47 protein-coding genes and 1 pseudogene (1 of these 48 running past the window's edge) are annotated in these 57,671 nt (G+C 51.5%); 35 read left to right on the top strand and 13 right to left on the bottom strand.

The features are described from left to right. The 5 genes and pseudogenes from TY10_RS30860 to TY10_RS31115 all read left to right on the top strand — a co-directional run. A pseudogene (locus TY10_RS30860) lies at window positions 1-1,429 on the top strand (hypothetical protein) (its annotated part extends 90 nt beyond the left edge of the window); the annotation flags it as partial. Between the two features lie 370 nt (window positions 1,430-1,799). Continuing rightward, complete coding sequence (locus TY10_RS23505) at window positions 1,800-3,047, top strand: hypothetical protein (protein WP_052350733.1); 1,248 nt, start codon at window positions 1,800-1,802, stop codon at window positions 3,045-3,047. 154 nt (window positions 3,048-3,201) lie between these two features. Continuing rightward, entirely contained in the window at window positions 3,202-3,828 is a 627-nt protein-coding gene (locus TY10_RS23500) for a type 1 glutamine amidotransferase family protein (RefSeq protein ID WP_042169040.1), read from the top strand. Window positions 3,829-4,016: 188 nt separating this feature from the next. Next, the gene (locus tag TY10_RS31120; protein ID WP_202903230.1) at window positions 4,017-4,631 is read left to right on the top strand and encodes a flagellin; all 615 of its coding nucleotides are present in this window, start codon (window positions 4,017-4,019) and stop codon (window positions 4,629-4,631) included. Between the two features lie 241 nt (window positions 4,632-4,872). After that, on the top strand, window positions 4,873-5,832 hold the full coding sequence (locus TY10_RS31115) for a flagellin (RefSeq protein ID WP_238327948.1): 960 nt from the start codon (window positions 4,873-4,875) through the stop codon (window positions 5,830-5,832). A 63-nt stretch (window positions 5,833-5,895) separates the two neighbouring features. Here TY10_RS31115 and TY10_RS23485 read toward each other — a convergent pair whose 3' ends face one another. Beyond that, window positions 5,896-6,459 carry a histidine phosphatase family protein gene (locus TY10_RS23485; RefSeq protein WP_337588384.1) on the bottom strand — a complete coding sequence of 188 codons (564 nt, stop codon included), beginning with the start codon at window positions 6,457-6,459 and terminating at the stop codon, window positions 5,896-5,898. Window positions 6,460-6,684: 225 nt separating this feature from the next. Between TY10_RS23485 and TY10_RS23480 the strand changes: the two genes are divergently transcribed. The 9 genes from TY10_RS23480 (at window position 6,685) to TY10_RS23440 (ending at window position 17,766) form a co-directional block, all read left to right on the top strand. Beyond that, on the top strand, window positions 6,685-7,377 hold the full coding sequence (locus tag TY10_RS23480) for a response regulator transcription factor (protein WP_042169035.1): 693 nt from the start codon (window positions 6,685-6,687) through the stop codon (window positions 7,375-7,377). A gap of 21 nt (window positions 7,378-7,398) precedes the next feature. After that, complete coding sequence (locus tag TY10_RS23475) at window positions 7,399-8,766, top strand: HAMP domain-containing sensor histidine kinase (protein WP_337588383.1); 1,368 nt, start codon at window positions 7,399-7,401, stop codon at window positions 8,764-8,766. 107 nt (window positions 8,767-8,873) lie between these two features. After that, window positions 8,874-10,049, top strand: a complete 1,176-nt coding sequence (locus TY10_RS23470) for a polysaccharide deacetylase family protein (protein WP_155986032.1) — start codon at window positions 8,874-8,876, stop codon at window positions 10,047-10,049. 102 nt (window positions 10,050-10,151) lie between these two features. Continuing rightward, window positions 10,152-10,718 (top strand): CatB-related O-acetyltransferase, encoded by a 567-nt coding sequence (locus TY10_RS23465; protein WP_238327946.1) that lies wholly within the window; start codon window positions 10,152-10,154, stop codon window positions 10,716-10,718. A gap of 395 nt (window positions 10,719-11,113) precedes the next feature. Next, window positions 11,114-12,163, top strand: coding sequence for a LacI family DNA-binding transcriptional regulator (locus tag TY10_RS23460; RefSeq protein WP_042169032.1), 1,050 nt, complete (start codon window positions 11,114-11,116; stop codon window positions 12,161-12,163). 76 nt (window positions 12,164-12,239) lie between these two features. Next, complete coding sequence (locus TY10_RS23455) at window positions 12,240-12,968, top strand: ABC transporter ATP-binding protein (protein WP_042169028.1); 729 nt, start codon at window positions 12,240-12,242, stop codon at window positions 12,966-12,968. After that, window positions 12,946-13,971: an efflux RND transporter periplasmic adaptor subunit gene (locus TY10_RS23450; protein WP_042169025.1), complete on the top strand. Its 1,026-nt coding sequence runs from the start codon at window positions 12,946-12,948 to the stop codon at window positions 13,969-13,971. Before TY10_RS23455 ends, TY10_RS23450 begins: the two co-directional genes overlap by 23 nt. A 75-nt stretch (window positions 13,972-14,046) precedes the next feature. Next, window positions 14,047-16,881, top strand: coding sequence for an ABC transporter permease (locus tag TY10_RS23445; RefSeq protein ID WP_081735455.1), 2,835 nt, complete (start codon window positions 14,047-14,049; stop codon window positions 16,879-16,881). Window positions 16,882-16,884: 3 nt separating this feature from the next. Beyond that, entirely contained in the window at window positions 16,885-17,766 is an 882-nt protein-coding gene (locus TY10_RS23440) for an ABC transporter ATP-binding protein (protein WP_042169019.1), read from the top strand. 17 nt (window positions 17,767-17,783) lie between these two features. On the opposite strand, the gene TY10_RS23435 is transcribed toward TY10_RS23440, so the two are convergent. The 3 genes from TY10_RS23435 to TY10_RS23430 form a co-directional block, all read right to left on the bottom strand. After that, the gene (locus tag TY10_RS23435) at window positions 17,784-19,337 is read right to left on the bottom strand and encodes an ATP-binding protein (protein ID WP_238327944.1); all 1,554 of its coding nucleotides are present in this window, start codon (window positions 19,335-19,337) and stop codon (window positions 17,784-17,786) included. Between the two features lie 7 nt (window positions 19,338-19,344). Further along, on the bottom strand, window positions 19,345-20,073 hold the full coding sequence (locus tag TY10_RS31860; RefSeq protein ID WP_238327938.1) for a hypothetical protein: 729 nt from the start codon (window positions 20,071-20,073) through the stop codon (window positions 19,345-19,347). 226 nt (window positions 20,074-20,299) lie between these two features. Further along, complete coding sequence (locus TY10_RS23430) at window positions 20,300-20,806, bottom strand: hypothetical protein (protein WP_042169015.1); 507 nt, start codon at window positions 20,804-20,806, stop codon at window positions 20,300-20,302. Between the two features lie 312 nt (window positions 20,807-21,118). On the opposite strand from TY10_RS23430, the gene TY10_RS23425 reads away from it, so the two are divergent. From TY10_RS23425 to TY10_RS23410, 4 genes are all read left to right on the top strand, one after another. Next, window positions 21,119-21,334, top strand: a complete 216-nt coding sequence (locus TY10_RS23425) for a hypothetical protein (RefSeq protein WP_042169012.1) — start codon at window positions 21,119-21,121, stop codon at window positions 21,332-21,334. 150 nt (window positions 21,335-21,484) lie between these two features. Beyond that, window positions 21,485-21,907, top strand: coding sequence for a zinc ribbon domain-containing protein (locus TY10_RS23420; RefSeq protein WP_042169009.1), 423 nt, complete (start codon window positions 21,485-21,487; stop codon window positions 21,905-21,907). A 182-nt stretch (window positions 21,908-22,089) separates the two neighbouring features. Beyond that, window positions 22,090-22,836, top strand: coding sequence for a type I methionyl aminopeptidase (gene map / locus TY10_RS23415; RefSeq protein WP_042169006.1), 747 nt, complete (start codon window positions 22,090-22,092; stop codon window positions 22,834-22,836). A gap of 225 nt (window positions 22,837-23,061) precedes the next feature. Next, window positions 23,062-25,035, top strand: a complete 1,974-nt coding sequence (locus TY10_RS23410) for a GTP-binding protein (protein ID WP_042169003.1) — start codon at window positions 23,062-23,064, stop codon at window positions 25,033-25,035. A 15-nt stretch (window positions 25,036-25,050) separates the two neighbouring features. On the opposite strand, the gene TY10_RS23405 is transcribed toward TY10_RS23410, so the two are convergent. Further along, window positions 25,051-26,052: a YeiH family protein gene (locus tag TY10_RS23405; protein ID WP_042169060.1), complete on the bottom strand. Its 1,002-nt coding sequence runs from the start codon at window positions 26,050-26,052 to the stop codon at window positions 25,051-25,053. 227 nt (window positions 26,053-26,279) lie between these two features. On the opposite strand from TY10_RS23405, the gene TY10_RS23400 reads away from it, so the two are divergent. Next, window positions 26,280-27,185 carry a LysR family transcriptional regulator gene (locus TY10_RS23400; RefSeq protein ID WP_042169000.1) on the top strand — a complete coding sequence of 302 codons (906 nt, stop codon included), beginning with the start codon at window positions 26,280-26,282 and terminating at the stop codon, window positions 27,183-27,185. A gap of 64 nt (window positions 27,186-27,249) precedes the next feature. Here TY10_RS23400 and TY10_RS23395 read toward each other — a convergent pair whose 3' ends face one another. Together TY10_RS23395 and dapA are read right to left on the bottom strand one after the other, a co-directional pair. After that, entirely contained in the window at window positions 27,250-28,230 is a 981-nt protein-coding gene (locus tag TY10_RS23395; protein WP_042168997.1) for an aldo/keto reductase, read from the bottom strand. A gap of 249 nt (window positions 28,231-28,479) precedes the next feature. Further along, window positions 28,480-29,349, bottom strand: a complete 870-nt coding sequence (gene dapA, locus TY10_RS23390) for a 4-hydroxy-tetrahydrodipicolinate synthase (protein ID WP_337588382.1) — start codon at window positions 29,347-29,349, stop codon at window positions 28,480-28,482. Window positions 29,350-29,499: 150 nt separating this feature from the next. Here dapA and TY10_RS23385 point away from each other — a divergent pair, with 150 nt between their 5' ends. Then, window positions 29,500-30,387 (top strand): LysR family transcriptional regulator, encoded by an 888-nt coding sequence (locus TY10_RS23385; protein WP_042169055.1) that lies wholly within the window; start codon window positions 29,500-29,502, stop codon window positions 30,385-30,387. Between the two features lie 1,294 nt (window positions 30,388-31,681). Here TY10_RS23385 and TY10_RS23375 read toward each other — a convergent pair. Next, window positions 31,682-33,793 carry a multicopper oxidase family protein gene (locus TY10_RS23375; RefSeq protein ID WP_052350730.1) on the bottom strand — a complete coding sequence of 704 codons (2,112 nt, stop codon included), beginning with the start codon at window positions 33,791-33,793 and terminating at the stop codon, window positions 31,682-31,684. 170 nt (window positions 33,794-33,963) lie between these two features. On the opposite strand from TY10_RS23375, the gene TY10_RS30855 reads away from it, so the two are divergent. Then, the gene (locus TY10_RS30855; RefSeq protein WP_042168991.1) at window positions 33,964-34,311 is read left to right on the top strand and encodes a hypothetical protein; all 348 of its coding nucleotides are present in this window, start codon (window positions 33,964-33,966) and stop codon (window positions 34,309-34,311) included. Then, window positions 34,257-35,078, top strand: coding sequence for a membrane protein insertase YidC (gene yidC, locus TY10_RS23365; RefSeq protein WP_042168989.1), 822 nt, complete (start codon window positions 34,257-34,259; stop codon window positions 35,076-35,078). The genes TY10_RS30855 and yidC overlap by 55 nt, the downstream gene beginning before the upstream one ends. A gap of 387 nt (window positions 35,079-35,465) precedes the next feature. Here yidC and TY10_RS30615 read toward each other — a convergent pair whose 3' ends face one another. Continuing rightward, the gene (locus TY10_RS30615) at window positions 35,466-35,639 is read right to left on the bottom strand and encodes a hypothetical protein (protein WP_155986031.1); all 174 of its coding nucleotides are present in this window, start codon (window positions 35,637-35,639) and stop codon (window positions 35,466-35,468) included. 61 nt (window positions 35,640-35,700) lie between these two features. Here TY10_RS30615 and TY10_RS23360 point away from each other — a divergent pair, with 61 nt between their 5' ends. The 5 genes from TY10_RS23360 (at window position 35,701) to TY10_RS23340 (ending at window position 41,074) form a co-directional block, all read left to right on the top strand. Continuing rightward, window positions 35,701-36,402 carry a pirin family protein gene (locus TY10_RS23360; protein WP_042168985.1) on the top strand — a complete coding sequence of 234 codons (702 nt, stop codon included), beginning with the start codon at window positions 35,701-35,703 and terminating at the stop codon, window positions 36,400-36,402. A gap of 33 nt (window positions 36,403-36,435) precedes the next feature. After that, the gene (locus TY10_RS23355; protein WP_042168982.1) at window positions 36,436-36,774 is read left to right on the top strand and encodes a hypothetical protein; all 339 of its coding nucleotides are present in this window, start codon (window positions 36,436-36,438) and stop codon (window positions 36,772-36,774) included. A gap of 194 nt (window positions 36,775-36,968) precedes the next feature. Next, on the top strand, window positions 36,969-37,232 hold the full coding sequence (locus TY10_RS23350) for a cold-shock protein (RefSeq protein ID WP_337588381.1): 264 nt from the start codon (window positions 36,969-36,971) through the stop codon (window positions 37,230-37,232). Between the two features lie 223 nt (window positions 37,233-37,455). Continuing rightward, entirely contained in the window at window positions 37,456-39,801 is a 2,346-nt protein-coding gene (locus TY10_RS23345) for an ATP-dependent DNA helicase (RefSeq protein ID WP_042168979.1), read from the top strand. Window positions 39,802-39,853: 52 nt separating this feature from the next. Then, window positions 39,854-41,074, top strand: a complete 1,221-nt coding sequence (locus tag TY10_RS23340; protein ID WP_042168975.1) for a Bcr/CflA family multidrug efflux MFS transporter — start codon at window positions 39,854-39,856, stop codon at window positions 41,072-41,074. A 98-nt stretch (window positions 41,075-41,172) separates the two neighbouring features. Here TY10_RS23340 and TY10_RS23335 read toward each other — a convergent pair whose 3' ends face one another. Both TY10_RS23335 and TY10_RS23330 read right to left on the bottom strand, forming a co-directional pair. Continuing rightward, window positions 41,173-42,225 carry an anthranilate phosphoribosyltransferase gene (locus tag TY10_RS23335; protein WP_042168973.1) on the bottom strand — a complete coding sequence of 351 codons (1,053 nt, stop codon included), beginning with the start codon at window positions 42,223-42,225 and terminating at the stop codon, window positions 41,173-41,175. A gap of 11 nt (window positions 42,226-42,236) precedes the next feature. Beyond that, window positions 42,237-42,839: an ANTAR domain-containing response regulator gene (locus tag TY10_RS23330; RefSeq protein WP_042168970.1), complete on the bottom strand. Its 603-nt coding sequence runs from the start codon at window positions 42,837-42,839 to the stop codon at window positions 42,237-42,239. 334 nt (window positions 42,840-43,173) lie between these two features. Between TY10_RS23330 and nirB the strand changes: the two genes are divergently transcribed. The 5 genes from nirB to TY10_RS23305 all read left to right on the top strand — a co-directional run bounded on the left by nirB (window position 43,174) and on the right by TY10_RS23305 (window position 51,027). Further along, window positions 43,174-45,624: a nitrite reductase large subunit NirB gene (gene nirB / locus TY10_RS23325; RefSeq protein ID WP_042168969.1), complete on the top strand. Its 2,451-nt coding sequence runs from the start codon at window positions 43,174-43,176 to the stop codon at window positions 45,622-45,624. 11 nt (window positions 45,625-45,635) lie between these two features. Beyond that, the gene (gene nirD, locus TY10_RS23320; RefSeq protein ID WP_042168967.1) at window positions 45,636-45,950 is read left to right on the top strand and encodes a nitrite reductase small subunit NirD; all 315 of its coding nucleotides are present in this window, start codon (window positions 45,636-45,638) and stop codon (window positions 45,948-45,950) included. 24 nt (window positions 45,951-45,974) lie between these two features. Beyond that, window positions 45,975-46,784, top strand: coding sequence for a uroporphyrinogen-III C-methyltransferase (gene cobA, locus TY10_RS23315; RefSeq protein ID WP_042168965.1), 810 nt, complete (start codon window positions 45,975-45,977; stop codon window positions 46,782-46,784). A gap of 445 nt (window positions 46,785-47,229) precedes the next feature. Further along, the gene (locus tag TY10_RS23310) at window positions 47,230-48,981 is read left to right on the top strand and encodes an ABC transporter ATP-binding protein (RefSeq protein WP_042168962.1); all 1,752 of its coding nucleotides are present in this window, start codon (window positions 47,230-47,232) and stop codon (window positions 48,979-48,981) included. Between the two features lie 21 nt (window positions 48,982-49,002). Beyond that, entirely contained in the window at window positions 49,003-51,027 is a 2,025-nt protein-coding gene (locus TY10_RS23305; protein ID WP_042168959.1) for an ABC transporter ATP-binding protein, read from the top strand. A gap of 90 nt (window positions 51,028-51,117) precedes the next feature. Here TY10_RS23305 and TY10_RS23300 read toward each other — a convergent pair whose 3' ends face one another. After that, window positions 51,118-52,878, bottom strand: coding sequence for a methyl-accepting chemotaxis protein (locus TY10_RS23300; RefSeq protein WP_052350729.1), 1,761 nt, complete (start codon window positions 52,876-52,878; stop codon window positions 51,118-51,120). A gap of 249 nt (window positions 52,879-53,127) precedes the next feature. Here TY10_RS23300 and TY10_RS23295 point away from each other — a divergent pair, with 249 nt between their 5' ends. From TY10_RS23295 to TY10_RS23285, 3 genes are all read left to right on the top strand, one after another. Then, the gene (locus tag TY10_RS23295) at window positions 53,128-53,334 is read left to right on the top strand and encodes a hypothetical protein (RefSeq protein WP_042168956.1); all 207 of its coding nucleotides are present in this window, start codon (window positions 53,128-53,130) and stop codon (window positions 53,332-53,334) included. 481 nt (window positions 53,335-53,815) lie between these two features. Beyond that, a complete protein-coding gene (locus TY10_RS23290; RefSeq protein ID WP_042168954.1) occupies window positions 53,816-54,277 on the top strand; it encodes a MarR family winged helix-turn-helix transcriptional regulator in 462 nt (153 codons plus the stop codon). Between the two features lie 7 nt (window positions 54,278-54,284). Further along, complete coding sequence (locus TY10_RS23285; RefSeq protein ID WP_042168951.1) at window positions 54,285-57,482, top strand: MMPL family transporter; 3,198 nt, start codon at window positions 54,285-54,287, stop codon at window positions 57,480-57,482. Between the two features lie 4 nt (window positions 57,483-57,486). Here the strand turns inward: TY10_RS23285 and TY10_RS31855 are convergent. After that, the coding region (locus TY10_RS31855; protein WP_042168949.1) for a hypothetical protein at window positions 57,487-57,671 on the bottom strand (185 nt) is incomplete at its 5' end.

The following is a 57,671-nucleotide window of genomic DNA, read 5'->3' as shown; positions in this document are numbered from 1 at the left end:
CGCAGGGCAGTCGAAGCTGAACGAAGTCATCGCCGCAACGGCATCGGTCGTGGCCGCCGAGACGCCGGCTAACGGACTCGCCGGCGATGGAACGGATACACAAGGCGCGATTGATGCAGCGCAGACGAAGCAGAGTGCGGCATCGGCCCTGGTGGAAGCCTTGCCGAGCAGCACGGTGAAGACAGCGTTGGCTGACAGAATCACTACCGTGCAAGCGAAGATCACTGCCGCGCAGACGAATCTGAATGCGGTCATTGCAGCAACGGCATCGGTCGTCACGGCAGAGACGGCAGCGAATGGCCTGCTGGGCGACGGCAGTGATACGCAGGATGCAGTCGATGCAGTCCAAGCGAAGCAGAGTGCGGCATCGGTCTTGGCGACGGACCTCCCGGGCAGCACGGCGAAGACGGCATTGCAAGTCAGGCTGGCGACCGTTCAAACGACGATCGATAATGCCCAAGATGCGGTGGATCTCGTAGCCGCAGCGACAGCATCGGTCGTGACCGCAGAGACGACAGCGAACGGACTCGCGGGCGATGGAACAGATACGCAAGGGGCTATCGATACGGCGCAAGCGAAGAAGAGTACGGCATCGGGCTTGGTGACGCCATTGCCGAGCAGTACAGTGAAGACGGCATTGGCCGCAAGATTAACGGTTGTACAAGCAGCGATCGACGGTGCACAGACCAACCTGAACGACGTCATTGCGGCGACAGCATCAGTCGTCACGGCCGAGTCGGAAGCAGCGGCAATGATTGGGGACGGCACTGATGTGCAAGGAACCATCGACTCAGTGAAATCGGATCAGGAGACGGCATTGAGCTTGGTGACGGCGCTGCCGGGCAGTACGGCAAAAACGGCATTAGTCAATAGACTGGCAGCATCGCAAGTGCTAATCGACAATGCGCAAGGCGCGCTGGATATCGTCGTTGCGCTGCAAGAAGCGCTTGATGCAGCGAGCCCGTTGGTGGAAGTCAAATACACGGCTTCCAGTTGGAGTACGCTGCAAACGGCGCTGGCTCTGCCGCAAACGACACTGGGAGAGAAAGCGACCAAAGTCGTTGCCCTTAACGACGCGCTGAATCATTTGGTAGTCAGAATCGTAACGAGCATTGACGTCAACATTGTCTCAGGAAGCAGCCTGTACGTGCTTCCGGGATACACAGGACCGGGATCGCATATCACGATGCAGGCAGTCGTAAAAGACCAATTCGGTGTAGAAATGAAGACAGAAGGAATTACTTGGAGCCATGACAGTATCGGCGCCAATGATAGGCTGACGGATGCCAACTTCGGCAATAGATATAACTTTTATGACTTTAATGTCTATAATGACCTAACCCCTCGGGTTGTTACGATTACGGTGAGTTCTGTATCTACACCAAACGTGAAAGGAACTTGTGTCATTACTATGATCCGCGGCAGATAGAGCATAGCAGATTTTCCATTCACGCAACGAACCCCCTCATTGATTGAGGGGGTTCGTTGCGCTTTAGGCATCGGCTGCTACGTTTGGCAACTGAGCGAAGCCCCGCAGCAAGATTCGTTTTCAATTAGCATGTAAACTTTTAAAATGCCACATTCCGTCTAATTGCAATATCCATATATACTTAAATTATTGCCTTTTCGATCAGAAGCGGCAAGGCCATGCTTCACCCCTTGCACGTTTCCAAGTTAATAGTGAAGGTAATAAAGCATGAATACTTTTATTATTGCTATTGTCCAATATAATTGCAGTGTTCCTGGCACGGCACAACAGAATTTGTTTATAAATCTATGAAGAAATGGAGAGGTATCCTATGGATTTCTTTTTTGACGGATTTATATCGAGAGAGGTTTTGAATAACTATCTGTCACGTGCAGTGACGCATTGCGGCATTGGCGAGGATAACAGCTTGGCTTCTTCAACCTTTGAGGACGATATTCGAATGTTAAAGAATGAAGGCGCTAAGTTTATCGGACGGGCTTCCTATGTATGGGATAGCACGGATGATGAGCGGCATTTCCAGATTGCGAAGGAACGTGCAGATCGCGCACATGAGGTGGATCCGGACTTTATTTTACAGGCCTGCGTATTTGAATGCATTCAAAAAAGCTTCGTAAACTCAGTAAAAGTACCCGCATGGGTGTTTGCAGCTTTTGGACTGGATGCTGAGGATCGTTATTTTTCCTATGACAATATGCTCTTTGAAAATGGCCGATATATTCATCAATGGGGGAAGGACTCCTCGGTAGAGGATATTAATCGCTTGGAATCCCGTTTATGGATTTATTACAGAGCATGTTCCTATATCCGTGCAGGATTTGAAGGCATTCATTTCGGACAGGTGCATTTGATCGGTGCGGAGGATGAAGGTTTCCGCTATTTCAAAGAAGTAATAGGAATGATCCGGGATTATGCCAAAAAGCATGCCCGCCGCCATTATGTCTTATGCGATGCGCATACACATGGAATCAGCGTGGACGGTATCAGCCTGTTTGATTATAATTGCTTCCCAATTCGCTTAAAGGAAGTCACCGGCAGTCCGATAGAAAGTATTTGTGAAGCGGGATATTTGGACAGTCTGTTCTCACGCAGTGCACCAGGAGTATCTCCAAGCGGGTGGACGGCTGATTCGATGCCCTTTATTGTAGAGTTTGATAATTTCGGTCGGGATCGTGCTCGCGGGGTGCCGAATCATGAAAGCCATTTTGCATGGGGTTATGACGAAATCACATGGTTTGCCCTTCTAAGGGATGATGCCCGTGCCGAATTTCTGCGCTATATCGATCAATGGGTGAATGAGCGCTATCCAGAGGGATGGGTTCAGATGCCATCACGCCGTATCATGACGGAAAGCATTAAGAGGACGTATGCATCGACAACGCTGACTGCAGAAAGAGTGGCAGAGCTTGCTCCTGTTGAGTATATAACTGCGTATGCAAAATACGAGGATTCCTATGATATTTACCGCTGGTATTATAGTGCTAATCGCCCTTCAGATGCCTGTCCCTATGGATTTGGCGATGAGGATGTCATTAAGGAACTGTTTTCCTCAAGGGGGTAGTGCCCTTTTTTTATCAGCATAAGCAATTAAATAGTATCAGGTAAAAACAACTTCACTGACAGCAGCTGTCAGTGAAGTTGTTTTATTATGAACCTGACCGCTCATTACGATGAATGGTTGCTGTAATTAATCAATCTTATGAGGAGCGTTCGAGATGAATAATACGGTATATCTTTACGTGTTTGATACGATGTCTGATTGGGAAGCAGGTTACTTAACTGCTGAATTGAATTCGGGAAGATACTTCAGGCAGGGGCTGGCTCCAGCAAAGATAGTCACTGTGGGAATAGAAAAGACTCCAGTTACGACAATGGGCGGATTAAAAATAATGCCAGACGTTAAAGTAGAGGATTGCAGCATTAAAGATATCGACGCATTGATTTTGCCCGGTGGAAATACATGGACAGAAGCTATTCACGGGCCTATATTAAAAATTGCCGCGATGTGCATAGAGCAAGGAATAGTAGTTGGAGCAATTTGTGGAGCTACTTTGGGACTTGCTGGAGCAGGATTATTAGATTCACGTCCGCACACAAGCAATGATTTGGCCTATCTTAAAATGATTTGCCATTCTTATAGGGGTGAAGAGCATTACAAAGCGGAATGTTCTGTATCGGACGGGAAATTGATCACTGCATCAGGAGTAGCGCCATTAGAATTTACTGTTCATGTTTTAAAAGCGTTAGATGTAGTTACTCCAGAAACATTAGACGCTTGGTATGGGCTAAATAAAACGCATGAATCCAAATATTTCTATGAGTTAATGAATTCCATCCAATGAGCTATAACCGGATAGTGACCTAAAAGAAATAAAGATGACATCAGAGAAATCTGAGCGTCATCTTTATTCCATAATAAGGATCGGTAGATTGATCAGTATCATATATTATTGTCGGTTTTTAGGAGAATATGTTATGGTAGTAGTGGGTAATCATTACAATCATTAATTTCTTTTACAAGGAGCCGATTATGAGAATCACCCATAACATATCCGCATTAAATGCTGACAATATATTGAAGAAAAATAATGAGAAATTGTCCAAATCATCGGAAAAGCTGGCTTCCGGCCTGCGTATTAATAGAGCTGCTGATGATGCAGCGGGTCTGTCGATTTCGGAGTCGATGAGAGGGCAGATTCGAGGGCTGCAGCAGGCAGAACGGAACGTACAGGATGGCATATCTGTCGTTCAGACCGCCGATGGCGGTATGCAGGAAATTTCGAACATTATTGCGCGGCAGAAGGAACTGCTCGTTCAGGGGATGAACGGCACTTATTCCGATCAGGACAAGCGGATGATCGAACTGGAAATACGCCAGCTTAATGAGGCCATTGATAATATTGCAGAGTCGAACACGTTCAACACAATCAATCTTCTCGCCCGCAGTGATTATCAGATCTATGCAGACCGTTCGAGTACCGATACGACAATGAACATCAGTGATCCGCCGACCGATATTTACATATCAAAAAGCCCAATTTACGCCCCTGCAGGAACGCCAGGCACACCGCGTCAAAAAATCAAGGGACACAGATACGACCACGACGACCCAGACCTACTCCAGCACAAGTCAAACGACGCCTAAAGTATTTCCGGATGGAAGAGAAGGCTATAACGATTATAAGGTCGATACTCAGACGACTACCAAAACAGATACAAACACTAAGGTTTATGAGACTACGGCTCCTACAACGAACCCCGTTTATACGGACCCGGCTTATTGGTATACCGTAGGAAGAAATGATACTTATTTTGGCTCAGCGCATCATTCGCAATTGTATGGGAATATGGTTGAAGATATTGAAGTTGACGGAGTTTCAAGAGCGTTGGAATATGGGAGCAGAACAAATCCCGGAACGGTTCCGGCAGTCGACCATTTTGTTTTTCCTAATACAGACATATCCGTAACGAGATACCGGACGATAAATGCAGACAATTCCATGGAAATCAGATATGAAATGAGAAATAACGGGACAACGGATTCAACCGTTAATATGAGCAACAGCTTGAATCCGCCTAAAAACGCAGTGATGTTTGACGATACAGGAAATCCGCTCCCGCCAGGCAATCATGTCATCTCACCGGTGTCCGGTAACGTCTTCCATATGGAAGGTGAAGAAGCGAATGCGAGTGTTGAATTTGATGATGGACTCGGACTTGCAGCGCCAACAGGGCTCACCATTAATAATACGGTACCGGGGGAGCCGCAAATTAATTTCAATTGGGAGTACAATTTGGCACAAGGCCAGAGTATGACCATTGGATTTAAGTACGGTCCATTATCGCTGTCGCCAAATATCGATGTCCTAGAGCATACAACGGAAACTGAGGTAACCAGGCATATTGAATCCGAGGTTGTGACAGACATTACAGATATCGACTATGCCCCTCCGCAACTTGTCATTCAAGCGGGGACGAAAGCGCACGAAACCATCGAGATCCCTTTATTCAACGTCAAAGCTAGCGGTCTAGGAATATCGAATATCGGATTACTGCCGCCATCGATCCCTTCGCAATCACTTGCTCGGACCGAAGGTGCCTTAGCGAAAGTAAACAATGTCCGGGCAATCCATGGTTCCTTGCAAAATCGTATGGAGCATACGATGAACAATGTAGGGAATTATCAAGAAAACTTAGCAGCTGCGGAATCAAGGATCCGGGATACGGACATGGCTAAAGAAATGGTTAATGTCACATTGTCTAACATTATATCTCAATCTGCACAAGCCATGCTGGCTCAAGCGAATAACAATCCGCAAGCAATTCTGCAATTAATGAAAAGCTAGACTTAACTAAACCTGCCTGTTTGGGCAGGTTTTTTTGGTGCTGACCGCTAATAAATGATTTAGCTACTTCCATATGCGTGTCACTCCAATAAGCTGTTGCCCATCAAAGCTTAACTTATAAATATCAGGCATTTCCAACTGCCCCCAGAAGGTGAAATCAAATCTCTTATCCAAGGCATTCATTATTAATACCATGATGTTGCCATGTGTCCCGACTGCGATATTTTCGCCTTCATACTGTTCAAGCACTTTATGGAGCACTCGAACTCCTCTGTCTTGTGCAATGAGGTTAGACTCCCCTCCCTCCCAGGAAAAAGAAGGCTCGGCCCATACCTTTTCTATGGCATGGTTAAAGTCATCTACGGGTTCAGCAGATAATAATCGTTCTCTAAAATCTTCTTCGATAACGAGATCAGCGCCATAGCTTTCAGCTAACCCTTCAACCGTTTGTATCGCTCTTTGATATGGACTTGATAGGAAGACGGTTATATTTTCGTTTTTCAATATGTCGGTAACTCTTCGGGCATCCTCTTTGCCACGCTCGGATAAGGGTCTCTGTAATTCATCGGCAGAATAAGCAGAGTGCGCATGCCGGACCAAATAAAGATTTGTAGTCAATGTATTCACCAGCCTATCGATTCATTCAATATCCATATTTTACTCGATTTATAAAAGTATTGTAGGCATAACTAGAAATAATCATTTTTATCAGAGATAGAGTTTTGTATAATAAGTCTAGCAACATGATTTATGATGCCGCGTAAGTACATAACAAGCCGTTGTAACCAGCTGGCTTGTTTTTTTATGCATATGATTTTACAAATTTGCTAATAGAGAGAGGTACAGTTGCAGATGGAAACGATCCTGTTGGTAGACGATGAGCAGGAAATTGTGAAGCTGATGGAAATCTATTTGACGAATGAAGGCTATCGGCTGCTTAAGGCGTCGGATGGCGTGGAAGCTTTGGAGCAATTGCGCCAGCATCAGATAGATCTCATTATTCTGGACGTCATGATGCCGCGAATGGATGGCCTGGAGGCATGCATGAAAATTCGTGAAGAGCATCACATTCCGATTATTATGCTGTCGGCCAAAAGTCAGGATATCGATAAAATCGCCGGTCTCAGCATCGGGGCAGATGATTATGTGGCGAAGCCGTTCAGTCCGCTGGTGCTCGTTGCAAGGGTCAAATCGCATTTGCGCCGCTACAGGAGATTTAAGGGAGCCGAAGTGAAAAATGCCGATGAAATCATCATTGACGATCTCGTCATCAATACGGCGATGCACACGGTATTCGTCGATCAGCAGGAGGTTAAGCTGACGCCGCGTGAATTCGCGATCCTGCATCTGCTCGCCGTTAACCGGGGCATCGTTCTTAGTATGGATAAAATCTACGAATCAGCATGGAATGAACCGTTTATGGAATCGAAAAATACGGTTATGGTTCATATCCGCAAGCTGCGAGAGAAAATTGAGAAAAACGCGCAAAGTCCAAAATTTATCAAGACGGTATGGGGCATCGGCTACAAGATGGAATCGCTATAGAACGAAAGGGCGGCGGTAGACGTGGATGTACAACGGAAAAGAGCTCTGCTGCTCATTGGGGCTGCGGCGGCATTCTTAATCGTACTTGCAGGGCGGTCGGTCTTATCCGTACTAATTCAGATTAAGCCATATGATGAGCCGCTCATCTGGATGGTAGAGCATATCGGCTCCATTCCAATTATGCTGGCGACCGGACTGCTCATTTTTGCATTCTTTTATTATTGGGTGCGCGGCCGGATCTTTAACAAGGCGCAGAGGGCTGCCAAGGCCGAACGTGAGCTGGAGCAGCTGGAGGCAAGAGGGAGCGGGGCAAGGCTGTTCCAGACGCTGCGCTGGAGGTTTCTGCTGATCTTCATCGTCAGTATGGGATTAACAGGATGCCTTCTGGTTATCGGCCATGCTTTTATTTCCTATCTGATATTCAAAGATCCGAATAGCCTAGGGTTAAAATGGGTCATTAACAACATCGGCTCGCCAATATTGATGACGATTTGCGGCATTTTGCTGTTCTTTATCGTGTTTTATTTGACGACAAGCTCGATGATCGGATATTTGAAGCAGATTACGACCGGCTTGCAGGTGATTGCCAAAGGACAATTAGATCATTCCATCCCGGTAAAGACGACGGATGAGCTTGGACTGCTGGCGCATAACATCAACCGGATGAGCCGCCAGCTCAGTCTCTCCATTGAAGAGGAGCGCAACACCGAGAAGACGAAAAACGATCTGATCACCGGCGTCTCCCATGATTTACGCACCCCGCTTACCTCTATATTGGGCTTCCTGGAGGCCATTGAGGATGATCGCTATAAGGATGAGGTCGAGCTGCGTTATTACGTCAATATCGCCCATGAGAAGTCACGCGGGCTGAAGCGTCTGATCGATGATCTGTTCGAGTATACGAAATATAATAATCAAGACGAGCTGGATATTAGGGAGCTGGACCTGATCGGCTTCCTTCGTCAGCTGGCTGAGGAATTTGTGCCCAGTCTGAACAAAGCGGATATGGTTTGCCGCATCGATGCGCCGGACGGTGCCATGCTGATTGCTGCGGACGGAGAAAGCCTTGTCCGCGCTTTCGAGAATATTATGACCAACGCCATTAACTACGGCTCGCAGGGCAAGTTTATCGATATCCGTGTCGCGGTTGAAGATGGTCAGGCGGTCATCGCTTTTTCCAATTACGGGGAACCGATTGCGAAGCAGGAGCTTCCGCGTCTATTCGAACGCTTCTACCGAGTGGAGCAATCACGTTCTACTCATACGGGCGGGAGCGGGCTGGGACTGGCCATTGTGAAAAGCATCGTCGAACGGCATCGCGGTACGATTACCGTTAGAAGCAGCAAGAAGGAAACCGTATTCGAAATCCGTTTGCCGCTCTATTCTTAAAGCCGTTTAAACGAACGTTAAGGATTTGATAAGCTTTTGTGGCGTCAGGCGTTAAGAAGCCTCTTCTATACTTATCCCTATCGATAAGAAATAGAGGGGGCTTTATTTTGTTTAAAACTCGTTTATTACTAGTGTTGTTAACTGTTCTTCTGGGCGCATGCCAGCAGACATCCAGTCCGTCAACAGAAGTAGGCTTTGTCATCAATGGCGTGAAGCTGACAGAGCCGCCCGCTGTTACGATGAAAAACGGACAAATGCTGGTATCTTCCGCTTTTATCGAGGAGCATTTTCAGAAGAAGATTGAAGCGGTAATTCCAACCACAGAGACGGGCAACAGTTCGAGCTATTACTCCAACAAGGTTGCTGTATTAATGTACCATGATATCGGAACAGAGCCGGCGCCGGGCACGAAGCAGCTTTCGAGCGAACGGTTTGAGAGTCAAATGGCGCTGCTGAAGGAAAACGGCTTTCAGGTCATCGACATCGGGCAATATACGGATTTTATAAAAAATGAAGGAGCAGTGCCGGATAATGCCGTGCTGCTGACGTTCGACGACGGCTATGAGAGTTTTTACAAGGTCGCATATCCGGTGCTGCAGAAGTACGAGTACCCTGCTGTGAATTTTGTAATCGTGTCAGCTATCGATAATCGCACAGGCTTGGCGAAGTTAAGCTGGGATCAGATGAGAGAGATGCAGAAGTCGGGCATGTCGTTCTACAGTCATACCTACGATTTGCATCACTACGGGGAAGCTAATGCGGCTGGAGGAAACAAACCGCTGATGACTGTCCGGCTTTATAATCAAGCGATCGGAGGGACAGAAACGGATGAGGTCTATCGTAAGCGAATTGTCGACGATTTGGCGTTAGCTGAGAAACGCTTGAAGGAAGAACTGGGGAATGAGCGTGGCGTATTGGCATTTCCATATGGCGCGTTCAACGAGGAAGTGCTGAAGGAGCTGGAACCGCTCGGAATTGAGCTTTCGTTCACGGTGAAGGAAGGGCTGAATACTGCCGGGCAGGTCAATGGCTTCCGCATTAACGGAGCGCAGGATGGTGAGACAGCAGAGCAATTAATAGATAAGCTGAAACGCGCGGGCAAACCTGCAATTGCAGAGGGAGCGGTCGGAATTCGCATAGACGGAGAAGAAGCCGCTTTTACAGGTGTACGGTCTGCGAAAGAGGGGGAAGGTCTGATGATTCCGCTGCGGGAATTTTGCAACAGCTATCATATTGAAGTCCATTGGGATAATAAGAAAAAGCTGGTGTCGCTGGGAGCATAGTAAGGGGAGCGGCCTAGTCCCTTTCGTTTCTTCTCTGAATATTCTACAAGGTAGAGGTAGAGTAGCGTGCAAGAGAAGGAATACCGATAGGGAAGTGATGCAATGGGAATGGAGTCGCTGCTGGCGATTCATCCGCCAAGATTTTTGAATGGGAATACGTATATCGGCCCCTACACTTACGGTACGCCGGTCGTATTGTCTTATAGCTCCACCAATACAGTCGTCATTGGAAAATTTTGTTCCATCGGCGGTACGACGATTATGCTGGGAGGCAATCATCGTTATGATTGGGGAACGACTTATCCGTTCAGTGCATTTATGCCTGAGCACGGTCACACGCAGGGCGTTACCTGGTCTAAAGGCAATGTCCTCATTGGGCATGATGTATGGATTGGCATCTGCTCCACCATCATGTCCGGCGTAACCGTAGGACACGGTGCGTGTATTGGCACAGGCTCGGTCGTCACCAAGGATATCCCTCCTTATGCGATTGCGGCCGGCAATCCGGCTCGTGTCGTCAAGTATCGTTTCCCGCAAAATATCATCGATGGCCTGATGCGTATTCAATGGTGGGACTGGGAGCCGCATCAGATTGAGCCGGCTATTCCGCTGCTCATGTCGAATGATTTTTTCGGATTGTTCCGCTATGCGAAATCGATAGGGAAATAAGCTTTCCAGCCGCCGTGGTTCTTTTACGGCGGTTTTTTGTTCTAGCATCTCTGTGATAGACAAAGAGAATTCGTATCGGAAACGTTTGCAAAAAAGACATTTACAATATTTTCTTGTTGTTGTAGTATCTGAGTAGATATTTTAGCAAACGTTTCCGAAAAAGGGAGGAAGCTATCATGGGGCACCAGCAGCGTAAGCCCGCTGTGCAGGAGAATCCCCTAAGATGGCTGAAGCTTTTCGTCTGCATATGACATTGTAAAAGCTGCATAAAAGCCGAATCGGAGCAGGCAAAGATTGCAATTCGTGCAAACGCTTACAGTTTTTATTTTGTGCATAGCTAGTCTGTTAAACTGACCGGCTGCCGCCGGATTTTTCCATGGACATGGAGGGCTGCTATGAGACCAACAATCAAGAACATTGCGTTAGAGCTGCAGCTGGCAGTCAGCACCGTATCCCGCGCGCTGAACGGAAGCTACGGCGTGCACCCGAGGACGGTTGAACGCGTACAGCAGAAAGCACGAGAGCTCGGCTATGTGCCGGATCTCGGCGCACAGCAGCTTGCCGGCAAACGAAGCAACTTTATCGGCGTGTTTGCGCCGGAGTTCGATTTCGAGGCGACACCGGAGTTTGCGGAGCTGTTCCCTCCTATGCATAAGGCGCTCCGGCTCCTTGGCAAGGATGTGCTTGTTTTCTCGGTACCGTTCTTTGATTACGAGCCCGGTAAGCTGGAGAAGTGGGTTGCCTTGCGCAATCTTTCAGGCATCATCGTGCTGCCGGCCTTTGGCAAGGATCATCCGATGCTCCAGGAAGCGCTGGAACTGGAAATGCCTTGCGTCAATTTCGGCGGCGCATACGGCCGTCGCTGCTCAACCTTTACCGGCGGTGATCGTCTCGGCGGCCAGCAGGTTGGCGCTTATCTTGGGGAGCTTGGACATTTGCGAATCGGTATTGTGAGCGGTCCGGAGCCGCTTCGCATATGTAGAGACCGCTACTTGGGATTTCTGGACGGTTACGAGCAGAGTACCGGCCATTCGAAGCAAGCTGTGCCAATGGCTTACGGCGACTTCAGTGGAGCAAGCGGGGGGAGAGCGGTGCTGGAGCTGTGGCGCAACAATCCTGGGCTAACGGCGATCTTCTGCATGAATGACTTGATGGCGATGGGCGCTATAGCGGCGATGAGCGAAGCGGGAATACGCATTCCCGAGGAGCTGTCTGTCATTGGGTATGACGGCGCTTTTTTTACCGCTTATACGAATCCACCGCTGACGACGATCCGCCATCCCTACGAACGGCTTGGCGAGCAGGCTGTTGAGCTGCTCATGAATCTGATTGACGGAGACGAGGGCGTCGTATTCGACGGTCTGCCGCCGCAGTTGATTAGACGGCGAACGGCAGCGCCGTGCAGGAATGAGAATACAGCAGATAAAACGACAGACGCAGTATGACATGGGTAACAGCAGCAGGAGCTTAGCAGGAGCGTATGACACATGCCAGGAAAGAAAGACGACGGGGGCTGATGAAATGGCGGGGACTCCGCAACTATGGTTGCCGCAAGAAGAAGGGACAAGTGCACTGCTTCGCGTGTCCGGGCTCAAGCGGACGTTCGGGCGGGGAACTGCTGCGACGACCGTGCTTCAGGGCGTCGAGCTTTCAATCGAAGCGGGAAAGCTGGTCGCATTGAAGGGGCGCTCAGGCTCTGGCAAGACAACGCTGCTCAACCTGTTGGCGGCGCTGGATACTCCAACTGAGGGAAGCGTCCGTTTCGATGGACAGGCACTAAACGAACTGTCCGACAAGGCGCGCGGTGAAGTGCGGCGCAGACGAATGGGGCTTATCTTCCAATCCTTTGCCTTGTTCCCGCTAATGTCGGCTTACGAGAACGTCGAGTTCGCGATGCGGATTGCGGGCGTCGCTGCAAGCGGAAGGAAAGAGGCAGCGGAACAAGCGCTGGATTTCGTTGGCCTTAAGCCGCGCATGCACCATCGGCCCTTTGAGATGTCTGGCGGGGAGCAGCAGCGGACCGCAATTGCACGGGCCATTGCGCACAAGCCGAAGCTGCTGCTGGCGGATGAGCCCACAGCGGAGCTGGATAGCCGAACGGGCTTGCATATTCTCAGCGTGCTCAGGGGGCTCGTTAAGGAAGCTGGAATGACCGTCATTATGACCACGCACGACCCGGCCATTATGGAGGTTGTCGACGAGGTGTATGAATTGGAGGATGGAATCATTGTTCAAGCTGCAAAACTCTAGACGAGCAGCGCTCGCGCTGCTCACAAGCCTGTCTCTGTTATCCGGCTGCTCGCTGCTCCCGAAGGAGGAAGCGCCCATCAAGCCGCCGCTCGTCAAGCCGGCGGAACAGAATTACTCCACTGCACTCGTTGAGAAAGGCGATATCCGCACCGAAATTCGGGGTGCCGGTTTTTTCGAGTCGACGGAAACCGATAATGCGCAATTCGTCTCGCAGGGCGGGCGTGTTGAGAAGGTTAACGTAAAGTCCGGCGATACGGTGAAGAAAGGTGATTTGCTGTTAAAGCTCGGAGTAGATGGAATGGATCTGCAGCTTTTGGAGCAGAAGCTAGCGCTTCAGAAAGCGGAATATGCGCTGAAGCAGTTGAAGCGAAATGCGGATGACCCCGATGCGATGCGTCTTGCCGAGCTGCAGCTGGATATCGAGAAGCTGAAGTATGACAAGCTCCAAGGAACCATTTCACGCAGCGAGCTGCGCGCTTCGATGGGTGGTCTCGTTGTTTTCGTCGAGGATCTGGAGCCGGGCGATACGGTTCAGCCTTACCAAACGCTCGTAACCGTGGTTAATCCGGATAAATTACGCTTTTCTTATCAATCTTCGGATACGGCTCTTATCCGTGAAGCCTCGGTCGGGATGAAAGCCGAGATCTCTACCAGCAAGACAAAGACGCTGGGCAAGGTCGTGCAGACGCCATCCACTGCGCCGGAGACGACGAACGAAGGTCTGGCCGAAAAGTACAAAAAAACACTCTACGTAGACATAGACAAGCTCCCTGAGGGGGCGAAGCTGGGCATGAGCGGTGATTTGGTCATCGTGCTGACTGAGCATAAGGATACGCTGGTCATTCCGAAGAGCGGCCTCCGTACTTACATGGGGCGTACTTTCGTCCGTGTGCTCGATAATAAAGCGCTGCGGGAAATCGATGTAGAGACGGGATTAATCTCTACGACGATGGTCGAAATTACGAAAGGCTTGGATGAAGGGCAAACGCTCGTACTGAATTGACGTTATTCCACAGTCCCACGTCTGAGAAGCAATTCATTTGACAGGAGCGGAGGCTTGCAGGTGGCTTTGTTGTCCATGATTTTTCGCAAAATGACGCAAAACAAGTGGCTGGAGGCCAGTCTGCTGATGGGGCTTATTATTACGGTTGGCCTCGTATCCAGCATTCCGATGTATACAGAAGCGATTCTCTCTCGCATGCTGATTAAAGAGCTGGAGAGCTCGCAGGGCAATAGCACTACCTATCCAGGCACGCTGTCAGCCCGTTTCGTCTACTCGTCCAGCGATGCGGACGGAAGGCTGCGGCAGAAGAACGCCAATGACAGCTTCGTCCGCAAGCAGGTTATTCCGTCTATGCCCGTTCCATTGCTCGCATCGACATACGATGTGCAATCACTGACGTATACGATGAAGCCTGACGGCAGGCAGCAGCAGTCGAGCAAGAAAACGTCGGACATTCGTTCCAAGCTGGTTGGTGTTGAAGGGCTGGAACAGCATATTAAGCTTGTTGACGGGCGGATGCCGGAGAAGAAGCCGGTCAATGGCGTTTACGAGGTGCTTGTAACCGAGAAAGGTCTGAACAATCTGCGCGCTGTGCTGGGTGCAGAGTTTACGTTGGAGGACAAGACGATATCGGATACGATTAAGATCAAGCCGGTAGGCGTATTTACGAAGCTTAATGATGACGATCTATTTTTCCAATCGACAGATTTGGGCACTTATACAAGCTCCGTACTCATTGACCGGGAACTGCTGGAGAATGACTTGCTTAATACGAAGAGACTACAGACGGGAGCCAGCGGCTGGTATTTGGTGCCAGACTACTCCAAGCTGGAGCTGCGCACGGTCGATCAATATTTGCATGCGGCAGCGCAGCTGAAACAACTCGTAGAAACAAGCTACAACTACGCTATGGATGCCAAGTATTTGAATGTCATCGACGCTTATTTCGAGCGCTCCAGCAGCTTGCGTATTCTGATGTGGTCGCTGAACGTGCCGGTGCTGGCTATGCTCGCTTTATACGTCTTTATGGTATCCAATCTTATTACGAACCGGCAGCGGACGGAAATCGCCGTCATTCGCAGCCGGGGTGCTTCACGCTTGCAGATCATGTTGTCCTATATGGCGGAATATGGCCTGCTCAGCATGCTGGCGGTTGCGGCAGGTCCGCCGCTAGGTTTGTTTCTCACTAGGGTACTGGGCTCCTCCAACGGCTTTATGTCCTTCGTTCAACGAACCGGCATCCGCGTTCATCTGAACAGTGAAGTCTATACGTATGCGATAATTACGGCATTAGCTGTATTCGCTATTATGCTGCTGCCGGCGCTGCAGGCGACCAGGGCGACAATTGTCGGTCATAAGCAGCAGATGGCCCGTATGGGAGGGACGCCTTTTTGGCATAAGCTGTTTCTGGATGTCATTGCACTGGCTATTGCGCTATATGGGTTAAGAGTGTTCCATACGCGCATGAAGTCGCTCCAAACGCTAGGCTTGACCGGAAGTGACTTGCATATAGATCCGCTGCAGTTCGCGGTTCCTGCGTTGTTCATTCTGGGCGGCGGCATGCTGCTGCTGCGGATCTACCCTTATTTTCTGCGGCTGGTCTATTGGTCGGGGAAGAAATGGTGGCCTCCTTCGATCTATGCCACGCTAATTCAAGTCGGACGCTCCAGTACCGGTTATCAGTTTCTGATGATATTTCTGATGATGACAATCGCCACAGGCATGTTCAGCGCGAGCGCAGCAAGAACGATCAACAGCAACAGTGAGGACCGGGTCCACTATGCAGCCGGTGCGGATGTCATCCTGCGGGCACAGTGGCCTAACGACAAGCCTTCCGATCAGGGGGGCGGCATGATGGGCGCTGGGCAATCGTCTGCGCCAGTGCCGGAAGTGATTCATTATGTAGAGCCTCCATTCGAGCCTTACACGAAATTGGAAGGCGTGGAACATACGGCAAGAGTATTTATTAAGCAAAAAGCTGCTTTTTCCAGCAATGGAGGCAGCGGAACCGCAAGGCTGATGGGGATCGACACCGATGAGTTCGGCATGACGTCCTGGTTTCGGAACGGCTTGCTGCCGTATCCGTTCTATGAGTACTTGAACGTGCTGGCACCGGCGCCGAATGCGGTGCTTATTTCCAAGACGCTGGCTGACAAAAGAGGCTTGAAGCAGGGCGACACGATCTATATCGGCTGGGAGGGTGTTAATCAGCAGCCATTTGTCGTCTATGCCATCGTAGACTATTTCCCGACATTCAGTCCGGTAGCGGATGGAAATAGCGAGCCTCCAATGCTGATTGTGGGTCATCGTCAGCAAATTCAGACCGTGCTCTCTATGGAACCTTATGAAGTATGGCTCAAGCTGAAGCCGGAGGCATCAGTGAGCGACTTGTATCGTAGCATCGAGAACAGCAAGCTGTCTTTGACGACGATTGATAATACGGGAGAAGCGATAAACAAGGCGAAGAGCGATCCGTTTCTAATGGCGGTGAACGGAGCGCTAACGTTAGGTTTCCTAATCTCGTTAGGGATCAGCTTTGTGGGCTTCCTGCTCTATTGGCTGCTCGTGCTGCGCGGAAGGATGCTGCAAAACGGTATTATGCGAGCTATGGGATTGTCACTGCGCCAGCTTCTGGGCATGCTGACCGTCGAGCAGCTTCTGACGTCCGGTGCAGCTGTTGGCATCGGCCTGTTAACCGGCTATATTACAAGCCGGCTGTTTGTTCCAGTGTTCCAGAATGCGTTCGATGCCAAGACGCTTGTACCGCCGTTTATCGTAACGGTAGACCCTACCGACTCCATCCGGATTTATATTTTCGTCGGTGTCATGCTGCTTATCGGGCTGTTTATTCTGGGTGTCATGCTGTCTCGGTTGAAAATACATCAGGCCATTAAGCTGGGGGAGGACTAACCATTGATTCACTGCGAAGGACTGGTCAAAATTTACAAAGCGGCGGATCTGGAAGTGTTCGCGCTTCAGGGTCTGGATCTTCATATAGAGGCCGGAGAGCTGATGGCGATTATCGGCAACAGCGGCAGCGGCAAGTCGACGCTGCTCAATATGCTGGGAGGGCTCGACCGCCCTACTGCCGGCAGCCTCTTCGTGGACGGCAAGGATTTGCTCAAATTCAGCGAGCGCGATTACGTCCGCTATAAGCGGGAAAGCGTCGGCTTTGTGTGGCAGAACAACGGACGTAATCTCATTCCTTATCTGACAGCGCAGCAAAATGTCGAGCTGCCGATTCTGCTGCAGGGGCGCCGCAAGAAGGAGCGGGCGCGTGAGCTGCTGGAGGCGGTTGGCCTTAGCCACCGCGCCCATAATAAGCTGCAGCAGCTGTCGGGCGGCGAGCAGCAGCGGGTTGCAATCGCTATTGCGCTGGCCAACCAGCCGCGCTTGCTGTTGGCCGATGAGCCGACAGGCTCGGTAGACAGCCGGATGGCGACGCAAATTTTGGAGCTGTTCCGGGAGCTCAACCGGACGCTTGGCCTAACTGTCGTTATCGTTACGCATGATCCTGAGCTTGCGCGCAAGGTGGATCGGGTGGTGGCGATTCGCGATGGCAAGATCTCATCCGAAATGCTGCGGAAAGGTTCGTACTTGTCTGAACTGGAGGCGATGGCTGAAGATGAAGCGGCAGCCAGGGAGACGCATGTGGAGTATGCCGTTCTCGACAAAGCCGGCCGCCTCCAGGTGCCTGCGGGCTACCTGGAAACGGCCGGCTTCAAAGATAAACGTAAAGTGCGGGTAGAGATGGAGAACGGGCGTATTGTGCTGTCGCCTCCGGAGGATGCCTGACTGCTGGCTAGTAAAGCCTATTTCTCGATTGCCGTTGTCGCCGCTGGCGGCAGCGGCAATTTGATTTCGACAATGGTTCCGACATCCAGCTGGCTTTTGAAATTCATGCTGCCTTTATGGTTGTCGATAATTTGCTGACTCACCATCAGCCCAAGTCCTGTGCCTTCTTCTTTGCGGGTGAAGAAAGGCTCGCACAGCCGGCTCAAATCCGGCTCGGCAATACCGCTGCCTTGGTCTGTAATCCGAATGAGAATGCCTTCAGGCGGTGCGTAACGCAGCTCGATCGTCAATTCTCCGCCGCTTGGCATGGACTCAATGCCGTTCTTCATGACATTCAGAAACACTTGCTTCAACTGATTGACTTCGCCCATCACGAGCGGAACTTGCTCGTCCAGATAGGTGACAAGCTGAACATTGTTGAAATTGGCTTCGGAGTCAAGCAGCATGACGATATCGCGCAGTGTATCGCGGACATTGATCAATTGAAAATGGACAGCCTGCGGCTTGGCGACGACAAGAAATTCGCTGACGATAAAGTTGATCCGGTCAAGCTCCGCCAGCATAATGTCGAAGTAGGCCGGGGTCAGCTTCTCGTTCTGCTGCAGCAATTGGACGAAGCCCCGCAGCGTCGTTAGCGGATTGCGTACCTCGTGGGCGACGCCCGCTGCAAGCTGTCCGACGACGGAGAGCTTTTCCGAGCGGCGCAGCACTTCTTCCGTATGCTTTCTCGCCGTTATATTCCGGGAAATAGTGGCGATCGCAACGATGTCTCCGGATTCATTCCGAATTGGCGAGATCGTCAGACTCACATCGATGGGGTTGCCGTTTTTACTATAACGGACGGTTTCCTGGTCTGTGATGGAGCCGCCATTTTTCACAATATCAAGCACCTTCTGAAACTCCTCGTGATATTCTTCCGGGACATTGTCCAGCCTCCTTCCCAGTGCTTCCGGCTCACTCCAGCCATAGATGGTCTCGAACGCTTTGTTAATCTGAATGAGATAGCCCGATAAATCCGATACATGGATGGCATCTGAGGTATGGTTGACGAATGATTCCAAGTACTGCTTCGTATGGCGGATTTCCTCGGTAGCGTCTTTGAGCTGCGTCGTGTAGGTTTGCAGATTATGGCTCATCGTGTTGACCCGCGAAGCGAGCAGGCCAAGCTCGTCGCTGCTGGTCACCGCCACCTGCACGCCGAAATTGCCTTGCGCAATTTCATTGACCTTGCTTAAAATCTGGTTCAACGAGCGGATAATGAAGGCGGCCAAAAAAGAGCTGGCAGCTGCCGTGAACAAGATCAGCCCAAGCGAAATCATCGCTTGCACAGATAACTGGCGAAGAAGCGTATTCTGAATCGTGCCTAGATCAAAGGTAATGCCAATGACAGTCGTGCTTTGGCCGACAATGGGAACGAAGCTTTTCAATACCTCTCGCCCGTTGATATGGTCTCTCGCCGTCACGACTCCCCCAGTAGATTCAGCCAGCAAAATATTCTCATTGTCGTGGCGGCCGATAAAGTCGTTATTGCCGAAAATAACGCTGCGAACGTCAAGGTTGTATATAGGCATTCCCTTTTTAATTTTGATAATCGGCTTTTTTGCCGACGAAATCGGTATTGAAGCCGGTCACTTCAAGAATCGAAGAATTGTCCTTCAGCACCTGAGCTGCGATCGCTTCACTGCCGCTTGTCTGTTCAAATTTCAAAAAGACGTCGGCGTTGATAAACGGATTGATCATATAATTTGTCGTACCGTCATAATAGCTGCCCCATTTATTAACGCGTGAAGGGTTGGAGGTTGCATAATTAATAGGGCCAGACCAGAAGTGGCCCAGCTTTTGTCCTTCTTTTATCGAGACAGGCTTAAGGTCAAACAGCTGGTTGAATGCGGTATACCAATACCCCCAGGTTTTCGAGCTGATGTTGAGCTCTGCCGGATCGGATGATTTTGCCGCAACGATATCATCCCTGGTCCTTACCCATAGCGTAATGTCATCGACGCCGAGCTGTTTGCTGAGCGTCTCGAGCTGTTCGTTGCTGACATTGGCGATATCCGGATCAAGCTGGTTTTGAGCGGCAATCGCTGCCAGGCGGAGCTTCTCGCCCAGACTGCTCTCGATTAGGCGCCGGGATTGCTGGGCTGTATCCATCGATTGTCCGATTTGCTTAGCGATGACGAGCATCTGCTGCTCGGCATTCGATTGCAGCTCGACCTTGGAGTTGAAATAGTAGATAGATATATTGAGAAGCAGAACGACGGTTACCGTTATAGAGATAAACCATGCTAGCTTAGCTTTGATCGACAAAAGTCTTCCCTCCCGGATGTTCATGTTCGTGATCGCTTCTTCATTTTATTTGACGTCAAAGGCTGGAAATCCTTGTTGTAAGGGTAATTTATAGGCAGGTTCGATAGAATGATCCAATCGGTCTAAAATTGATAAAGCGCAAAGAAGCGCATCCTGCGGCAAAATAGCCTGCTGGATGCGCTTCCTTGTGAGATAAAACCGGTAGGCGGCTTTATTTTGCAGAGAATTATTCCTCTTTTCGATTGCGAACGATGAGGATAAGAGCTCCGATTGCGACGAATGCGATAGCCATAAACGGCCGGAGATGCGTCATACTGTTCAGGAATGCGCCAAGCGAGAATACGGCGAAGAACAGGAGCGAGAGCACCGTTAGAATGTTGATCGGGATGAGCAGCCATTTGTTGCGATTGCCGAACCAATAAAATTCGAAGAGTCCCACTGCTACGGCCAGAATGTAGCCCGGCCACATGTACTTCCAGTTATCGAAGAGCATGGCGATCTGGGAGACGAAGCCGGCCATGAACAGTATGCCGCCTGGAATGAGCATGCCGACGCCTTTGCGGCCCGTCATCGAGAAGTACATCCAGTGGAAGAACAAGCCAAGCGGAATGACGAACATTGTGGGCCAGAAATAAGCGAATAGATTTCCTGGACCGAAGGAAGTGCCTTGATTGAGGAAAAGATAGGCGCCAAACAAAATAAGTACGGGACCGAGTATCGTCCTTTTAGTCATGCGAGGTAGACTCCTTTGCTTCATTAGTTTGCATTGTTGTTTTTCATCGTGCTGTTCTGCTGTTGAATTAAGCATAACATAGCCGTCTTGGCGCTGTCCTCGTCCTCTGGGTATTCCATGAACTAGACTAAAGTCTAGCTTTGAGGGTGTCGAAAAAAGCCTCTTAGTGTCTAATGAAAGAGGGAGCTTCCGCAATTTACAAATAAGAGGGTTCATTAGGCAAAAGCTCTTACATTCCGACAATTTACACCTCTTGTTATCTGCTTTGAAAGCGCTACAATTATAAGTAATCAAGACTAGGAGGTGATAACGATGAGCCAAGAGGAAGAAGTTGTACAAGCGGTAGAAGAGGTAGTTGAAGCAGCAGTTGAAGAAGCTGCGGCTGAAGAAGTTGTAGAAGAAGCTGTTGAGGCTGAGGAAGCCGAAGCAGTAGAGGAAGAAGCGGAAGCAGCTGCTGAAGAAGCAGCGGTTGCGGAAGAAGAATCGGCAGCGGCAGCTGACGAAGCATCTGAGGGAGAAACGGAATAATGATTGCGGTCATTTTAAATAGTAATATTAACCGTCCCCTTCGATCTGAAGGGGATTAGTTGCGTTATTCTATACAGTTCAAGGAAAAAAGAGAAATGTAACGCGCTAAGCCGTATATATATCAAAACCTAATACTAGGAGGCGGCTGGCATGAAAAGCATTAAACCGGGCAGAGGTCCATCTGCTATGGGGGCGGCAGGCAGTATTGGCTCCGTTATTTTCGGAATTTTATGGACGATTATCGCGTTTTCAATAACGAGAGATGCACCGTTTCCGCTGGTCGGCATCATTTTTCCGTTGTTTGGCGTTGTTTTCGTCATAACGGGAATATTCCAGGCAGTTGTTCATTATAAGAATGCGACGGGAAAAAACCGAATGTCGATCGTCGATATCGTTGATGCCGACGAGGAGTCTGATCCGCTTGATCGCTATTATCGTAAGGGCTCCAAGGAAGGCCGGGATTCGCTCGCCTCAGCAGCACCGGATGGCATCAAGAAATTTTGTCCCTATTGCGGAAACCGTCTGGCATCGGCGGACTATGAATATTGTCCGCAATGCGGCAAACCGTTATAGGGATGAAATATTGTCCGCGTGCGGCAAACCGTTATAGGGAAGAACTTTTGTCCGCGTGCGGCAAACCGTTAGAATAAACGAGCTGTCACCGATGCGGGTTGCAAGCAGGCTTGTCGCTGATGTATGCTCTTTAATAAATATAAGAACAGATAAGTTTGTTTAAGAAGAAGGAGAACCACCAGATGATTACGATAAAGACAGCTGCAGAAATTAACCGGATGCATGAAGCGGGAAAAATATTGGCGGAATGCCACCGTCAAATCGCCAACCTGATTGAGCCGGGCATTACATCCCATGAAATCGACCAGTTTGTAGAAAAGCTGCTGAAGCAGCATGGCGCTACGCCAGAGCAAAAGGGCTACAAAGGTTACCCTTACGCGACGTGCGCGTCGGTGAACGATGTCATTTGCCACGGCTTTCCGAGGAAGGAGAAGCTGAACGCCGGTGACATCGTTACGATTGATATGGTCGTGAACCTGAACGGCTGGCTGGCGGACTCCGCTTGGTCTTACGCCGTCGGCGAAGTGTCGGAGGAGGCAGACCGCCTTCTGCGCGTAACGAAGGAATCGCTGTACAAGGGCATTGAGCAAGCCGTTGCAGGCAACCGGATTGGCGATGTATCGCATGCGATTCAAGTCTATGCGGAGTCGGAAGGCTTCTCCGTCGTACGCGATTTCATCGGTCACGGCATCGGGCAAGTGATGCATGAGGACCCGCAGGTTCCGCATTACGGTCCGCCGAACAAAGGCCCGCGCATTAAAGAAGGAATGGTGTTCACGATCGAGCCGATGCTTAACGTTGGCACCTACTTGACGAAGATCGATTCGGACGGTTGGACCGCGCGGACGAGAGACGGCAAGCTTTCGGCGCAATACGAGCATACAATTGCAATTACAGCAGACGGTCCGATTATTCTGACCGCTCAATAAGAAGGAAGAAAAACCGCCTCACGGCTTTGTAAATGATCGGAAAGACCGATCGTTGGCCGTGTGGCGGTTTTTTTGGCGATGCTATCGGTTTGACGGGAATGGGCGGAGCGAGTTACGCTATCGGTACAATCAAGCAAGCGCATTCATTCCGCATTGCTGAACGCCAGACAAGGCGGTGCAAATGTTGGGCGAAGGGGACGGGCGGACGAACAGGGGAGCAGGAGCATGACGGAACAAGGCAGGGCAAGCCGGCGCAACGTGGGCATATTTGCGCATGTGGACGCGGGCAAGACGACAACGACGGAGCATATGCTCTATTTGAGCGGGCGAACGCGGGCGCTTGGCAGCGTCGATGCGGGGACGGCGCTGACAGATTGGATGGAGGTCGAGCGGGAGCGCGGTATTTCGGTCCGTGCTGCGACCACTTCCTGCACCTGGAAAGGCGCAAGCATTAACATCGTCGATACCCCGGGGCATGTCGACTTTCTGTCCGAGGTGGAGCGCTCTCTGCGGGTGATGGACGGGGCGGTGCTCATCGTGTCCGCGGTGGAGGGCGTGCAGGCACAGACGGAAATGATCTGGAACGCGCTGCGCAAGCTGCGGATTCCGACCGTCATCTATGTGAATAAAATGGACCGGATCGGCACAGACCGCGAAGCGGTGCTGCATAGCATTCACAGCTATTTGACGAGGGATGCGGTCGAGATGCAGCAGCCGCTGGGCAGCGAGCAGCAGTTTGCGGGCAGCGCAGATTTATGGACTGTATCTGAGTTGGAGCGGACAGCGCTTATAGAAGCGGTCGCCGAACGCGATGAAGAGCTGCTGCTTCGCTATGTTGCAGGGGAAGATATGCCGCTTGCGGAATGGAAGGAGCAGGCGGCGGTGCTATCGAGACAAAGCAAGCTATTCCCCGTCTTGTATGGCGCGTCGGGCAAGGGGATCGGGATCGAGGCTCTGCTGGATGCGATTCTGCATTATTTGCCGGAGCCGGGCGGTGACCGGAACGCGCCTTTGTCCGGCATTGTGTTCAAGATCGAACGGGACAAAACGATGGGACGGATGGCGTATGTCCGCCTCTACGACGGGGCGATGAGCAATCGCGATGTGGTTCGCAACGCCACGCAAAACGTCGACGAAAAGGTAACGCAAATCCGCAAAGTCGAAGGCGGCCGTTCGGAGGATCTAGGCCAGCTGGAGGCGGGAGATATTGCTGCGGTATGCGGGATGTCACATGTGCGGATCGGCGACATACTGGGTGTGGCAGACGCGGTGCCGGAGGAGGTGCGGCTGGCCGTGCCGCTGTTGACCGTACAGGCGCATTGGCCGGATGAGCAGCAATATCCGGCAGTGGTGAGCGCGCTGCAGGAGCTGTCCGATGAAGATCCGCTGCTCGACGTCCAGTGGCTGCAGGATGAACGGGAGCTGCATGTGAAGGTAATGGGACCGATCCAGCTGGAAATTTTAACGACGGTGCTTGCTGCCCGTTACGGTCTGGATGTGCGGTTCGGACAGCCGTCGATCATTTATAAGGAAACACCGCGTCAAGCGGGAGAGGGCTACGTCGCTTATTTGATGCCGAAGCCATGCTGGGCCATATTGCGGTTCCGCTTGGAGCCGGGGGAGCGAGGCAGCGGTGTAAAGTACGAAGCATTTGTAAGATCTGAAGATTTGCTGCCGCAATACCAGAATGAGGTGGCACGCCGGGTTCCAGAGGCGCTGCAGCAGGGACTCCGCGGCTGGGAAGTCGTCGATCTGAAGGTGACGCTAATCGAAGGCCAGCATCATGTATGGCATACGCATCCGCTTGATTTTGCGGTAGCCACCCCTATGGGCATTATGAACGGTCTTGCCTCTGTCGGGACTAAGCTGCTTGAGCCTGTGCTGCATTTTCGGATCGTCGTACCGGAAGAAAACGGCGGGCGCGTGATGAACGATCTGTCGATGATGCGAGGAAGCTTTGACGCGCCTGTATTGCAAGGTGACCGTATGCTTATAGAGGGCAGGGTGCCTGCGGCTACCTCGCTGTCCTATTCAGTGGAACTGAATTCGCTGACGAAGGGCAGGGGGACGATGGCTACTTTTTTCGCCGGGTATGAGGAATGTCCTGCGGATGTGGAAGCCGAAAGGGTGCGCAGAGGTGTCAATCCGCTCGACCAGTCCAAATATATTTTGAGCGTGCGCAAGGCATTGCAGGGATAGCCGCTAGTCTTTTGCTTAGAGGAATAATTGGACAAGCAGCGTGCCCGCCGATAGGAGTACTGTCGTAATGGACACAGCGGCTAATGGCCGGAGCGCTTTTGCCCGAACAGCCTTCAGATCAACGTTGAGGCCAAGACCGACCATAGCCATCGCCAGAAGGAAGGTTGCCGCTTGTGCCAGAAGCTTCAAGACAGAGTCGGAAATTGCGAAAGCGGTATGGGCGGAAAAGGTGCCAAAGGCGCTCATTGCCATAAAGCCAAGCAGAAACCAAGGGAACGTGATTTTGGCTGCGGCCTTCCCTTTGCCTTTGTTTGTGCGTTTCATGATGAGAATAAGCGCGAAGCTAAGCGGGATAAGCATGAAGACGCGTGCCAGCTTAGCGAGCAGCCCCATGACAACAGCGTCTTCGCCAGCGGGCTGAGCCGCTAAGGCAACATGGGCGATCTCATGCAGACTGATTCCAGCCCAAGCGCCATATTGTTCTGCGCTGAGCGGCAGCAGCGGCTGGAGCAGCGTATAGCCTACGGCAGTAATGGTGCCGATGAGGGCGATGAGACCAGCTCCGATGGCGGTGTCGCCGTCACGGGATTTCAGAATAGGCGATACGGCGGCAATGGCTGCTGCGCCGCAAATGCCAGTGCCAATGCCAAGCAGCAGAGAAAGGGAAAAGTCGGCTTTCAGCCGCCGTGCAAGCCAGACTGTAAGGCCAATCGCGAAGAGGGCGACGATCGCAGCTTGCAACAGCAGCCCCCAGCCTTGCTGGAGCACAGTGCCGATGTTAAGCCGCAGGCCAAATAAAATGATAGCAAACCGAAGCAACTGCTTGGAGGCAAGCTGAATACCCCTTCGCCATTGCTCGGGATAACCGAATAGCTGGCGGTAAATGACGGCTACGCCGATAGCCAGCGCCATCTGGCCTAACCGGTTGAAGCCTGGCAGCAGGGATAGGCCGTAAGCGGCCGCGGCAATGATAATGGTAAAGGCGAGACCGCCGAGCCATTCTTTTAGACGAAGCATATTGCCGTAGTGGCGGCGGTTCTGTTTTTCATGACGATAGGGAAGGGCGTTATCAGATAGAGTACGCATGAGCTGTTCACCTCTTCTTGTTGTATGATGTTGGGCTATCGTTTCGTTGGTATGAATTAAGCTTAATTGAATAGCTATCATAAGAAAAATAAATAGTTCTAATTGTTATAATAATGATATGGTTATTATAAATGCTTGAATGTTGGGGGGCGCGAGGATTGGATCAATCTATGCTCGTATTTATAGCGGTTGCGGAGAAGATGAACTTCACGAGGGCTGCTGAGGCGCTTCATATGACGCAGCCTGCAGTGAGCCAGCATATTCAAGCGCTGGAGAGCGAGATGGGCACAAAGCTGCTGGAGCGCAGCAACAAGTATGTCCGGCTGAACGAAGCAGGGAGGATTGTCTATCGGCATGGGAAAGAGATTGCCGGATTGTACACAAGCATGCAGAGTCTGGTCCATGATCTAATGAATGAGGCAAGTGGGACCTTGGCGATCGGGGCCAGCTATACTTTTGGCGAATATGCGCTCCCTCATACCATTGCCTATTTGCAGCGTCATTACCCGGAAATCAAGCCGACGATTACGATCAGCAATTCGAAAGAGATTGCCGAGCTGGTCGCGGGCAGGCAGCTTGATATCGGCATTGTAGAGGGTGAGCTACAACATGGAAATGGGAGGCTGCATGTAGAGCCTTTTGCGAAGGATCGGATGTATATTATTGCTTCCTCCGCTCATCCCGCCTTGGGAGAGGCAGAGGATGTAACAGCAGCCCAGCTTCAAGATCAGACATGGATCGTTCGGGAAGAAGGCTCTGGCACTCGTGAGGCTACGGAGCGAATGTTCAGTGACAACGGGCTGCAATCTCCTGCAACAATGGAGTTTGGCAGCACGCAGATTATTAAGGAGTCGGTGGAAGCGGGCTTAGGGATTACGCTGCTGTCTCATTGGGCGGTACGCAAGGAAATTAAGCTGGGTACGTTAAATAGGCTGACCCTGGAGGGCCAGCCTGTAGAAAGAGAGTTCTCGCTTGTTCGGATTGACGATCAGCTGCAGACGAAAGCGCTGCAGGTTTTTCTAGAAATATTGCGCGCTCATCAGGGGCTGCCTGAGCTGGAATAGGCTAGTCCGTTTCGTTCGATACCCTAATGTGCGTTGGAACTGCGCGCGGTGCTTCAGGCTTGAATTAAGCCTGCGGCAGGCGATACAGCGCGAAGGGCTCGCCATTACGGAAGGATCGGCTGATTTGATCCAGTTCCTTAAGGTTTTCCGGTTGGAGATCCAGCGAGACGCTTTGCAGATTGTCTTCAAGCTGCGGCGCACTCGTTGCGCCTACAATGACGGTGGAGACGACCGGCTGATGCATGAGCCAAGCCAGCGATAACGCGCTTGCCGTACTGTCCAGCTGCTTCGCTAATGTGCTGACGTTGCGTCCAAGCTCTAGATTCCGTTCGCCGAAAAAGCTTAAGAAGCTAGGGTTTTTGTGTGCTCTGGAGCCCTCTGGCGCGGAGCCGTCCGTACCGTATTTACCGGTAAGAATGCCTCCGGCGAGCGGGAAGTACGGAATAATGCCAAGTCCTTGATCCTGGCAGAGCGGCACAAGCTCGCGCTCCGGTGTCCGGTCCGCAAGCGAATAGCTCGTTTGCATGGACACAAAGCGATTAAGACCGAGATGGTCACTGATGCCAAGTGCTTTCATCAGCTCCCAGGCCGCATAGTTAGAGGCGCCGATATAGCGGACTTTGCCGGAGCGAACCATATCATCCAGCGTACGAAGCGTCTCCTCAAGCGGTGTGTAAGGATCGAATGTATGAATTTGATAGAGATCGACATAATCGGTTTTCAGCCGTTTCAGGCTGCCCTCCAGCTCCGACTGCAGATGAAAGCGGGAGGAGCCTCTTGCATTGGGACCGTCTCCCCGCGGCAGCCCGGCTTTCGTTGCCAGGACAACCTCGCTCCGTCTGCCCCCAATGACAGAGCCGATAATCGTCTCTGACGCCGTAGCAGAATAGATGTTGGCCGTATCGATGAAGTTGATGCCTTGATCCAGTGCAACGTTAATAATGCGTTCGGATGTCTGCTGATCCGCTCTGGAGCCGAAAGAATTAGTGCCAAGTCCAAGTGCGGATACATGAAGCCCGCTGTTGCCGAGTCGATTGTATTTCACGCCGTGTCACTCCTTTAGCTTTCATTCAGTTGGCTGTTTGGTGTCGTGGTTTCTTTTCCCATTATACCAAAACCATTCACCGCAAGCCTAGCGCCCGGGTGACTAGGATCGGCAGACAGCTAGGCTTGTAATGGATGCATGGATGACGAAATGTGAAGTGACTTGGCATAGGGTATATAAGGCAGACGAGGCTTCAACTCTTCGTTTGTGATTAGCTGGTATTCGGTAAGGAGAACCGTGAACAACGAACTAAATCCACTTGGTTAGCAGATTTTTTAGCTCAACAGTAATTCCGGTCAATGGCAACCGTACCTCGTCTGAGTTGATAAGGCCTTGCTCGGCCAGCAGCCATTTAATTGGAGCCGGGTTCGGCTCTTGGAACAGCAGCCGAACGAGCGGCAGCAGTTGTCCGAATGCCTCTCTCGCTTCGGTCAGCTTACTGTTTTGGAATAGTGCATATACTTCGAGAAAAGATTCGGTATGAACGCTGGCAGATGCCATCATCCCGCCTTGGGCTCCGCTGCCCAGCATCGCGAGAAAACTCTCGTCCTCCCCGCTAAGCACCGGTTTCGTTGTATGACGAGCAAGCTCTGTCATCAGAGCGACACCGCCGGAGCTGTCTTTTAAACCGATGACGCCTTCTAATGAAAGTATAGTTAAAATGGTCTCAGCCGTGGAGCGGACGCCTGTGCGCTGCGGAATTTCGTAGGCAATCACTGGAATGCCAGTGTCTGCCGCCCGGCGGTAGTGTTCGATAATGCCTTTTTGGGAAGGGCGGTTATAGTAAGGGACAACGACAAGTGCTGCATCAGCGCCAAGCTCTCCAGCCAGCCGGGTGCGGTTGACGGTGGAGGCGGTATCGTTGGTTCCAGTGCCGAGTACAATAGGAATGTGCAAACGGGTGCCTCTTGCCCGCAATGCTGCCTCCATTAGGAGGGGAAGCTCTGCTGTCGTAACGGTCGGAGACTCGCCAGTTGTACCGTTTACTACGATCCCGTTCACACCGCGGTGCAGTAAATTGTCGATATAACGCTCGAAAGAAGGGATATCCAGCTCGCCGTTAGGAAGAAACGGGGTGACGACCGGGACGAAAATGCCTTTTAGCTGTTGCTCGTTCATTATGGTCAACTCCTTTTAACGTATAGGAAAAAATGGGGCTTGAATGATTATCTATACTGTAGCATGATCGGAGTATCATCATTATCGATACTTAGTAATGGCTATCATCGATAATCGTAATAGTAATAGTAGATGGAGGTGGGTAAAATGCTGGATCTCGTCTATTTGCATACGTTTCGCGAGGTTGCCAGGAGAAGGAGCATTACCCGGGCGGCAGAGGAGCTCGGGTATGCGCAGTCGAGCGTAACCGTCCAAATTCAGAAGCTGGAAAAGCATTATGGCGTGCCTCTCCTTGAACGGTACGGGCGTTATATGCGCCTAACGCCTCCCGGAGAGGCGTTGTTGAAGCTGGCCTCGCAGATGCTGGATCTGTACGACGAGTCCCGAGAAACGGTGGCGGGTTCTGCAGGAGGAACGCTCGTTATCGGGGCGATCGATTCCTTGGCGGCGTATTTTCTGCCTCCGTACTTGCATCGATTGCGGCGGATGTTTCCAGGGCTGAACATCCAGCTTCAACCGGAGCGTGAATCGAATATTGTGAGCAAGGTAAAAGAAGGCGAGTTCGACATTGGTCTTCTGCTGGATGTAAAGCCAGCCGACACCTCGCTCCTATGTACGGCGGTACGCGAAGAGCCTCTAGTGCTCGTTGCGCTGCCGAATCATCCTCTTGGGCTTCTCCCGAAGGTGGAGCTGAGCGATTTGAATGGTGCGGAGCTGATCATATCCGAGGAGAGCTGTATCTATCGTGGAATGTTCGAGAAAGTGCTGAGAGAAGGAGAGATAGCTTTTACCAGCTTGTTCGAATTGGGCAATCCGGAGGCGATCAAGCAATGTGTCGTCAACGGATTGGGTATTGCCTTGCTGCCGCAAATGGTCGTGGCCAGTGAGTTGGCTGCGGGCAAGCTGGTCGCGCTGCCGTTCCAACACCCGGACATTCGCTTTGACCTGCAGCACCTCATCCATCCGAAAAAATGGATGTCCGCTCCGCTTCAGGCCTTCATCGATATGCTGGGAGGCAGCGAAGAGGGACTAAGCTAATCACTCCAGCACGATATGCCCGCGCGCGGTGCCATAGCGGCACGCGGGCTCGGTCGCACGTCGGCGGTCAAACCTTGTGCGATAATGGCAAGCAGGAGGCGGGATGAGGCCGTTAAGACCCAGCGGGGTCTTAGCGCCTCCCGTGGGGAGGCAAAAAGAAAGGCGCGGACTAACGGTCTTTAATCTCACAGTACTGCGTCAGGGTGTGCTCGTTTACTCTACGCTGCTTCGGATGCCACACCCTGTTAGCATTTACAACGCCGAAGAGAGGCGTGTTCCAATGATGGCTGCCTACGATGGGGGCTGCAACGAAGCAGCTTCGCAATGATGGCACAGCCCCCCGATTGGCCTGCAACGAAGCAGCTTCGCGGTGATGGCACAGCCCTCCAATTGGCTTGTAACACGAAGTGTGAATCTCGTAATTGACAGCCCCCCATTGGCCTGCAACGAAGCAGCTTCGCAATGATGGCACAGCCCTCCAATTGGCAACACGAAGCGAATTTCGTAATTGACAGCCCCCGATTGGCCTGCAACGAAGCAGCTTCGCAATGATGGCACAGCCCTCCAATTGGCTTGTAACACGAAGCGAATTTCGTAATTGACAGCCCCTCGATTGGCCTGCAACGAAGCAGCTTCGCAAATTAGCGAAGAGAACTTCGTTGCAGGAGGTAGTGCGAGGCATCTAAGGTAGCGGAGCGAAGCAAGTTTCGCAGTTGGCGAACCAAGGTTCACGAAAAGCGAAATTTGCTTCGCTAATTAGACGACACGCTGCTGATTCAAGTCCTACAGCGAATTTAGCTTCGCTAAACAGCGAATCGGCTTCGTTGCAGGTGCTAACCAACACCGCTGATCTTTTCGTTCTTTACTTTCCGCATCATGTAGTGCTAATCAGCACCCTGTAACTAACAAGGCTCAATGGCACCTTAAGCAGACCATTAAGACCCTGTCAGGGCCTTAGCGGCCACGCGGCAAGGCAAAAAAAGAGGTTAAGACCCTCCGGGGGTCTTAACCCTGCGAAATCAGTCGTTCACCCGCCGAAAATCGCGTGAAAATAGGCCGACAAGACCCTGCCAGGGTCTTAGCGGCCACGCGGCAAGGCAAAAGAAAGAGATTAGGTCCCTCTAAGGGTCTTAACCCTGCGAAATTAATCGTTCGCCCGCCGTAAATCGCGTGAAATTAGGCCGACAAGACCCTGTCGGGGCCTTAACAGCCTCGCAACGAGGCAAAAGAAAGAGCTTAAGACCCTCCAAGGGTCTTAAGCTCAAAAGTTACGGAACTTCATCATATCACCCGCCTACTCCGGACGGTTAACGGTGCCGCTGCCGATTTTATAAGGGGAGTCAACTCCCTCATACATAAGGTGCATGGACATCCCGACGGCTGCATGCGCCAGGTTGTGGCAATGGTCCATCCATATTCCCGGGTTGTCGGCGATGAAGCCAACCTCAAATACGTCCCCTGGCGTAACGTCGAGCGTGTCGGACCACCATGGACTGCCGGTTGCCTGTACTCCGTTGCGCGACAGCACGAGCATATGGTGACCATGCAGATGCATGGGGTGGTCAACGGAGCCGCGATTGACGATCGTCATTTTCACGAGTTCGCCTTCCTTCACCATAAACATCGGCGTGTCCGGGAACAGCTTGCCGTTCATCGTGTAATGAAAGCCAAGCTCACCATTATAAAAGCCCAGTTTGTTGTCCAACACCAGCTTGAACTCCCGGTCAAATGAGCTGTTCGCATCAAACTGCGTCTCTGCAGGCTTACCGTAGTGAAGAGGATCGAACTCGGCTGTCAGCGGAAAGCTGCTTTTTAGCGCTGGAACAGCTGCTTCACCGCTAGCGCTCATGAGCAGGCCGAGTTTGTCCCCCGCCTTACCAGCGCCAACTGCCAAATAAACGGGTGTCTCCGGCATGATGAACGTTACGTCATATCGACCTCCGGTAGTCAGCTTCAAGCTTACGTTGCTCAAATCGCCTGGCTGAATGACGTCGGTTCCATCGATTGCAGCTACTTGAAATGGAGTTCCAACCAGCCGATAGGACTGGCGTACCCAGTCGTCGGTATTAACGAGCCGCAGGCGCACTGGCGTACCCGGTGCGATTCGGATCTGCTCGATTCCGTCGTTGGTGCCGATCGCGAAGCCCGCACCCTGCCAAATATGGCTGATCACATTGATATCTTTAGTTCCAGCCGGCAGCCCTTTGGCTGGCTCGACGATTAAGGGGCCGAACAAGCCTCGCTGCACGGCTTCCATAGATTCCTGGTGGGAGTGGTACCAGTATGTCCCGGCTTGCTTGGCGACAAAGCGATAAGTATAACTTTCACCCGGCATGACAGCATTTTGTGTAACGCCAGCTATGCCATCCTCCGCATTGGGTACGTCCAAGCCATGCCAATGCAGGGTTGCGCCGGTTTTGATGTTTTTATTGATAAGCGTGACCTCCACCAGCTGGCCTTGGCGCACGCGCAGTTCTGGGCCGGGGGTCTGACCGTTAAACGTCCAGGCCTCTACTTCTTTGCCGGAGCTAAGCGCAATGGTCTTTGTTTCGGCTGTCAGCGTGAATCGCACAGCCGGCTCCCCATTCACCGGTCCAGTTAAGGTATCCACAGATATCTTGGGCTTTGTTGCGTGATTGCTGGCCGGTTCTCCTCCATGCTGGTGCGCAACTGTCTTGGAGCCGATGCCATAATCAATGGTCCCAGAAGACATAGCGAGCGTGACGGGAAGCAGGCTGTCGTTTTTAAGCGACAGAAACGGAAAGTATGCAATCGCCGCTGCGGCAAAAACGATGGCCGAACGGCCCATCAGACGTCTCCAAGGGCGATTCACCGGTTCGATACCGGTGAGACCTATGCGTGAACTGCGGTTCAAATGCGACATCCATAACCCAAGTGCCGCTACGGCAAGCACAAGTAGCGGGATGACAATCCCGAATAAACTGGATGGCATCGTCGAAGTCAGAAGCAAATATAACCCAGTCAGGGAGCAGAGCGTCGACAACTGGTAAGGCAGAACGACCGCAGGCTGTGCCGACCGCCCCCGGAGTCTGACATCCAGCGGGCTCATCAGCTTGCGGCCTGTTGCTTGCCGGATCCGGCGCAGCCGGGGAATGGTCATGATCCATAGCATGAACGGCGGGATGGCGGCAAGCGGAAGCAGGAGCAATCGATCAGCCCAAAATATAGGCTTGCTGGATGCAAGCATCATAATAACCGCAACAATAACCCCGGCGGCAGGCACGGATAGGACGATAGCCCATCTTTTAAGAGTACGGGCATTCCGATTTAGATGCTCCTCTGAGCGGCTGTATAGTAAAGTGGATGCTTTGTTTCCCGCAATCCATGACAGTATAATGGACAGGAATAAACTTACTTGAGCGATAATCATCGCAGTGATATACAAAACCGTGTCCTCCCCGTATAATAAGCTTAGTCCATTTTACTCTTGTAGAGACTGTGCTTAACACAGCCCGAGGATGGGGTTGCAACTGGACTTAAGACGGGTTATTTCGTCGAAATAGCCGTACAGAAATTCAAGTTATGTCATCCATTATACTAAAGGAGGTGAATGCTTTGGTATTTGAGCTTCATGAGGTCATTCCCTATTTGCTCTCGATCAGCATTATTTGCTCATTTGCGTATGCCGCCTATTTCACGCGCCAGTCCATTGAGGACAACGGCGGATGGTCGCCGCAACGGTTCATCTGGGTACCGCTCATTCTGCTTGTACATCAAGTCAGCAGACCAGACCGTATCCAGCACTGGCTCGTGCGAAAAGTAAAAAGGAAAGAATCCCCCGACGGTGAATCCGCGGATTGCAGCTCCTCGTTGCGAAATCAAGAACACCCACAACGAGGAGGATTTTTATGGAGACAACTTCAAACCAAGCATTCGCCTTTCTTAAAAGATATCGCTTTTTAGCCGTAATTGCCATACTGCTTATCGTGAGCGGATGCGGCGCACCGAACGGTACGGTTGATGCGAATACGCCAGGCTTTTTCAACCATTACGTCGTATTCCCGTTCTCGTACTTGATTCAGCACATTGCTTCGTTCTTTGGCGACAGCTATGGAATGGCGATTATTGCAATGACTTTGCTTGTGCGTCTAGTACTGATGCCGTTTATGCTACGCCAGCATAAGAGCCAGCAGAAGATGAAACAGAAGATGGCTGTTATGCAGCCGGAATTGAATAAGCTGAAGGAAAAGTACAAGGACAAGACGCCAGAGTCGCAAGCGAAGATGAACAAGGAAATGATGGAGCTGTATAGCAAGCATCAGTTCAACCCGCTGGCGATCGGCTGTCTGCCGATGCTGCTGCAAATCCCGATTCTTACCGGATTGTACTATGCGATCAAAATGACGCCGGAGCTTGCGCAGCATTCCTTCCTGTGGTTCCAACTTGGCGTTCCCGACCATGTGCTTCCGTTTCTTGCGGGAATTGTCTACTACATTCAATTCCGCACTTCACAGGTGGGGGTTGATCCTGCGCAAGCGAAGCAAATGGCCTTTATGGGTTATATTTCGCCCGTTATGATGGCTATATTCTCCTTCTCTGCGCCGGCGGCTGTACCGTTATATTGGGTAGTAGGCGGGACATTTATGATTTTACAGACGATGCTTGCCAAACGTTTGTACCCCGTTCTGAAGCCGGACAAATTGCCGACACCAGGCGTTTCGACCAAATAACAACAAGACGCATCTCCAGAAGGGGGTGCGTTTTTTCTTCTCTTGCTGTCTGGCAGCACCTCATTCATCCTTGGGCTGTTGGCCCTTGTCTGATTGGATAAACGAAGATGTTTTTGGCAAAAATCCAATTCATGTAACCTGTTTTCCCATTTGTTCTCCGGCAGCCGGCCAATAAACTTGCATGCTGTTTACTTTATACCTAAGACTTTAAGTGGTATACTGTGGGTAATGTATCATTCAGATAACTTCACACTGTTTCCGCTAGCTTCCTTTTGCAGCTTCCGGATTTAATAGGCTAGCTCACACGGCTGGCCAGTCCAGCAGGGTATAAATTCGCCTGCCAGACTAAGCAACGGCTCCGCGTATTTCATTATCATCATTCAATAATTACGGCTTATCCCTGCTTTTCAAGGCTGACCGCCGAGGGTAAGTCGCTTTCAGCCTTTTGCTGGCATTCGACAGCACATAGCTTTGCGGCTCCTCCGTGAACAAGCCGAATTTATCGTCAATATCCTTCTCCGTCACCAAATCTTCTTCTGAATTTCTCTCTTGTTTGTCCATCGTCGTCCCATCACACTCCCTGCGTTATGATCGTTAGAATGCCCCAAAGGAGGAATTTCATATGATAAAGCTATTTCCGGCAAATGAGCGGAACTCGGTTGACCTAGGGTGGCTGCGCAGCGCGCGAAGTTTTTCTTTTGGCGATTATTTCGACCAGGATAATTACGGGTTTGGCGTTATGCGTGTACTTAATGATGACGTTATTGCCCCGGGACGCGGCTTCGGAGCCCACCCGCACAGCGATATGGAGATCGTGACGATCCCATTGGCCGGCAGAATAAAGCATGAGGACAACTTGGGTAACATTGAAGTTACCTCCGCAGGAGAAGTGCAGCGGATGACTGCCGGCAGCGGAATTATCCATGCTGAGTACAATGATTCCGATACGGATGAAGGCCAGTTTTTCCAGCTATGGTTTATGCCGCGAGAGAAAGGCTTAGAGCCGTCCTATGAGATGGTGAGCTACGACAACGACAAGTTAACTAATGCGTTTGTCCCAATCGTCACGCCCGATGGCGCGAACGGCACAGCAAGCATTCATCAGGATCTGACGATCTATCTGGGCCGTCTGGAGCCTGGCAAAAAGCTTTATCATAACCAGCAGCCCGGCAGAAGGGTGTTTGCGATGGTCATTGAGGGCAGCGTAGATATTAACGGATTCAGCATGGGGCCGAAGGATTCCATCCGGGCGCAGTTTGAGCCTGATATTTTGCTGCGGACGGGTGAAGAGAGCGTATTCGTGTTGTTCATCGACTTGCCTTGATTACAGACAAAGAGAAGGACGGGAGGGCTTTACGTGCACGAAACGTTACTGATCAAGCATGCTGTGGGAGGAAGGACATTTGTTGATTCTGATCATCAGCCAGTGACTTATCAGGCAGAGCCGGCTGAAGGAAGCCGATGGTCGTTTGAAGTTCAGAATCCGTCCGATAAAGATATGGATGAGCTGCTGAGATGGCGAAGCGAGCTGAACGTATTTCTATTCCGCCATTATGGGGAAGAGCAGCCAACGGTAAAAATTTGGTTCTATGTCCAGGAAGATACGGTAAACTATGATAAGGCCAAACATATACTTACCTTCACCGCCAGATCCAGTATTGAGTATATTCCGCAGCAATTCGGTTACAAACTGTAAATTGTCGAAATATGAAATATTAGGTCGAAAATGAAGGATGTAGTTTACTAATGATTGGACCAAGTTTACAATATACATGTTACAAACCGGATAAACGATTATTTATACATGCTGCGCCTGGCGATAAAAAAATTTTAATTATGATGAATGGAATTTTTTAAAAAAGAAACGATAAAATAGTCAGTCAGCATATTGTGGAATTTGATTTCAGGAAGGGGGCGTTACCGATCTATAACCGGAAAAAGATTCAAGAGGAAATTCCAGAGGTCAATACGAAGATCTGGTCTTGCGAAAGTGACGATTGCAATGGTTGGATGCGCGAGAACTTTTCGTTTGAACAGGCTCCAACTTGCTTGCTCTGCAATTCTCCAATGGTGAGTGGAGAGCGGATGCTGCCCGCGCTTGTAAATGCTAATGACAATTTGAAGCTGAAGGCGGTCGCGGCTACGGCTGAGTAATAGGCTAAGCTTAGATGAGATGCTCCTTGGAGCATCTCGACTGTCAACCATGTAGATGCTCTGCGGGCATGTCATTAAGTTAAGCTTTAACTTAATGATATTGCCCCTGTGGGGCATCCTTTTTTTGCCAGATAGGCGAACGTATGTGTGGTATACTGGGTGGAGCAGAACAAAACGGATGGTTTGCGGCAGCGCGTAACCAGAATCGGGTGATGGCATGGCCATGGAGAAAGAAATCGCGATCGCGGTGAGGCCGCTCGTGGAATATGTGTACCGCGCAGGCAGCATCGAGTCCGGTTTTCAAATGGCGGATGCAATGGCAGAAGGGACGCGGGTGCATCAGCAGGTACAGAAACAGTATGGCGAGCGGGATCAGAAGGAAGAGTATCTCTGCGCCAATATCGATTATGAAGAGCTGACGTACCGCGTGGACGGACGTTGTGACGGACTTTTGATCAGCGAGGATGGCAGCGTAACGATCGATGAGATCAAATCGACTCGTGCGGATTTGTCCCGGCTTGGGGAGGAAGGAATCCCGGTTCACTGGGCTCAAGCCTATTGCTACGCCTTCATGTATGCCGCTGAACAGGGTCTAGACAAGGTCGGGATTCAGCTTACCTATGTGTCCGTGCAATCCGGCGAGCGCCGCTTATACAGACGTGCAGCGTTCTTTGCGGAGCTGCAGCAGTTTATGATGGATCTGCTGCGCGATTATACGCCATACGCCCGGATGCTGCTGCGCCATGCTGAAGAGAGGGATAGGAGCATCTCCGAGCTGGCATTTCCTTTCGACATGTACCGGAGCGGGCAGCGGAAACTGGCTGGAGCCGTATATCGGACGATCGAGGAGGGTGCCAATCTGTTCGCCAAAGCGCCAACCGGTATAGGTAAAACGATCTCGACGACGTTTCCCGCCGTCAAGGCGATGGGGGAAGGGCTGCTCAGCCGTCTATTTTATTTGACGGCCCGTACGACGACGCGGACAGCCGCGGAGGATGCTTTTGCCCGGATGGCGGCGAAGGGGCTTCGCATTCATGCTGTAACGCTGACCGCCAAGGCGAGCATTTGCTTTCAGGAGGAGCAGCGATGCGACAAGCGCTACTGCGAATATGCGGACGGCTATTACGACCGGGTGAACGGCGCGCTGCTTGACATGCTCGGCGAGGAAACGAATATGACCCGTGAGGTTGTAGAACAGTATGCCCGTAAGCACCGGGTCTGTCCGTTCGAGTTTTCACTTGACGCCGCATATGCTGCGGATGTCGTAATCTGCGATTATAACTACATCTATGACCCGAGGGTGTCGTTGAAACGGCTGCTTGGCGAGCAGAAGAAACAGACAGCGCTGCTTGTCGATGAAGCGCATAACTTGGTTGACCGTGCACGAGAGATGTTCTCTGCGGAGCTGGAGAAAGCTTCGTTTCTAGCTCTGCAGCGCCTGCTTAAGCCCGTGTACCGGGAAGGATATGCTGCAGTCAAAGCGGTGAATGATTACTTTATCGCGTTGCGCAAGGCATGCGGAGATGAGAGGGAGCGATCGGAGCGGGAGCTGCCCGAGGAACTTATCGGATTACTAGAGGTGTTCGTTGGCGCGGCAGAGACGTGGCTCAGCAACCGCCGGATGGGCGCTTTGCCGAGTTCTGCGGAAGGCGCTGTCAATCCGGAGGCGGGGGCCGAGGCGATGTTGCTGGACGTTTACTTTGGGGCACAAGCCTTCCTTCGGTCCGCTAAGCTGTACGACGAAAGGTTCCTCACCTATACCGAGGTGAGGGGCGGGGATGTCCGGACGAGGCTGTTCTGCCTGGACCCTTCTCATTTGCTTCGCCAGAGCGGCAAGGGATACCGTTCGCAGATTTATTTCTCGGCGACGCTTTCCCCCGCTGCTTATTATATGGACATGCTTGGAGCTGCGCCGGAGGATTACACGTTAGCTGTTCCCACACCATTCACGCGTGAACAACTGGATGTACAACTAGTGCCGATCTCAACCCGCTATCGGGATCGGGAGGAGTCGAGAGTGCCGATTGCACGACTGTTGAATCGGCTGGCAGTGGAGCGCCCCGGCAATTATTTCGTATTTTTTCCGTCATACGCCTATATGAATGATTGCTATGAGACTTTGTTGGCGGAGGGAGAAGCGCTGCCGTTCGATACGCTCCTGCAGCAGCCGGCCATGTCGGAAGAGGACCGGGCTGCGTTCATGGCTGCCTTCCATTCGGGCAGAGAGCGTACGCTGGTGGGATTTGCGGTGATGGGAGGCATTTTTTCCGAAGGGATCGATTTAGTCGGCGATCGCTTAACCGGTGTAGTAGTTGTCGGGGTGGGACTGCCTCAGGTTGGTGCGGAACGTGATCTGCTGAAGGCGTACTTCGACGAGACCGGCAAGAATGGATTTCATTACGCTTATGTATTTCCGGGCATGAATAAGGTGTTGCAAGCGGGAGGGCGGCTTATCCGCTCTGAAACGGATAGTGGCGTGCTCGTGCTAGTGGACGACCGGTATTTGAGGCCGGAATACGAGCGGCTGCTGCCGGAAGAATGGCTGCCGTATGAAGTGATACGTCCGTAACGGAAAGATAACAAGGATGGGATTATGAAAAAGTTTGGAGTGATTGTTCAACATGAATTCTACACCTAATAGTTTGACAAGTGATCGTAAGCCGGTATCTTCGGCCAGATTGTGGATGGCACTGCTTCTAGGCTCGCTGGCTGCATTTGCTCCTTTATCGATCGACATGTATTTGCCCGCATTGCCTGAACTGGCCGGTGATTTCAAGGCTGGGACGTCGATGTCGCAGCTCAGTCTGACCGCATGCTTGCTCGGTATTTCAATTGGACAGCTGCTGATCGGACCTTTAAGTGATGTCCAGGGAAGGAAAAAGCCGCTGCTGATCGGCCTTGCCCTTTATGCAGTGGTATCCGTACTTTGCGTCATTGCGCCGTCTATCGAGACCTTCGTCTTGCTAAGGTTTATACAAGGTCTTGGCGGTGCGGCCGGCATCGTTATTTCCCGCGCAATGGTCCGGGATATGTATGAGGGAGCGGAAATGACGAAGTTTTATTCGATGCTAATGCTCGTCAACGGTGTCGCTCCAATTGCGGCTCCAATTGCCGGAGGACAGATATTGAAATGGACGTCATGGCGCGGGGTCTTTATCGTTCTGGCCATCATTGGCGTATTGATGCTGCTTGCCGTATGGTTTGGCCTCAAGGAAACGCTCAAGGAGCAAAACCGGCTAAAGGGCGGACTTGGCAGTACGCTTCGGACGTTCCAGAGATTGCTGAAGGATCGGTTATTTATGGGCTATGCGCTATCGCAGGGACTTATCATTGCGGGTATGTTCGCTTACATCTCCGGATCGCCCTTCGTTCTGCAGGAGTTGTTCGGCTTATCGGCGCAAATGTATAGTGTATGCTTTGCCATCAATGGCATTGGTATTATTATCGCCAGTCAAGTGGCGGGGAGGTTAGCCGGGAAGGTTAGCGCAACCAAAATTCTGATTACAGGTCTTAGCATGGCTTCGATTGGCGGCGTCACGCTGCTTGTGATGATATTGCTCGATGCAGGTTTGTTCGGTGTTCTTATCCCGCTCTTTTTCATTGTTTCGAGCGTCGGACTCGTATCGACGGCCAGCTTCTCGCTCGCGATGCAAAATCAGGGCCAATCCGCAGGCAGTGCCTCAGCTCTTATCGGCCTGCTGTCCTTCGTCTTCGGCGGCTGCATGGCGCCGCTGGTCGGTCTTGGCGGCAGCGGGACCGCATTGCCGATGGGGATCGTTATAGCGTCGGTTAACGTTTTGGCGGTGCTCTGTTACACACTGCTTGTCAAGCGAGTGCGTTAACTACGTATTAGACAGGTTTAGGAATAAGTAAAACACAAAGGGAAGTCTATCCAAAATCATGGATAGACTTCCCTTTGCTGTTACCGTGTACACGAGGCTTACAAGGGCATCGGCACATCCGCATCTTTGCCGAGCATGGCGCCGCGCCATTTGCGGTACAGCTCCCATGCCGAGCCGTTCTCTAGCAGTGATTTGCATGTGTAGATACCTTCTTCAATAGAATCGACCTTCTCTGCCAAACGCAGGCGGACCGCGCCGTTAAGCAGCACCTGGTTCACGTAGCCGATATGGCCTTCGGAGCGCAGTGCTTCCTCTGTCACGCGAATTTGCATGGCCGCTGTCCATTCGACACCTTCGGGCAGCGAGGTTTCTAGGCCATAAGTGTCGGGATCGATGACGTGGAGCCGGGCTTCGCCATGTTCGACAATATAAGTGCGTGTTGGCCGTTCGATGTATAAATCCTCGGAGCCCTCCGAGCCTTGCACGATAAGCGCCTTGCTGTAGCCAAGGTGTAGAAGCAGCTTGCTCATCCGGTCAAATACAGTGTTATGATATACCCCGAAGACCAGATAAGGAGAGCGGGAGAAGTCGATCAGCTTCTCGGCGGTGTTCAGCACCGTACGCATGCCTAATTCTTCGCGCAGCGGCCTTAGCTCCTTTAATGGGGGGCACCATTGTTCTGACGGTACATACAGCACCCCCGTCTGACGGGCGATCTCTTCGGTCCTGCTCTTGTCCGTCATATCCGCATCGATTCCTATTGCAGCTAACAGATCATGCAGCGTGACGCCCCATTTCGGGGGAAGCGAAGCGGCCCCGTGGAGCGTGACAGGCAAGCCGGCCGAGGCAAGCAGGAATGAGGTTGCGAAGGTGGCGTAAAAGGCTTTCGTACGGCCGTCGTATGGACCGGCGCAATCCAGACCGCGCTGAATCGGCGCGCGGTACGATTGCTTGCGGCAGGTGAGGACGAAAGCCTCCAGCTCCTCTACGCTTTCCATCTTGATTCTCTCCGCGATGAGAAAAGCGCCGATTTGGGCGGGTGTCGCTTTACGGTTCAGAATAAGATCGGCTGCTTCCAGTGCTTCCTCACCGTTTAAATCACGAGCCCCTCTTTTGCCGCGGGCAACCTCTTTCAATAGTTTTGTCAGCATGTCGCAACCCCCTATTTCTGCTCCTGAAGAATTTGGTAGACCTTCACGATCGATGTGGCAACATCGACCATCCGCTTTCGGTCATTCATTGCTTGCTTGCGAAGGATGTCATAAGCCTCCGCCTCGGAGACGTTTTTGATTTTGCACAAAATGCCTTTCGCCATATCGATCCATTTGCGTTCCTCGATGCGTGCCTCCAACTGCTTGCGTTCATTTAACCACTGCTGCCGTTCGAAGCATTGCTTGGCGCCGAAATGAAGTGCCCAATGAAGCTCTTGTTCGGTCATTGAAGGGGTGAGTATGCCGTCAATTCGGATATCATCCTCGCAGAAGGCGGCGGACTGTCCGGCCGTGACGGCGCTGCACCACCATAACATCGGGACTCGCTTTTCTTGTATCAGCATGCTGCCCCAACGTTTTGCATCGCCAAGAGAAAGCTGAAGCACAACGGCGTCAGTATGGTCGACTTTTTGTTTGGCTGTATCCTCGCGGTCGGCATGGGACACCGAGTAGCCGTGCTCTTCCAGCACATAACCGGGGGACAGCGTCAGCTCGGATTCGACAGTCGGCTCAGCCGGGGCTGTTCGATTAGAAATGACTAGTATTGAACGCATGGAGAAGCGCTCCCTCCTCATTAGCATGTAAGCACGCGAACATCTGATGGTTTGTTGTGAATATATATAACACAGAAAACGCGATTTTGTCGATATCACAATCTACCCATATTATATGTTAATTATGTTGACACGAAGAAAAGGGGCGTTGTATAGTTACGATACAAGCAAACATCATATCGTATTCGAATACAACGATGTATTCGGTTGAAGCGGCAATGAAGCCTGACTTCGCAATTAACGGGGACCGTAACGCAGCATGCGTGCGTCTCTGTTGAGCGAAGCCAGGCTTTTTCTATTTGTCAGGGTGAAATCGGGAGAGGAGAGATAGAAGATGGCAGAGCGCAAAAAACTGGTGCTGGTCGGCAATGGGATGGCGGGGGTAAGGGCGATTGAGCATTTGCTCAAGCTGGCGCCCGATATGTACGACATTACGATAATCGGAGCGGAACCGCATCCTAATTATAATCGGATTATGCTGTCCTCCGTGTTGGCGGGCGGCACGGATATGAAGGAAATCATCATTAATGACTGGGATTGGTATAAGGAAAACGGGATTGAGCTTCTGACTGGTCATACGGTAATGAAAATTGACACGGGGCGCCGAAAAGTGATAACGGATGCAGGCGTCGAAGCTGAATATGACCAACTTATTTTGGCTACAGGCTCGAATCCGTTTATGCTCCCGATCCCCGGCGCTGACAAGGAGGGTGTCATTGCTTTCCGCGATATTCGGGACTGCGAGACGATGATCGATACGGCCAAAACTTATAAAAAAGCAGTCGTCATTGGCGGCGGTCTGCTGGGTCTCGAGGCGGCGAGAGGACTGCTCCATCTTGGAATGGACGTCTCAGTCGTGCATATTCACGATTATTTAATGGAACGTCAGCTCGATGAAGCGGCATCGCGTATGCTGCAGCGCGAGCTGGAGGCGCAAGGGATGAAATTCTTGTTAAACAAACATTCCGCAAGCCTTGCAGGACGCCGGCGGGTCAAGTCCATCCGGTTTGCGGACGGCAGTGAGGCGGATGCAGATCTGGTCGTCATGGCCGTCGGGATTCGCCCAAATGTGCAGCTGGCAAAGGCATCAGGCATTGAAATCAACCGCGGCATCGTAGTTGATGATTATATGGCAACCAGTGTGCCTGGCATTTATGCGCTGGGCGAATGTGCGGAGCACCGGGGCATCGCCTACGGACTGGTTGCTCCTCTCTATGAGCAGGGAGCGGTGCTGGCCAAACGGCTCGCTGGTTTAGAGACACCGGGGTATACGGGCTCTGTTACGTCTACGAAGCTTAAGGTTTCCGGTGTTGATGTATTTTCGGCAGGCAGGTTCGGCGAGGTGGCAGGAACAAAGGCGCTGCGCATCCAGGATGATTTGGGCGGAACCTATAAGAAGATTGTCATCGAAGACGGCAAGCTGATCGGAGCGGTGCTGTTCGGTGATACGTCGGACGGGGCCGAGTTGTTCTCCCTGATGAAGAAAGGCGAATCGATCGAAGGCCGCGAGAAGGAGCTGCTGCTAGGTATATCGGCTAACTTGCTTGGCGGTCAGGCACCCGATGCTGCGGCCAAATACGAAGCGATGGCTGACGATGAAATCGTATGCGGCTGCAATGGCGTGTCCAAAGTAGCGATAACCGATGCGATTCGCACAAAAGGCTGTACGACGGTGTCTGGTGTCAAAGCCTGTACGAAAGCTTCCGCTTCCTGCGGCGGCTGCAAGCCGATTGTAGAAGGGCTGCTCAAAGTTTATGCCGGTGATGCGGCAGGTGAGCCGGTTAAAGAAGGCATTTGCGGTTGTACAACACTCAATCGCGACGAGATTGTTGCGGAAATATCGCGGATGAGGCTGATGACGGTCAAAGAGGTTATGAATGTGCTGGATTGGAGGGAGAAGGAGGGCTGTACGAAATGCCGGCCTGCTCTCAATTATTATCTGGGCATGCTGTACCCGGAAGAATATATCGACGAGAAGGAATCACGCGTTACGAACGAGCGCTATCATGCGAATATTCAGAAGGACGGCACTTATTCTGTCGTTCCCCGCATCTACGGCGGCGTGACGTCTCCGGCTGACTTGAAGAAAATTGCGGAGGTAGCCGAGAAGTTCGACGTGCCGATGGTGAAGTTTACCGGCGGGCAGCGATTGGATCTGCTCGGTGTGAAAAAAGAGGATTTGCCGAAAATCTGGGCAGAGCTCGATATGCCGTCCGGCCATGCTTACGGCAAGACGCTGCGGACGGTTAAAACCTGCGTTGGCTCAACATTCTGCCGCTTCGGTACACAGGACTCAATCGGGATGGGCATTCGGATGGAAAAAGCGTTCGAGCGGCTAAACACGCCAGCGAAAGTAAAGCTTGCCGTCTCCGGCTGTCCTCGCAATTGTGCCGAGGCGACAATTAAAGACTTGGGGGTCGTTGCGATTGACGGCGGCTGGGAGCTGCATGTCGGCGGTAACGGCGGTGTGAAGGTTAGGGCGACTGATCTGCTCTGTATCGTCAAGACAGAGGATGAGGTGATGGAGTGGTCGTCGGCTTATCTCCAATATTACCGCGAGAATGCGGTATGGAACGAACGTACGGCGCAGTGGCTGGAGCGTGTAGGTCTGGATGCGATTAAGGCAGCGTTGGAGAAGAAAGAAGACCGGCAGGCGCTTGTCTCGCGTATTGAAAAGACGCTTAGCTTAACGACCGATCCGTGGAAGCAAATTATTGAGAGCGATGATTTACGTAAAAACTTTGAGCAATTGTCCGGCTCCGGCGCACTGCCGGCAAGGGGATAGGGGGCGATCATATGACAATGAGGGTTCAAGTTGCAAAGCTGGCAGACATTGATGTCAAAAGCTCGCGGAAGGTAAAGGTGCAGGATACGGAAATCGCTATTTTCCGTTTGACGGATGGCAGTGTGCTGGCGGTGGAAAATAAATGTCCGCACAAAGGCGGCCAGCTGTCAGAGGGAATGGTATGCGGAGGCGCTGTTCACTGCCCTCTCCATGACTGGAAAATCGATTTGCGCAGCGGACGCGCCCAAGCGCCGGATGAAGGCTGCATTACGACATTTGATCTTGAGGTCGATGGGGAAAGCGGGAATATCTATATAACAATCTAAGAGAGCGGCAAGGAGGGGATTGACATGTCGGATATAATACTTGCTGAAACGGTCAGGATAGGCGGAGCAGGCACAGTCTATATTGTCGGAGCTGGTCCCGGCGATCCGGAGCTCATTACGGTTAAGGCGATGCGCCGTATTCAGGCGGCGGACGTTATTTTATATGATAGGCTGGTTAATCCGTCATTGCTGGACTATGCGCGCTCCGATGCGGAGCGGATCTACTGCGGGAAAGCGCCCGGCGCCCACTCCATGCCGCAGGAGGAAATCAACCGGACGCTCGCTGATTACGCGCTGCGGGGAAAGACGGTCGTCCGCCTCAAGGGCGGCGATCCGTTCGTATTCGGGCGGGGGAGCGAGGAAGCGCTGGAGCTTGCATCGCAAGGCATTCCGTATGAAATTGTGCCAGGCATCACGGCAGCGATCGGCGCATCCGCTTCAGCCGGCATCCCGGTTACGCACCGGGGGTACGCAGCTTCCTTCGCTTGCGTCACCGGGAGTCGCTGCCACGGCGATGCCAAGCCGGTTCGCTGGGATCTGCTGGCGCATAGCGTTGATACGCTGGCGGTCTATATGGGCGTCAGCCAGCTTGATGATATTCGCGGGAAGCTGCTGCTAGCCGGCAAAGCTCCTTCGACGCCGGTCGCCCTCATCGAACAGGGAACGACGTCCAGCCAGCGCGTGCTGACTGCCACGCTTGATGATATCCACCTGCTTGCCGCAGCCATGGGGATTATTAACCCGGCACTCATTATTATCGGTGAGGTTGTCCGTGTAAGAGAGCAGCTCTTGCATGCGCAAAGGCGAGCTTCCGCAATGAGGATGATCGGGTGAAAATAGGCCAACTTTTGTATTGACAGTTATTTCATGGGATGGTAAAGTGACAAATAGATTTCAATTTTCGAAAGGAGGATTACGTGATGCGTAACATGATTGCAGTACCCCAGAATCATAATTTTCATTCGCAAATTAAATTAATCAACGTAATCCATCCGCGCGTCATTACTCTTTGCATTTAAGGGTTATCCCATAAATCAAAGGCGCATGGTTACGTAACCGTAATCATGCGCCTTTTTGCTTGCAGCGGTCGAGGAGTGGCTTTCTTTCCATGACACTCATTCTGCCGCCAGACAAGGAAGCGTATCTCCGTTTACGGTGAAACGCTTCCTTTTTTTGTGATAAGAGGTGTGGAGGACGTAACTTTTGCTGCAAACGATGGCTATCGCCATCTGAATGATTGCAAATAGGGATGGAAAATGGGAGGTGCCTGGACAGAATTATGTTTATCGTACTTAAGAAGCTGCAATGGTTTTTCGCAATGAGCTGGAAGAGATACACCGTAGCCGCCGTGCTGCTGATTGTAGCGGGCGTTCTGGATGTCATTCCGCCTTGGCTGATCGGCTACACGATCGACGGCATTCATCAAGGCGAGCTTGGGACGTCCGGATTTTATCAGGTCGTATTCGGCTGGCTGGCCGTCGTTATTGTCGGTTATATCATTTCGTATGTGTGGCATTATCAATTATTTGGCGGAGCCTTCGTCTTGGAGAGGCTTATGCGTTCCAGGCTAATGAGGCATTTTCTGAAAATGACGCCGACCTTCTTCGAACGTAACCGGACGGGCGATTTGATGGCTCGTTCAACCAATGACTTGAACGCCGTGGCGACGACGGCTGGCTTCGGTATTTTGACGCTGATCGATTCCACATTTTTCATGGTAACCATTTTGATCATGATGGCGGGTATGATCAGCTTGAAGCTGACGCTTGCTGCGCTGCTGCCGCTGCCGTTCATGGCGCTGGCGATGACGTACTTCGGGAAAAAGATTCATAACCGGTTCATGGCTTCGCAGGATGCGTTCGGCGAGCTGAATGACCAGGTGCTGGAGTCGGTATCCGGCGTACGCGTCATTCGCGCCTTCGTGCAGGAGGAAGCGAGTCAAGGGCGATTCGAGAAGAAAACATCTGAAGTATTCGATCGAAGCATTGAGGTTGCCAAGATTGATGCCTTGTTTGAACCAACTATGAAAATTCTCGTTGGACTCAGTTATTTGATCGGTCTCTGCTATGGCGGTTTTCTTGTTTTTCACAGCGAGATTACGCTGGGCGAGCTTGTTTCTTTTAACGTTTACCTCGGGATGCTTATTTGGCCGATGTTCGCGATCGGCGAATTGATCAATATTATGCAGCGGGGCAACGCCTCTCTCGACCGCGTCAATGAGACGCTGGGTTACAAGGCGGATGTTACCGATGCACAGGACACAACAGACGTGACGAAGCCGGACGTGATTCAGTTTAAAGGTGTAACATTCCGTTACCCGTCCTCGTCGGTCGATAATTTGAGCCAGGTGTCATTCGCTATTAGCAAAGGACAGACGCTTGGCATTGTTGGACGCACCGGCAGCGGCAAGACGACGCTGTTGAAGCAATTGCTGCGTGAATATCCAATCGGCAACGGCGAAATTTCCGTATCCGGCGTTCCGCTCGGCAAGATGAAGATCGAGCAGTTGCTTGGCTGGGTCGGTTATGTTCCGCAGACGCCGATCCTGTTCTCGAAGACGATTCGGGACAACATCTTTTTCGGTCTGAAGGGCGAAGGCTCGGAGGAAGATTTGCAGCGGGCGCTTGCGCGGGCGTCATTTGCCAAAGATATTCAGTTTCTGCCGGATGGGCTGGAGACGATGGTTGGGGAGAAGGGCGTAGCGCTTTCGGGCGGACAGAAGCAGCGGGTTAGTATTGCACGCGCTTTGATCGCAGATCCGGAAATCCTGATGCTGGACGATGCCTTGTCCGCCGTTGACGGACGGACTGAGGCTGAGATCATTGAGGGCATTCGAACGGAACGCGCTGGTAAAACGACGCTCATCACAACGCATCGTCTCTCCGCTGTACAGCATGCAGACTGGATCGTCGTGCTGGATGAAGGCAAGATCGTGCAGGAAGGCAAGCATGAGCAGCTGATTCTGCAGGATGGCTGGTACAAAGAACAATATGAGCGGCAGCAATTGGAGTCGTTCATCGAATCAGAATAGGATAGGAGGCGTCCGCGAACAATGGGTCATACAGGCAAACGATTGTTTCAATACGCCATGCTGTATAAGAAGCCGATCATTTGGGCGCTCCTGCTGCTTGTCCTTGCAGTAAGTTCAGAGCTTGCAGGACCGTTCATAGCGAAACGGATGATCGACCAAAATATATTGGGCATAGAGAAAAAATGGCATGAGGTCGCAGCGCAAGAGCGCTACGCGGTCGAATATAAAGGCAAATGGTATAAACGCGAGGATCATTATGAGCCTGGCGAAGCAAAAGGTGCGGAAGTCCGGGTGCTTCAGTCCGGACGCAAGTTCTATTGGGTGGAAGGTACACTTCCTAACTCGGGCGAGCGGCGTACCGTGCAAGATGGCGTGATGACGGTGACGAGCAAGGAAACCGGCGAGCAGGCTTCTGTTCAGGTAACACTCATCTCGGCCAAAGAATTGTATCAGTTCTACAAGCCGGAAATTCCGGCATTAATGCTATTGGCTGGCGTTTACTTCGGCCTCCTGCTCTTAGGTGCGGTATTCACCTATGGACAGAGGCTTCTGCTACAGACATCAGCGAACAAAATCGTTCGCCAGATGCGCAATGACGTATTCGCCCACACGCAGCGGCTGCCGGTCGGCTATTTCGATACGCTGGCTGCCGGGCAGGTCGTATCACGTGTAACGAATGATACGGAGGCCATTCGCGAACTGTACGTTGCGGTGCTTGCGAACTTCTTCTCGGCAATCGTCTACATGACAGCGATTTACGGAGCGCTCTTCCTGCTGGATGCAAGGCTTGCGTTGTTCGCACTGCCGCTTGTGCCGATTTTGATCATCTGGATCAAGCTGTACCGTAAAGTCGCTGCCCGCTACAACCGGATTATCCGTTCGAAGCTCAGCGAAATTAACGGTATGATTAATGAATCGATTCAGGGCATGCCGATCATTCAAGCATTCCGCCGTCAGAAAGAGACGATGAAGGAATTCGATGAATTGAATGAGCACTATTTTAAATATCAGAACAAGCTTCTCAATCTCAACTCCATTACATCGCATAACTTGGTTAACGTTATTCGGAACTTGATGTTTCTGGTCGTTATCATTATGTTCTGGGGCGATTGGCTGGGTGCGGCTGTAGGCGTTGGTGTCCTCTATGCGTTCGTCGATTTGATGAACCGGATGTTCCAGCCGATCGTCGGCGTCGTGAACCAACTCTCCAATCTGGAGACTGCCCGCGTCTCGGCAGAACGTGTATTTACGCTCATGGATCAGGAGGGCATCGAGGTTGTTCCAGGTACGATGGAGCGCTATCGCGGGGAAGTTCAGTTTGAGGACGTTACGTTCGCATACAAAAAAGAAGAGTATGTGCTGAAAAACATTTCGTTTACCGCTCGCCAAGGTCAGACAGTGGCGTTAGTCGGGCATACGGGCTCCGGCAAAAGCTCGATTCTGAATCTGCTGTTCCGCTTCTATGATACGAATAAAGGGCGGATTTCGATCGATGGTCAGGATGTGCTGTCGATTCCGAAGCAGCACCTGCGGCATCATATGGGCATCGTCCTCCAAGACCCATTCTTATTTACAGGTACGATTGCTTCTAACGTAAGTCTCGATAATCCGGCGATTAGCCGCGAGACGATCGAACAGGCGCTGCGTGACGTTGGTGCATATGAGATGTTCGCATCACTGCCAGGCGGGATCGACGCTCCTGTCATTGAGAAGGGAAGTACGCTGTCCGCTGGACAAAGACAGTTAATTTCCTTCGCGCGTGCGCTGGCATACGACCCGGCGATTCTGATTTTGGACGAAGCGACAGCTAGTATTGATACTGAGACGGAAGCGATCATTCAACAGGCGCTTGATGTGTTGAAAAAAGGCCGGACGACATTCGTCATTGCGCACCGGCTGTCCACGATCCGCCAAGCGGATCAGATTCTAGTGCTGGATCGCGGCCGCATTGTAGAGCGCGGCAATCATGATCAACTGATGGAGCACCGCGGCAAATACTTCGCGATGTATCAGCTGCAGCAGGGGGCGGCGGTTACCGCCTCCTAATTACGAAATAAATTAAAAACGGGTATGGCGCCTTGGTTAAGGAGCCATACCCGTTTTTGTGTATGCGATTCATATGATGAGGATAATCGCTTATTCCGTCTTGAATTTACCGATTTCTTTGTTCAATGCCGCTGCCAGGGAGCGGAGCTGCACGGCCGAGCTGGCAACTTCTTGCATCGAGGCAAGCTGTTCCTCAGAAGAGGCGGCAACCCGCTGCGAGTGCAGCGAAGAGCTTTCTGCAATGTGCTCCAACTGGTCGAGCGAAGCTGCAATTTCTTCACTGCCTGCCGACATTTGCTCGGAAGCGGCCGATACTTCTTGCACTTGCGAAGAAACTGCGCGAATCGCTTCTACAATTGCCCGGAATGATTCGCCGGCTTTCATAGATATTGCCGAACCTTCTCGAGCTCCGGTTACGGCTTGCTCCATAGAGCGTACCGCTTCATTCGTATGGCTGCTGATGCCTGTGAGAATCGTATTGATTTGCTCGGAAGATTCTTTGGAGCGCTCAGCCAGCTTTCGAATTTCATTGGCTACGACAGCGAATCCGCGTCCATGTTCGCCTGCGCGGGCAGCTTCGATCGAAGCGTTCAGCGCAAGGAGATTCGTTTGATTGGCGACGTCGCCAATCATGGCAAGAATCGTACTGATCTGGCTATTCATTTCTTCAAGCTGTTCCAGCGTCGTAACTGTGCTGGAGACGCTGTGCTCGATGGCATGAATCTGCTGAACGGTACGTCCCAGTACTTCCCCGCCGGCAACGGCGAGCTCTGTCGTATCGGCAGCCAGATCGGATACCGAAGACGAGGATTCCGCGATGCGCTGAATGCCAACCGTCATTTCCGTCATTGCACGCTGGCATTCCTGGAAGCTTTGCAGCTGAGTATCGGCGCCTGCTGCAACCTCTTGGATGGCTTCGGCTACTTCTTGTGTTGCAGCTGCTGTCTGCTCCGCGCTTTCCTGCATGTTTGCCGCTGAACTGGTTACTTCCTCCGAAGCGGAACGAAGATTGTAGGTCAAGCTGCGCAGACTGATAATCATATCATTGAAAGCGGCCGATACGCGTCCAATCTCGTTGCTATTCGTAACAGGTACAGTCTGTGTCAAGTCGCCTTTGGCTGCTTGCGCCGAGATTTCGGCTAGTCGTTTCAATGGACTCAGTGCCATTCTTGCCAGCCAAACGACGAAAGCCATGGCAACGACGATGAACAGAGCGGCTAGGCCAATGCCTTTCCACAGCATGACATTCATTTTGCTGGTGACATCATCGTAATCGAAGTCGATTGCAAAATAGCTAATAATTTTACCCTCTTTGTTCTTGATAGGTGTTAAATAGGTAATCCAGGTGCCCGAATCGTCCTGATAGGTATCCAGTTTAATGAAATTTTCAGTCCCAAGCTTCTCGAAGCCTTCGATGAACTCGTGAGGCAATTCATACTGCTTCTCGGTACCATAGCCCAGGTCGTTCATGCTTTTATTGCTCTGGATGATGGTAGCAAATTTGTTGCCGTCTTTTTCAACCGTGTTTGGCATGAACAGATATGTATTTTTAACCAATTCATTTGTATTCATCGCGTCTAATTGCTTTCCAAGCGAATTGAAAGTGGCTTGATTGTCGCGTTGATCGGCTTTCATTTGGATGTAAGCGTTCTGGACGAGATCCAGATTTGCCTGCATTTGTACCCCGAATGTACGAGTTGCGCGTTCCATATCTGCCAAGTAGGCGTTCTTCTGCGCGCTGTAGGATGTCCATTCAAAAACGCCGATGACGGCAATGAACAGAGCGGCGAGCACAATAGAGCTCGTTAAGGCTAGACTGCGGTCTTTAATCTTAAGAATAAATTTAATCATTACGGTTACTCCTCACTTGATGTATAATGCAGCATCGCTGCTTCTCCTGTGATATTTATAACGACATTATAGGTCTAATTTATTAGATAAGTTCGGCATTTGATGTTAGAAATGTATTTGAACACTTCAATTCGCAGCATTTGAAGCTGCATTTCATACTATTTTTAAGCCGATTTAAGGAAGCGTTAAGCAAAGGTCTTTAAGATAGTGCTTGTACTTAGTCATCTGTACAGAAAGGAGGAGAAGCTGATGAAGAGGAAAAGTAAAGCATGGGCGGCCACAACCTTAGCTTTAATGCTGGCGCTTGGCGGAGGTTTATCCGTTGAGAGCGTGTATGCTTCTCCAGCTGCGAGCTTGTCCATTTCTCAAGGAAAAGCTGACGACGGCTCGGCAGGCAGCAATGATCAGACATTCGTTGATAGCGGGAGTGATACAGAGGCAGGAGGCAACGCCTGAACCGTCTAGACTCAGACTACGCCCCAAAATGCAAATGTACATGTACATGGGCTAGAATCGGTCAGGCTGATGAATGCGGCTCGACATGCATATGTACATTTGCATTTTGTCACTTAGGTTATTAATGCATAATGGGCGTTTAATTATGGGGAAAATATAGGAGCGATATCGAAAAGACAGAGGGCCTAAATGGCCTGTCTTTCGATATCGCTCCTTATTTTATATCGAGTCAGGGTCGCCCGCTGTAATGAAAGCATGCACGCTCACGACGGCTGCGGGCTTCCTGCTTGCGACATTTTACAGCATAATATCAGTCAATTGGCCATATTATTCTAGATACTGGAAGGAGTAACGACTTGTTCACAGTAATTTCACACAACCCTTTCTTGACGGAGAGGGTTGTTTTTGGTTATAGTTCAATAATCAAATAGTTCTACTGTGAAACTATATAGACATGCAGAGGAAGAGAGGGGACGCTGTAATGACCGCGCCAGACATTGAATTTTTAAAGCAGATCATATCGCGCTACGAATCGGTGCATTTTACAGTGAATACAAGATTGACCGCCATGATCCGTGAGCTGATGCCTGAGGCGCTTACTGTAGACCAGTTCGCGACGCTCCGATATTTGCGGTCGGTGGGTGCAGCCAAATCAACGGACCTTGCAGATATATTCTGTGTAGGCAAAAGCTCGATTACCGCGATTACAACGCGGTTGTTCGATAAAAACCTCATTGAACGGCATCCGGATGAGAAGGACCGCCGCGTTACGCTGCTCCGCTTGACGGAGGAAGGCGAGCGGTTGTCTGGTTCGATCGAGGATGAGATTCAAAAGATGATCGCCAAGTTTTTGAATCATTTTGAAGAGGAGGAAGCCCTTCAATTCATTAACACGTTCGAGAAGTTAGCGAAAGTAATGACACAGGAGACGGAGAGGAGCTAGAGAGAAAATGAGAACCGTATTAAAGCTGAGATGGGTCTTGCTGGCAGTGTGGCTGGTAGCAGCTGCTGGCCTTATGTTAAGTGCCCCAAATATGCAGGATCTCGTCCGCGACAAGGGTCAGATCACCGTACCGGAAGGTTATTCCTCGACAAAGGCTGCTGAGATGATCAAGCAGTTTGAGGGCAAGGAAAGCGGAGGGGGCGGAGCGGCCACTGTTCTTGTTTTCCACAATGACAAGGGTTTATCGGATACCGACATGACCGCTGTTCAGTCCGGCATCAACACGTTGAAGGATCGTAAGGATGAGCTGCACATTACCAGTATGACGACTCATCTGGACACTCCTGAATTGAAGAGCCAGATGCTCGCGAAAGACGGCAAAACGATGATTGCTCTCGTCAACGTTAATCTTGACGGTGCAGATCTGTCTAAGGTTCGTGACGGTCTCTATAGCGCATTGTCAGATGTAAAAGTTGATCATTATTATACGGGCAACTGGATCATCTCTGAGGATGTTATGCAAAGCTCGGAAGAGGGCTTGAAGAAAACTGAATTTATTACCGTTGGCTTTATTCTGATTATTCTGTTCCTCGTATTCCGTTCGGCAGTGGCGCCAATCGTGCCGTTGCTGACTGTAGGTTTCACCTATTTGGTATCGCAATCCATTGTAGCCTATCTGGTGAAATACTTTGGATTCCCGCTATCGAATTTTACGCAAATTTTCCTAGTGGCCGTCCTATTCGGTATAGGAACCGATTATTGTATTCTGCTGATCAGCCGGTACAAGGAAGAGCTGTCCCATCGCGGCGGCAACATTCCGGAATCGATCGTAGCGACTTACAAGACGGCAGGGAAAACCGTTCTGTTCTCCGGCTTGGCCGTATTGGTCGGCTTCGCGTCGATCGGTTTCTCGACCTTCGTCTTGTACCGCTCTGCGGTGGCGGTAGCTGTAGGTATTGCTGTGCTGCTCGTAGCGTTGTTCACGATTGTGCCGTTTTTCATGGCGGTGCTGGGGCCGAAGCTGTTCTGGCCTTCTAAAGGCTCGCTGGAGCACAAGCCGAGCGGACTTTGGGGTGCAGTCGGCAAGTTCTCGCTGAAGCGTCCGGTGTGGGCGCTCGTGATTTTGGCGGTGCTGATTGTTCCTTTCCTAACCGCATATAAAGGTTCTATCTCGTTTAACTCGCTGGACGAAATCGGCGATAAATATGACTCTGTAAAAGCGTTCAATCTGATTGCTGACAGCTTCGGGCCTGGTGAATCCTTGACTTCCACTGTTGTTGTCAAATCGGATACTGCCATGGATACGCCGGAAGGCTTGGCCGCTCTGGAGCAAGTAAGCCGTGAGCTGGGTAAAGTTGAAGGTGTGAAGACAGTCCGCAGCGCGACCCGTCCAACCGGAGAAGTGCTCGATGACTTCCTGGTGACCGATCAAGTTGGTACGCTCGAAGACGGCCTGGGCAAAAGCGGCGACGGGCTGGGTCAGATCGGCTCGGGCCTATCCGAAGCCAGCGCAGCGCTTAGCGATAATGCGCCGAAGCTGAATCAAGCAGTGGATGGCGTCGGCGAACTGGTGAATGGCACCAATGCGTTGAAAAAAGGTGTCGTCCAGTTGGGCGATGGACTGAAGCAGATTGAAAAAGGACTGCTAGACGGCTCCGCTGGTGCCAAGGAGCTGAGCGAAGGGCTTAGCAAAGCGAAGGTAAGCGCAGATCAGCTCGCGGCAGCCAGCAAAGATTTGCTAGCCGGCTATAAGCAAGCCGAGTCGGGAGTTGGCCAATTGACGCAAGCCTATGGTGCGATCGCGTCTGAACAGGCGAAGCTTGCCGACGGATTAGCAAGCTTGGGCAAAGGGTTGGCGGGTCTGGAGCAAAGCCATCCGGAGCTGAAGGATGATGAGGCGTATGTGCAGGCTCTAGCTTCTGTTGCGCAGATGCAGCAAGGCGCTTCGGGTCTCAGCCAACAGCTGGTGATGCTGAATACGCAGCTTGGCGGCGTTGCCGGAGGGTTGAAGCAGGCGAACGGCGGCTTCGAGCAGGCTTCCGGCGGGCAAGCGGCCTTGGCACAAGGATTGGGTCAATTGGCTGACGGTATTGCCGCGCTGCAAAAGGGGATTGAGCAAGCGGCTGCCGGTCAAGGGCAGATCGTATCGAAGCTGCCTAGCGTTACGCAAGGCTTTGATAAGCTTGCTGGCGGGCAGAAGGAGCTGCAATCCGGTTTTGCAGATTTGAATGGGCAGCTTAGCCAGTTGACTGGAGGCTTGGATCAAAGTGTTGACGGTTTAACGCAAGTAACCGACGGGCTATCATCGGCGAAAGGGTACTTGAGTGAGCTTTCCTCTTCGGCAAACAAGCAAATTACCGGCTGGTTTATTCCGCAGGAAGCGATCGACAAGCCGGAGTTCCAGCAAGCTCTTGATGTTTATTTGTCCGAGGATCGCAAAACGGCAAAACTGGACGTCGTATTCAGCGGCAACCCTTATGAGCAAGAAACGATGTCGCAAATCGATGATCTGGAAGCTGCAGTCGGCCGTGCTCTAAAAGATACTGCTTATAGCAGTGCTGCTTATGCGGTAGGCGGTGTATCGAGTATGAATAACGATTTGAGCAATATTTCGAATGCGGATTACAGCCGCACCGTTATTTTGATGCTGATCGGTATCTCCATCATTCTCATTATCCTGTTCCGTTCGATTATTATGCCGCTTTACATGATCGCGTCGCTGCTCGTTACGTTCTACACGTCGATGGCGATTACGGAAGTGATCTTTGTAAGATTGCTAGGACATTCCGGCCTCAGCTGGGCGGTGCCGTTCTTCGGCTTCGTCATGCTGGTCGCGCTCGGAATCGACTACAGTATCTTCCTGATGGACCGCTTCAAAGAGTATCGTCACCTGTCGCCTTCTGAGGCGATACTGGAAGCGATGAAAAACATGGGCACCGTCATCATGTCGGCAGCTGTTATTCTGGGCGGTACCTTTGCGGCGATGCTGCCGTCAGGGGTCATGTCGCTGCTGCAGATCGCAACGATCGTGCTATGCGGATTGTTCATGTACGCACTCGTGATGCTGCCGCTGTTCATTCCAGTTATGGTGCGTATGTTCGGCAAAGCCAACTATTGGCCGTTCATGCGTTCGGATGACGAGCTGGACTCGCCGTCAGCGCCGAGCGAGAAGGTCCGCGCTTATCCGCGTGACACTACGATTTAATGGGTTAGTGGATGAATTGAATTGTTATGGCCTGTTTGGCAAGGGGGGCGGTCTTTGGACCGCTCACTTGCTGAGCGGGCTTTTTTTCTTTGGGGGTGGTGCGAAGCTGGCTTCGTAAAACAGCGAAGGGGCTTCGCTGTAGCTGAGGTTTAGTGGTCTGGCGGAGTTTAGCGAAGCTGGTTCGCAAAA

Source organism: Paenibacillus gorillae (assembly GCF_000513275.1).
GTDB lineage: Bacteria > Bacillota > Bacilli > Paenibacillales > Paenibacillaceae > Pristimantibacillus > Pristimantibacillus gorillae.
The sequence above is the reverse complement of the archived record's forward strand: the minus strand, read 5'-3'. Positions and strand labels throughout refer to the sequence as shown.

Bases quoted from the DNA above. Each gene is read 5' to 3' on its own strand.
- TY10_RS23505 (WP_052350733.1), top strand. From the start codon at position 1,800: ATGGATTTCTTTTTTGACGGATTTATATCGAGAGAGGTTTTGAATAAC.
- TY10_RS23500 (WP_042169040.1), top strand. From the start codon at position 3,202: ATGAATAATACGGTATATCTTTACGTGTTTGATACGATGTCTGATTGG.
- TY10_RS31120 (WP_202903230.1), top strand. From the start codon at position 4,017: ATGAGAATCACCCATAACATATCCGCATTAAATGCTGACAATATATTG.
- TY10_RS23480 (WP_042169035.1), top strand. From the start codon at position 6,685: ATGGAAACGATCCTGTTGGTAGACGATGAGCAGGAAATTGTGAAGCTG.
- TY10_RS23465 (WP_238327946.1), top strand. From the start codon at position 10,152: ATGGGAATGGAGTCGCTGCTGGCGATTCATCCGCCAAGATTTTTGAAT.
- TY10_RS23460 (WP_042169032.1), top strand. From the start codon at position 11,114: ATGAGACCAACAATCAAGAACATTGCGTTAGAGCTGCAGCTGGCAGTC.
- TY10_RS23455 (WP_042169028.1), top strand. From the start codon at position 12,240: ATGGCGGGGACTCCGCAACTATGGTTGCCGCAAGAAGAAGGGACAAGT.
- TY10_RS23445 (WP_081735455.1), top strand. From the start codon at position 14,047: ATGATTTTTCGCAAAATGACGCAAAACAAGTGGCTGGAGGCCAGTCTG.
- TY10_RS23435 (WP_238327944.1), bottom strand. From the start codon at position 19,337: ATGCCTATATACAACCTTGACGTTCGCAGCGTTATTTTCGGCAATAAC.
- TY10_RS23430 (WP_042169015.1), bottom strand. From the start codon at position 20,806: ATGACTAAAAGGACGATACTCGGTCCCGTACTTATTTTGTTTGGCGCC.
- TY10_RS23425 (WP_042169012.1), top strand. From the start codon at position 21,119: ATGAGCCAAGAGGAAGAAGTTGTACAAGCGGTAGAAGAGGTAGTTGAA.
- TY10_RS23420 (WP_042169009.1), top strand. From the start codon at position 21,485: ATGAAAAGCATTAAACCGGGCAGAGGTCCATCTGCTATGGGGGCGGCA.
- map (WP_042169006.1), top strand. From the start codon at position 22,090: ATGATTACGATAAAGACAGCTGCAGAAATTAACCGGATGCATGAAGCG.
- TY10_RS23410 (WP_042169003.1), top strand. From the start codon at position 23,062: ATGACGGAACAAGGCAGGGCAAGCCGGCGCAACGTGGGCATATTTGCG.
- TY10_RS23405 (WP_042169060.1), bottom strand. From the start codon at position 26,052: ATGCTTCGTCTAAAAGAATGGCTCGGCGGTCTCGCCTTTACCATTATC.
- dapA (WP_337588382.1), bottom strand. From the start codon at position 29,349: ATGAACGAGCAACAGCTAAAAGGCATTTTCGTCCCGGTCGTCACCCCG.
- yidC (WP_042168989.1), top strand. From the start codon at position 34,257: ATGGAGACAACTTCAAACCAAGCATTCGCCTTTCTTAAAAGATATCGC.
- TY10_RS30615 (WP_155986031.1), bottom strand. From the start codon at position 35,639: ATGGACAAACAAGAGAGAAATTCAGAAGAAGATTTGGTGACGGAGAAG.
- TY10_RS23360 (WP_042168985.1), top strand. From the start codon at position 35,701: ATGATAAAGCTATTTCCGGCAAATGAGCGGAACTCGGTTGACCTAGGG.
- TY10_RS23345 (WP_042168979.1), top strand. From the start codon at position 37,456: ATGGAGAAAGAAATCGCGATCGCGGTGAGGCCGCTCGTGGAATATGTG.
- TY10_RS23340 (WP_042168975.1), top strand. From the start codon at position 39,854: ATGAATTCTACACCTAATAGTTTGACAAGTGATCGTAAGCCGGTATCT.
- TY10_RS23335 (WP_042168973.1), bottom strand. From the start codon at position 42,225: ATGCTGACAAAACTATTGAAAGAGGTTGCCCGCGGCAAAAGAGGGGCT.
- TY10_RS23330 (WP_042168970.1), bottom strand. From the start codon at position 42,839: ATGCGTTCAATACTAGTCATTTCTAATCGAACAGCCCCGGCTGAGCCG.
- nirB (WP_042168969.1), top strand. From the start codon at position 43,174: ATGGCAGAGCGCAAAAAACTGGTGCTGGTCGGCAATGGGATGGCGGGG.
- nirD (WP_042168967.1), top strand. From the start codon at position 45,636: ATGACAATGAGGGTTCAAGTTGCAAAGCTGGCAGACATTGATGTCAAA.
- cobA (WP_042168965.1), top strand. From the start codon at position 45,975: ATGTCGGATATAATACTTGCTGAAACGGTCAGGATAGGCGGAGCAGGC.
- TY10_RS23310 (WP_042168962.1), top strand. From the start codon at position 47,230: ATGTTTATCGTACTTAAGAAGCTGCAATGGTTTTTCGCAATGAGCTGG.
- TY10_RS23305 (WP_042168959.1), top strand. From the start codon at position 49,003: ATGGGTCATACAGGCAAACGATTGTTTCAATACGCCATGCTGTATAAG.
- TY10_RS23300 (WP_052350729.1), bottom strand. From the start codon at position 52,878: ATGATTAAATTTATTCTTAAGATTAAAGACCGCAGTCTAGCCTTAACG.
- TY10_RS23295 (WP_042168956.1), top strand. From the start codon at position 53,128: ATGAAGAGGAAAAGTAAAGCATGGGCGGCCACAACCTTAGCTTTAATG.
- TY10_RS23290 (WP_042168954.1), top strand. From the start codon at position 53,816: ATGACCGCGCCAGACATTGAATTTTTAAAGCAGATCATATCGCGCTAC.
- TY10_RS23285 (WP_042168951.1), top strand. From the start codon at position 54,285: ATGAGAACCGTATTAAAGCTGAGATGGGTCTTGCTGGCAGTGTGGCTG.